Origin of the sequence: Streptomyces ovatisporus (assembly GCF_042653885.1) — a bacterium.
GTDB classification, from domain to species: Bacteria; Actinomycetota; Actinomycetes; order Streptomycetales; family Streptomycetaceae; genus Streptomyces; species Streptomyces ovatisporus.
Window position 1 is genome coordinate 581038 of sequence record NZ_JBHSFH010000007.1, and the last position, 57671, is coordinate 638708.

Below are 57671 nucleotides of genomic sequence, written 5' to 3' on the forward strand. Positions count from 1 at the left end.
GTCCGAAACCGCCGTACGGCTGCTGGTAGTGCTGCTGACCCGGGGGCGGCGGCGTCCCCGTGTCGTTGACCGGGGGGAACACGGCCTGGCCGACGCCGGCGCCGCTCTGCGCCCTCGGCCCGCCGCTGACGATGATCGGAGAGGTGCCCGACGCCGCACCCGAGCCGCCGATGCGAGAGCACTCCTCGCCCATCGTCTCGGCAGTCGGGAAACGCTCGTTGGGGTTCTTCTTCAGCGTCCGCGCCACCAGGGCGTCCACCGCGGGCGGCACCGACTGGTTGATCGAGGAGGGGACGGGCGCCTCCTCCTGGACGTGCGCGTAGGCGATGGCCAGTGGGGAGTCGGCGTCGAAGGGCAACCGCCCGGTCAGCAGCTCGAAGAGCATGATGCCGACCGAGTAGAGGTCCGAGCGCGCGTCGACGCCGCGGCCCAGCGCCTGCTCCGGGGAGAGGTACTGCGGAGTGCCGACGACCATGCCCGTCTGTGTCATGGATGTCACACCGGACTGCATGGCCCGCGCGATGCCGAAGTCCATCACCTTGACCACGCCGCGCTTGGTGATCATCACGTTGCCGGGCTTGATGTCTCGGTGCACCAGGCCCATCTCGTGGCTGACGTCCAGCGCCGCCAGCACGTCACCGGTGATCTTCAGCGCCTTCTCGGTGGGCATCGCGCCGAACTGCGCGATGTCCTCGTCCAGGACGGTGCGCAGCGGCTTGCCCTCGACGTACTCCATGACGATGTACGGGACGAGCGTGCCGTCGAGTTCGTCCTCACCGGAGTCGAAGACCGAGACGATGTTGGTGTGTGTGAGCTTCGCGACAGACTGCGCCTCGCGGCGGAACCGTTCACGGAAGGACTGCTCACGCCCGAGTTCGGTGTGCAGCGTCTTGACTGCGACCTGACGGTCGAGAACGGAGTCGTGGGCGAGGTAGACCGCGGCCATACCACCGGCCCCGAGCAGACTCTGAAGCTGGAAACGGCCGTTGCCGACCGCACGGCCCAAGTACTGTGCGGCGTTTCCGCCGTCGTCGCTCATCTCTGCTGCTCCCCCTCGGGCGGCGCGCCCCCCGCACAGGTTTTTCAGGGCAGATTTCCAGCCCCGGTGTCCGATGATCCTGGTACTCGCCCAAGTCTGCCGGAGGGCCCCGTCACGTCAAGCTCAGTGCCCGTTCCGTAACACCGGGCGCGCAACCTGTGCCACAACTGTGGCAGCTTGGTCGATTTCACACCGCCACCGACAGGGGGCCCGCCGGGTCCCTGCGGACCGTGCGCACACGCACTCCGGGCCCGTGGCGGGGGCGCCGGAGGGGCCTGAATCCGGCCGGGCACCCGTCGCCTGCGAACTTGCCAGCCGGGCACCGCAGCCGATTGGATGGCTGTTCGTCCCCATCCATGTAACTCCCCTGAGCCTGTAGCCTCCAATGCGGAGCGGGGCGTCCCGGTGCGCGTCCGGTGAGCCGGGTGCAGAGCCGGTGCAGGTGACCGCCAGGGGAGACGCAACCGCGCGACCCACGGCATTTCGATCCACGGCGAGGACAGATGGCACAGACGCAGGCCGGCGGGGGTCCCTCCGACCCCGACGCCATGGGCGGCTCGATGGCCGAATCGCCGGAGCTGTGGGGCAACAACGGACTTGTCGGCGACGGCCGCTACCGCCTCTCGCACCGCCTCGGACGGGGCGGCATGGCGGAGGTCTACGCAGCCGAGGACCTGCGTCTCGGCCGTACGGTCGCGGTCAAGCTGCTCCGCTCCGACCTCGCCGAGGACCCGGTCTCCAAGGCCCGCTTCACGCGTGAGGCGCAGTCCGTGGCGGGGCTCAACCACCACTCCGTGGTCGCCGTCTACGACTCCGGCGAGGAGACCGTCGGCGGCAACGTCACGCCTTACATCGTGATGGAGCTGGTCGAGGGCCGTACGATCCGCGACCTGCTGCTGAACGCCGAGGCGCCGCCGCCCGACCAGGCCCTGATCATCGTCTCGGGGGTGCTGGAGGCCCTGGCCTACAGCCACCAGCACGGCATCGTGCACCGGGACATCAAGCCCGCCAACGTCATCATCACGAACTCCGGCGCGGTCAAGGTGATGGACTTCGGCATCGCCCGCGCCCTGCACGGCGCCTCCAACACCATGACCCAGACCGGCATGGTGATGGGCACGCCGCAGTACCTCTCGCCCGAGCAGGCCCTCGGCAAGACCGTCGACATCCGTTCCGACCTGTACGCGACCGGCTGCCTGCTCTACGAACTGCTCACGCTCAGGCCTCCGTTCACCGGCGAGACGCCGCTCTCGGTCGTGTACCAGCACGTGCAGGACGAGGCGGCGCTGCCGTCCGAGGTCTCCGACGTCGTGCCGCCCGAGCTGGACGGCCTCGTGATGCGCGCCCTGGCGAAGGACCCGGACGACAGGTTCCAGAGCGCCGAGGAGATGCGCGGTCTCGCGCAGTACGCCCTGCAGATGCTTCAGGAGCAGGGCGGCCACAGCGGCGGCATGTGGAACACGGGCCCGGTCGCGCACGGCGGCGGTTCCACCCCCGCGATGGGCGTCCCCGGCGCCGACGCACGGCAGCACCCCGGCCACGGCGACACCTCGCAGCTGGCACCGCCGATGCTGATGGGCCGCCCCGACCGGGACGACGGCGGCTTCGAGGGGGACCGGCGCGGTGACCGCCGCGGCGGCAGCGGTTTCAAGTACGCGCTCCTCGCGTTCCTCGCCGTGATCGCCGTGGCGATGGGCATCTACTACGCGGCCACGCTCAACCAGGACGGCGACAAGAACGACGTCAAGCCGGACTCCTCGACCTCCGAGCCGAAGGAGAAGGAGACCACCGACGAGCCCTCCGCGTCGCCGACGGAGACCGAGGAGGACCCCGGCACCAGCACGGGCGACACCGGTGACGTCACACCCTCGCAGACGCCCTCCGAGACGAGGCCGAGCGAGACGGAGAGCTCCCCCTCGGAGGAGCCGTCGGACACTCCGAGCGAGTCGGACTCCAGCGGCAACGGCGGTTCGGACGGCAACACGGGCGGTCCCACCGACCCGACGGACGACCCGACCCCGACGGACGGCGCCGGCGGCAACGACCAGGGCGGCGGCGAGAACGGCGGCACCGGCATCTCCGGTGGCGGCGGCCCCGAGGACTGAGCCCGCCCCTTCGCGTCACCGGCCCCGGCGGCGGTACCCGGGCCGCTCGCCAGAGCCTCCTGCCGGTCCCCTGCGCCCGCGCCGGGCGCCCGTACCCGTACGGGCGTACCGGGTGCGGTCACACAGATTCGTCCCGCTCCGCCTGGATCCGTGCCAGGTAGGCCGCTGCCTGCGTCCGGCGCTCCATGCCCAGCTTCGCCAGCAGCTGGGAGACGTAGTTCTTGACGGTCTTCTCCGCCAGGTTCAGCTCGGAGCCGATCGCGCGGTTGGTCAGGCCCTCGGCGATCAGGTCCAGGATGCTGCGCTCCTGGGGCGTGAGTGCCGCGAGGCGGTCGTGCCCGTCCTGGCCGGTGCGGCCCGTACGCAGCCGCTCCACGACCCGGTGCGCTGCGGCAGGGGGAAGCAGGACCTTCCCGGCGGCGGCATCCCGTACGGCGTTCTGCAGCTCCTTGCCCCGGATGCCCTTCAAGACGTAACCGGACGCTCCCGACAGCACCGCGTGGACGAGCGCCTCCTCGTCCGAGAACGACGTGAGAATCAGGCAGGCGATGTCCTGGTCGAGGGAGCGCAGCGCGCGGCAGACCTCGATGCCGCTGCCGTCGGGCAGCCGTACGTCGAGCACTGCGACATCGGGGGAGAGACGGGGGATGTGCTCCAGCGCGTCCGCTGCGTTGTCGGCCTCGCCGATCACCACGATGTCGGGCTCCGCCGAGAGCATCTCTCGCACGCCCCGGCGGATCACCTCGTGATCGTCGAGCAGGAAGACGGTGATTTGCGCGATTTCTTCCATTTTTTCAGTCTCACATACTGGTCCGCGCTCTGCCCTTCCCGCATTCTGGAGCTGCGGGATAACGTGCAGGGGACTATGAGGCCCGCGAGGCCGTGACCAGTGATGTCCCTGATTCTGCGGCTTGGTTGGGCTTCCGATTCGTTTAGTTGGAACTCCGATCAAAGTTGCAGGTCAGGGCAGCTTCATGCATGTATGGAGGTCTGGGCACGGCTCCAGCGGGCCTCAACCGAGAGATCAGTCACCGCTCGGTTCGCGTCCGTGCCGCACCCACCCCGTGCGCCGTACGGGACCGGGCGAGCCTCCCTCCGCCTGACGGGCGGAGGACCCCCAGGCCGCCGGCGACCCCGGAGGCCGGACAGAAGAGGAGCACACGTGACCGTGGAGAGCACTGCCGCGCGCAGCAAACCGCGCCGCAGCGGCACCGGAGGCAAGCGCGCGACGAAGAAGACGGCGTCCGCCCAGAGCAACGCCGGGAGCACGACCGGCACCACAGGCGCAACGGGCACCACCGGCGCGGCGGGCGACACAGCCGGGAACGGCGCAGCGCGCAGCGGCACCCGCACCGGGGCCGCGAAGTCGGCAGCCAACGGCAAGGCGGCGAAGGCGGCGAAGAGCACCAAGGCGGCGTCGACCAGGGCTGCCAAGACCGCGAAGTCCGCGAAACCGGCCAAGTCCGCGAAATCCGCCAAGCCCGCCAAGTCCGGTGCCAGGACGAGCGGTTCGGCCCGTCGCGGCGCGGCCGCCGGGAAGACCGGCGCAGCCGCACCCACGGCCGAGGTCGCCGGACCCGAGATGGTGCAGTTGCTGACGCCCGAGGGCGAGCGGGTCGAACACCCCGACTACGCCATCGATCTGACCCCGGAAGAGCTGCGCGGCCTCTACCGCGACATGGTCCTGACCAGGCGCTTCGACGCCGAGGCGACCTCCCTCCAGCGGCAGGGTGAACTCGGCCTGTGGGCCTCGCTGTTGGGCCAGGAGGCGGCGCAGATCGGTTCCGGCCGCGCCCTGCGCGACGACGACTACGTCTTCCCCACCTACCGTGAGCACGGTGTCGCCTGGTGCCGGGGCGTCGACCCGACGAACCTGCTGGGCATGTTCCGCGGTGTGAACAACGGCGGCTGGGACCCGAGCGCCAACAACTTCCACCTCTACACGATCGTCATCGGCTCCCAGGCCCTGCACGCCACCGGCTACGCGATGGGCGTCAACCTGGACGGTGCCGACTCGGCGGTCATCGCGTACTTCGGCGACGGCGCCTCGTCGCAGGGCGACGTGGCCGAGGCGTTCACCTTCTCCGCGGTCTACAACGCCCCGGTCGTCTTCTTCTGCCAGAACAACCAGTGGGCCATCTCCGAACCGACGGAGCGCCAGTCCCGCGTCCCCATCTACCAGCGCGCCAGCGGCTTCGGCTTCCCGGGCGTGCGGGTCGACGGCAACGACGTGCTGGCCTGTCTCGCCGTCACCCGCGCCGCGGTCGAGCGGGCGCGCAGCGGCGAAGGGCCCATGCTGGTCGAGGCGTTCACGTACCGGATGGGCGCACACACCACCTCCGACGACCCGACGCGCTACCGCCGCGACGAGGAGCGTGCGGAGTGGGAGGCCAAGGACCCCATCTCCCGGCTCCGCACGTATCTGGAGAAGGACGGCCTGGCCGATCCCGGTTTCTTCGCCGAGATCGAAGAGGAGAGCGAGGCCATGGGCAAGCACGTGCGGGAAGCGATCCGCACCATGCCGGACCCGGACACCATGGCGATCTTCGAGAACGTCTACGCGGACGGGCACGCGCTTGTGGACGAGGAGCGCGCCCAGTTCGCCGAGTACCTCGCGTCCTTCGCCGATTCCGCCGAGGAGGGCCGCTGACATGGCCGCTGCCGTCACTTCTTCCACCGCCGGTCGCTCCACTCCGACCCCCACGGCGGACGTACGCAGGATGCCCATCGCCAAGGCGCTCAACGAGTCGCTGCGCACCGCGATGGAGAACGACCCCAAGGTCCTGATCATGGGCGAGGACGTCGGCAAGCTCGGCGGCGTCTTCCGTATCACCGACGGTCTGCAGAAGGACTTCGGGGAACAGCGGGTCATCGACACCCCGCTCGCCGAGTCCGGCATCGTCGGCACGGCCATCGGCCTCGCGCTGCGCGGCTACCGGCCGGTCGTGGAGATCCAGTTCGACGGGTTCGTCTTCCCGGCGTACGACCAGATCGTCACGCAGCTCGCGAAGATGCACGCCCGCGCACTGGGCAAGATCAAACTGCCTGTCGTCGTCCGCATCCCCTACGCGGGCGGCATCGGAGCGGTGGAGCACCACAGCGAGTCGCCGGAGGCACTGTTCGCGCACGTCGCCGGCCTCAAGTGCGTCTCTCCGTCCAACGCAGCCGACGCGTACTGGATGTTGCGCCAGGCCATCGAGAGCGACGACCCCGTCATCTTCTTCGAGCCCAAGCGCCGCTACTGGGACAAGGGCGAGGTGGACGTCACCGCCATCCCCGCCCCGCTGCACGCGGCACGCGTGGCGCGAGAGGGCGGCGACCTCACGCTGGCGGCCTACGGGCCGATGGTGAAGACCTGCCTGGAGGCCGCGGACGCGGCGCGGGAAGAGGGCCGCTCCCTCGAAGTGGTCGACATGCGCTCCATGTCGCCCATCGACTTCGACACTCTCCAGAAGTCCGTCGAGAAAACCGGCAGGCTTGTGGTCGTGCACGAAGCGCCCGTCTTCCTGGGGACCGGCTCGGAGGTGGCCGCCAGGATCACGGAGCGGTGCTTCTACCATCTGGAGGCTCCGGTGCTGCGTGTGGGCGGGTTCCACGCGCCGTATCCGCCGGCCCGGCTGGAGGACGAGTACCTTCCGGGGCTGGACCGGGTGCTCGATGCCGTCGACCGCGCCCTGGCGTACTGAGGAGAGTCGTGACGATGACTGAGAGCGCCACCCGCATCCGCGAGTTCAAGATGCCCGATGTGGGCGAGGGGCTGACGGAGGCGGAGATCCTCAAGTGGTACGTCCAGGCCGGTGACACGGTCACGGACGGCCAGGTCGTCTGCGAGGTCGAGACGGCCAAGGCAGCGGTCGAACTGCCCATCCCCTTCAACGGTTCCGTGCACGAACTGCGCTTCGAGGAAGGCACGACGGTGGACGTCGGCACGGCGATCATCGCCGTGGACACCGACCCGTCCGCGGGCCCCCTGGACGGCGGGGCGCCGGCCGGGGCGGGCGCGGTGCCCGCTCAGGCGCCGTCGTCCGAGCCCGTGCCCGAGAGCCCGGGCGACGGCGGCGGTGGCGGCGAGAAGCGGCAGCCCGTGCTGGTCGGTTACGGCGTGGCCGAGTCGCCGACCAAGCGCCGGCCGCGCAAGCAGCCGGCCGGGCAGGCCGCCCTGCAGCGAGAGCTCAACGGACACGGGGAGGCCGCGGCAGTCCCGGCGGCGCCGGCGGAGCCGGTCCCGGAGGCCGTCCCGGACAGCACGGCGAACGGTTTCGCCGGAGACGGCCGGCCGCTCGCCAAGCCTCCCGTGCGCAAGCTCGCCAAGGACCTGGGCATCGACCTCGCGACGGTGATACCGACCGGTCCCGGCGGTGTCATCACGCGCGAGGACGTACACGCCGCGGCGGCACCCGCCCCGGCGCGGCCGGAGCCCCCCACGCGGCAGGCGGCACCCGCCGGCGCTGCCGCGTCCCGTGACGCGGGCGCGGAAGCGGCGCCCGTCGCAGGGGACGCGCGCGAGACCCGGATCCCGGTCCGCGGTGTACGCAAGGCCACGGCACAGGCCATGGTCAGCAGTGCCTTCACCGCTCCGCACGTCACGGAGTTCGTGACCGTGGACGTGACGCGGACGATGAAGCTCGTACGGGAGCTGAAGCAGGACCCGGACATGCAGGGGCTGCGCGTCAACCCGCTGCTGATGGTCGCCAAGGCGTTCCTGGTGGCGCTGCGCCGTCACCCGGAGGCCAACGCGTCCTGGGACGAGGCCAACCAGGAGATCGTCCAGAAGCACTACGTGAACCTGGGTATCGCGGCGGCCACGCCGCGCGGCCTGGTCGTGCCCAACATCAAGGACGCCCACGCCAAGACGCTGCCCGAACTGGCCCAGGCCCTGGGCGAGTTGGTCGCCACCGCCCGTGAGGGGAAGACCAGCCCGGCAGCGATGAACGGCGGCACGGTGACGATCACCAACGTCGGTGTGTTCGGCGTCGACACGGGCACGCCCATACTCAACCCCGGGGAGTCCGCGATCCTCGCCTTCGGGCAGGTGCGGCAGCAGCCGTGGGTGCACAAGGGCAAGGTCAAGCCGCGCGATGTCACCACGCTCGCGCTCTCCTTCGACCACCGGCTCGTGGACGGCGAGCTGGGGTCCAAGGTGCTCGCGGACGTCGCAGCGGTGCTGGAGCACCCCAGGCGGCTGATGACCTGGACCTGAGCGACCGGGCCGGTACTGCGCACCGGCCCGGCGCCCGAACTTCCGGTTGCCGCCCGGCTGTCCGTACGGCGACGGGGGGCCGTGCGGGCAGCCGGGCGGTCCGGAGAGGTGATGCCGGGTGCCTTCCGACGCGGAAGGTGCCCGGCATCGTGCTGCGTGGACCCGCCCGGACGCGCCTGCCCGCGCACTCGCCCGCTGTCCTGCTCGCGCGGTCCGCATCGCGGACGAGGAAGGCACACGCATCTGTGTTGTATCTAAGGTGTGCACATGTCCGTTTCCGTCGACGTCCCCGCCGGCCCGCTCCGGCAGCCACCCGCCGCCGAGCGTGTCTACACCTACGTCAAGCAGGCCGTCCTGGACCGCCGTTACGCGGGCGGAATGCTGCTGACGGAGGGCGAACTCGCCCAGGCCGTCGGCGTCTCGCGCACACCCGTGCGGGAGGCGCTGCTCCGCCTGGAGGCCGAGGGGCTGCTCAGGCTCTACCCCAAGAAGGGCGCGCTCGTGCTGCCCGTCTCGGCGCAGGAGATCACCGACGTCGTCGAGACGCGGCTGCTGGTCGAGCAGCACGCGGCGCGCAAGTCGTCCGATCCCGTGCACGCCGGGCTGATCAGCCGCCTGGAGGAGCTGCTGGAGGAGCAGCGCGCCCACGCCGAGGCCGGTGACCTGACGGCGTTCGCGGTCAGCGACCGCTGCTTCCACGCGGAGATCGTCCGGAACACCGGCAACGAGATCCTCACCCGGCTCTACGACCAGCTCCGCGACCGGCAGCTGCGGATGGGCGTCGCCATGATGTACGCGCAGCCCGACAGGATCGCGAAGAGCATCGCCGAACACGCGGAGATCATGGAGGCGGTGCGGGCGGGCGACGCGGAGGCGGCGGCCGGCGCCGTGCGCCGCCATGTGACGTGGGTGCGGCACCTGGTCCACGGTGATGTCCGGTGAGCGGTGCCAGCTCCGCGGGCGTGCCCCAGGTCCACAGCGACCCGCCCGGCGGGCCCCGCGCGGTGGCCGTTTGGGGCCTGGGCGTCACCGTCTACTTCGTCGCGATCACCTACCGCACGAGTCTCGGCGTCGCCGCACTCGACGCGAGCGAACGCTTCGACATCAACGCCTCCGCGCTCTCCACCTTCTCCATCCTCCAACTGCTCGTCTACGCGGGCATGCAGATACCCGTCGGGCTGCTCGTCGACAGGCTCGGCACGAAGAAGGTGCTGACGCTCGGCGTGGTGCTCTTCACCGCGGGGCAGTTCGGCTTCGCCCTCTCGGAGTCGTACGTGGCGGCGCTCGCCTGCCGTGCTCTGCTGGGGTGCGGCGACGCCATGACGTTCATCAGCGTGCTGCGGCTCGGCTCGCGCTGGTTCCCGGCGAAACGCGGCCCGATCATCGCGCAGGTCGCTGGGTTGATCGGCATGGCCGGGAACCTGGTGACCACGCTCGTACTGGCCCGGGTCCTCGGCACGTTCGGCTGGACGCCCACTTTCGCGGGCAGTGCCATGGGCGGCGTGCTGATACTGGTGCTGGTGGCGGTCTTCCTCAAGGACCATCCGAAGGGCCATGTGCCGCCGCCCGCACCGCAGTCGGGCAGCGGCTACGTACGCCGGCAGATCCAGCAGGCATGGCGGGAGCCGGGCACACGGCTCGGCATGTGGGTCCACTTCACCACGCAGTTCCCCGGAATGGTCTTCCTGCTGCTGTGGGGGATGCCGTTCCTCGTCGAGGGCCACGGTCTCTCCCGCGCGACCGCGGGCGAACTGCTCACGCTCGTCGTGCTGTCCAACATGTGCGTCGGGCTGGTCTACGGGCAGGTGATCGCCCGGCACCACGCCGCCCGCGCCCCCCTGGCGCTCGGCACGGTGGCGGCGACGGCGGGTGTCTGGGCGGCCGTGCTGCTGTGGCCCGGACATGCGCCCATGTGGCTGCTGGTGACGCTGTGCGCGGTGCTGGGAGCCTGCGGTCCGGCGTCCATGATCGGCTTCGACTTCGCGCGGCCCGCCAACCCGCCGCAGCGGCAGGGAACCGCGTCGGGGATCGTGAACATGGGCGGTTTCACCGCCTCGATGACGACGCTGCTGGCGGTCGGCGTCCTGCTCGACCTGACCGGCGGGAACTTCAGGGTCGCCTTCGCCTGCATCTTCCTGCTGGAGGCGCTGGGGATCTGGCAGATCCTGCGGCTGCGCCCGCGTGCGCACCGGCGTGAGCGTGAGCGGGTGGTGGCCAGCCGGGTGGAGGCCGTGCACGTCCCGGTGTGACGTGCCGCGGCGTCGAGACGTCCCGGTACGGCGCGGCGGCGGCACCCGCGCGGGGTGCCGCCGCCGTACGGGGCCGGCCACAGTCGGCGCCCGTCAGTCGCCGATGCCGCCGAACTTCACGGCGTGACCGGGAAGTTCTCCAGGATGGCCTTCGCCAGCTTCGTGTCACCCTCGGTCTTCACCTGGTCCGCGACCGTGTCGGGGCGTACGCGTCCTGCCGCGAGCCGCAGATACGTCTCCCAGTCCAGTGAGAACGTGACCGCCGGGCCCAGCGAGGGACTGCCGTCGACGGTGCCGCGTCGGTCGGCGTCCACCCTGACCGTACGCATGAACTCGAGCGGCCCGCCGACATCGAAGACCACCGCCGTGCCCGGAGGGGCACCGGCCTTCTTGGCGACGACCTTCGGAAGGCCCTCCACCATCAGGTCCCGTGCGACGGCCGCTCCCGCCGAGTCGAGACTGCCCGGCTTGCCCAGGGCCCGGCGGAGATCCTGCTCGTGCACCCACACGTCGAACGCCCGCAGCCGCAGCTGGTGTTCGAGAGTGACCTTCCCGCCGCCCGGCATGATGTCCCGCACCTCGGCGTCCGGCCCGCGCTTCTCGTTCCGCAGCTGCCGGGACCGCCGGATGATCGTGTACTCCAGCTCGCTCGTCATCTCGGGGCCGGTGTGGTGCCGCCGTACGTCGACCTGGATCTCCATGTGACGGCTGGGCTCGTCGACGACGTGGTAGAGATCGCGAGGCAGGGTGTGGATCGGCCGCGGGTCACCCAGAAGCTCGCACTCCATGCCGATGATGTGGGAGACCACGTCCCGCACCGACCATCCGGGGCAGGCGGTCCGCCGGTTCCACTCGCCTTCGGCGAGCGGCCTCACCAGCTCGGATATCGCTTCGATGGACTCGGTCCAGGCGTCGACGTATGGCTGCAGGCTTGGGTGGTCGGTCACGAGACCCCTCGGGCGGTACGGACGTTCGCGGTCTGGATGCGGTGCTCTCAAGTTACGCTGCGCGCGGGCAGGGCGGCAGTGGTTTCAGGTGACGATGCTAGGCCCATTCGACCCGCTCCAATGCACCGTCGATGGTACTGTGCGCGCTTGTTCGGGCCGGAAGTGGACGGAACTGGACGAGACGCCCGATTCGCCCCGCGGGTACGGGAGTTGGGAGCGGAGCCTGCCGCGGTCAGTCGCCGCTCGTCAGAGCTTCGATGCAGACCGCGAGGGAGAGCAGCAGCGGCACGTCGGCGTCCGGCCGGCGTACGTCCACCGCGTAGGTGTCCCGCACCCGGAACCACTTGCGGGACACACGGGCCAGCCGGTGGCCCCCGGCCTCGATGTCGTACTCCTTGTCCAGCACACTCCCGTGCACGGTCAGTGTCGTGCCGTCTGCGAGGCGGGCACGGAACCGGTGGCGGAGGGGTGTGAGCCTCTTCCTGCGCACCGTCGCCAGCGCCTTGCCGTCACGTTCCACCTCCATCGTCCCCCAGAGGCTGATCATCTTCCGGCGGATGACCGCGACGACCTCGCCCTCGGCGTCCTTGAGTTCGAAGGTCTGCCGCACGCGCAGCGCCTTCCCGTCGACGAGGAAGGCGCGCCGGCCGTGCTCGTCGTCGATCCAGAAGTCGTCACCGATGCCGAAGATGCGTTCCCGAACGAGGTATCTCATGGGTTACGCCTTCCCAGGCAGCGGCGGAATGCGCATGGCAGGCCCGCGGGGATGCGGGAACCGGCACGCCGGCCCCGGCGGACGTCAGTCCCCCGCTCCGTCCGGGTCCTCCGGCTCGGGGTCCTCCGGCCACGGCCACGGTGAGGGGTCCGGCTCCGGCGGCGCCGGCGGCCGTCCGGCCCCCGGCGCTGCGACGTCCGGCCCGTCCGCGGAGGACTCGCAAAGCCGCGGCAGGACGTACTCGCGCTCGTTCACAGTCGACTCCCGTTCGCGTGACAGCCCAGCATCTCCCGCGACGGGCTCGGTGCGAACCGGGCCGCGTAGGTCCGCACCGTCCCGGCAGCCGCTCCCTGGCACCCTTGGCGTCATGACGAAGCGCCCCCGCGTCCGCGCCCCTGAGCTGCAAGGTCGTACCTGGATCAACACCGGTGGCAGGAATCTGCGGCTGTCGGACCTCAGAGGTCGCACGGTGATTCTGGATTTCTGGACCTTCTGCTGCGTGAACTGTCTGCACGTCCTGGACGAGCTGCGCGAGCTGGAGACGAGGCACCGGGACACCCTCGTGGTCGTGGGCGTCCACTCGCCGAAGTTCGTCCACGAAGCCGAGCCGCAAGCCGTCGTGGACGCGGTCGAGCGCTATCAGGTCGAGCATCCGGTGCTGGACGATCCGGAGTTGGCGACGTGGCAGCAGTACGCGGTCCGGGCCTGGCCGACCCTCGTGGTCGTCGACCCCGAGGGTTACGTGGTGGCTCAGCACGCCGGGGAGGGCCACGCGCACGCCGTCGAGGCGCTGGTCTCGGAGCTGGAGCGCGCGCACGAGGCGAAAGGGACCCTGCGGCGCGGCGACGCCCCGTACGTGCCGCCGGAACCGGAGCCGACCACGCTGCGCTTCCCCGGCAAGGTCCTGCGTCTGCCGGGTGGGGGCACCTCCCAGGCCGCAGGTTCCGGGGGAGAGCGCTTCCTGGTCTCGGACACCACCCGGCACCAGCTGGTCGAGCTGGCCGCGGACGGTGAGACCGTGCTGCGCCGCATCGGCACGGGCGAACGGGGACTGCGGGACGGCGGCCCGGAGAGCGCCCGGTTCAGCGAGCCCCAGGGCCTCGCGCTGCTGCCGGACGGGCGGACGGTCGTGGTCGCGGACACCGTCAATCACGCGCTGCGCGGCTGCGACCTGGCGACCGGGGCCGTCAGCACACTGGCCGGGACGGGTGAGCAGTGGTGGCAGGGTGCCGCGACGCGGGGGCCCGCGCGGGAGGTCTCCCTCTCCTCGCCCTGGGACGTCGCGTGGTTCGACGGTCGGCTGTGGATCGCGATGGCGGGCGTGCACCAGTTGTGGACGTACGCGCCGCCCGCGGACGGGGACGCGCAGGGCACCGTGCGAGCGGCGGCCGGAACGACCAACGAGGGTCTCGTGGACGGGCCGGCAGCCGAGGCGTGGTTCGCGCAGCCGTCAGGGCTGTCGGCCTCGGCGGACGGCGAGCGGCTGTGGATCGCCGACTCGGAGACGAGCGCTCTGCGCGTGCTGGAGAGGGCGGACGACGGCGGATACGTCGTGCGTACGGCAGTGGGAACCGGCCTCTTCGACTTCGGCCACCGCGACGGGCCCGCCGAAGACGCCCTGCTCCAGCATCCGTTGGGCGTGACGGCGCTGCCCGGCGGAAGGGTCGCGATCAGCGACACCTACAACCACGCATTGCGCTGCTACGACCCGCGGAGCGGCGAAGTCAGCACACTGGCAACGGACTTGCGTGAGCCCTCGGACGCCGTGCCGGCCGGCGGCGGTCCGGGCGGGGCGGGGGCCGCCGAGATCGTCGTCGTGGAGTCGGCCCGGCACCGGCTGACCCGGCTGCGGCTGCCCCAGGAGGCCGTACGGGTGGCGCCCGTGGCTCACCGGACCCGGCGCTCGGCGACCGAAGTCGCTCCGGGGGAGGTGCTGTTGGACGTCGTCTTCCAGGCGCCGAAGGGGCAGAAGCTCGACGACCGCCACGGGCCCTCGACCAGGCTCGTCGTCAGCTCCACTCCCGAGGAGCTGCTGGCGGAGGGGGCCGGAGCGGGCACGGACCTCGGCCGCCGGCTGCGGCTGGCGGAGGGCGTGCGCGAGGGCGTGCTGCACGTCTCGGCGACGGCGGCGTCGTGCGACGACCCGGACGCCGCGGAGGGGGAGCCGAACGAGTACCCGGCGTGCCACATGCACCAGCAGGACTGGGGCGTTCCGGTGCGCGTCACGGAGTCGGGAACGTCCAGGCTGCCGCTGGTACTCGCCGGTCTGGACGGACAGGACGGTCTGGACGGGCACGACGGTCTGCACGGGCACGACGGTTAGGACGGTTCCACCCGGGCCGCCCCGTCCGGACCAGGTGCCGCGTGCGGGGACGTGGAGTGCGCCCAAGTGCGGCCCATGGCACGGCTGTTCGCAAAAAAACCCTGCGGCGGGAGGGGGCAAGGTGCGCGACACTGAACTTGACCAACTTGACGCTCATATCAGGCTGAAAGGTCTGGAGCGTCGCGATCACAGGGGGAAGGGAGAGCCCATGCGGCGTCAAATCGCCTGCGTTGCCGTGTTTCTTGCCTTCGGCACGGCCCTCGCCGGTGGCGGCGTGGCCGTCGCCGACTCGGCGGGGCCGTCCGGCGAGGTGGCCACGAAGGGCCCGTTCGAATGCAGGGAATGGGGACGGTCCGGGGTGACCGACCGTCGCACCGCGGTACACACAGGTCCGAGCGCTCGCTCGAAGGTGGTCGGCCACATCGGCAAGGGCCGGACGGTCCGTGGCTACTACCGGTGCGTCAACTCCGCGGGCAACGTCTGGTACGAGATCACCGGTGACTTCGACAATTCGCCCAGGTTCATCTGGTCGGGGAACGTGTAACCGGACAACCGGACGTCTCCGCCACGTCTCGGCCCTCCTGCGGACGCCTGTCCGCCGGAGGGCCGCTCCGCTTCCGCAAGCGGGCCCGCACGCGCAGCGCGGCCTGCGACGTCCGGTCCCGGACCCCGCAGGCCGCGTCCGCCCGCTTTCCGCGCCGCACGCGGCGGTTCGGCGGCGTGCGCCCTTGACCGGCGCGTGCTGCCGCCGCGCCCTCACCCGCCGCTGCCGTCTCAGCGCAGGTGGTGCCGCTCTTCCTCGACGACCACCGGTGCCGCCGGGGACGGCGGCTGCGTCTTGCGGCGCTTGAAGATGCTGACGTAGACGGAGAGACCGATCAGACCGGCGGCCATCAGGACGAGACCCACCACATCGAGGTTCACGACGTCTGTGTTCCAGTCGACGGCCAGAGTGAGGATGGCCCCCACGGCCAGCATGCCGATGCAGAAGACGATGCCCATGGATTCCTGCCTCCGGTTGGCGATTGCCCTGCTCTCGTACGGATTCCGGGTACCCGGGGGCAGGCCTGTCATTCAGCGGCGGACCGGAACGTCCTGCGGAAGTGCCAACGGGGCCCGGCGGCCGGGTGGTTGACCGTCGCCGGGCCGTCGCCGCGCTGCACGCGGTCGCCTGCCCCGCCGCACGGCGGCCTGCCGCACCGTCACATGGCTCCGCGGTCAGGCCCGTCGCGAGCGGCGAGAACGCCGCCGTGAGCGCCCGGGACGGAGGCCGCCCGGAGCGCCCCGGAAGCTCACGGAGAGCCGTCAGGAGCCCGTCAGGAACCCGTCCATGCACTGGGCGAGCAGGAACGGGTCCTCCGCGCCGCACAGTTCGCGTGCCGAGTGCATCGAGAGGATCGCCACTCCGATGTCCACCGTCGAAATGCCGTGCCGCGCCGCCGTGATGGGGCCGATCGTCGTGCCGCAGGGCATGGCGTTGTTGGAGACGAACGACTGCCAGGGCACGCCTGCCCGATCGCACGCCGAGGCGAAGACGGCACGGCCCGAACCGTCCGTGGCATAGCGCTGGTTGACGTTGACCTTGAGGATCGGCCCGCCGTTCGGCATCGGGTGATGGCCCGGGTCGTGACGTTCGGGGTAGTTGGGGTGCACCGCGTGCCCCGTGTCCGACGAGAGGCAGACGCTTCCCGCGTACGCGCGGGCCCGGTCCTCGTACGTGCCGCCGCGGGCGAAGACGGAGCGCTCCAGCACGCCGCCGAGCAGGGGGCCGTCGGCGCCGGTGTCCGACTGGCTGCCGTTCTCCTCGTGGTCGAAGGCGGCCAGCACGGGGATCGCGGTCAGGTCGTCCCGCGCGGAGGCCGTCGCCAGCGCCGTGGCGCCCGCGTGGACGGAGAGCAGGTTGTCCATGCGCGGGCCCGCCAGCAGCTCCTGGTCGCGGCCCAGGTAGGCGGGCGGTTCCACGCTGTGCGCCATCAGGTCCCAGCCGGTGACGTCCTCGGCCGGAACCCCGGCCTCCTCGGCGACGCAGCGGACGAGATCGCCCTCGACGGGGGTGCCGAGCCCCCACACCGGGGTCATATGGCGCTGACGGTCCAGTTTGAGGCCCTCGTTGGCCTGGCGGTCGAGGTGGATGGCGAGTTGGGGCACGCGCAGGAGGGGACGGTCGATGTGCACCAGGCGCGTCGAGCCGTCGCGGAGGGTGAGCCGTCCGGCCAGTCCGAGGTCCCGGTCGAGCCAGGTGTTGAGCAGCGTTCCGCCGTAGATCTCCACGGCGATCTGGCGCCAGCCGCCGCCACCGGTGTCGGGAACGGGCTTGACCCGCAGGTTGGGGGAGTCGGTGTGGGCGCCGATGATGCGGTACGGCGTCGAGGGTGCGGCACCGGCGGGGACGTACCAGGCGATCAGCGCGCCGCCGCGCAGGACGTAGTGGCCCTGTCCCCGGGCGCCGCCCGTACCGCTGCCCGTACCGCCGTCGTCCGCGGAGTGGGCCGCCGCCCAGGAGTCGGTCTCGTCGAGCTGCCGGAAGCCGGCCTTCTCCAGCAACTCGGCGGCACTGCGCACCGCGTGGTACGGCGTGGGCGAGTCGGAGAGGAACCGGATCAGGCTGTCGGCGTGGGCTCGGCCCGGGCGGTCCTCGGGGCGCTGAGGGCTAGGGGTCATACGGCCAGCATACGAATGCGGAACGCCCTCCCCGTCCCGGCCGGGGAGGAGAAGGGCGTTCCGCATGGGGGATCTCGGGCGGCCGGTCCGCGGCCGGTGGATTCCGGCCGCGGACGCCGCTCAGAAGGCTGCTTCGTCCAGCTCCATCACGGAGGAGTCGACGTTCTCGGCCAGTCCGCGTTCCACCGCGAGAGCGGGAAGGACGGTGGTGGCGAAGAACTTCGCGGCCGCGACCTTGCCCTCGTAGAAGGCCTTGTCCTTGGCGGACAGGGGCTTCGCGGACGCCTCGCGCAGCCTGTCCGCGGCGACGGCCGCGCCGCGCAGCAGCAGGTAGCCGATGACGACGTCACCGGAGGCGAGCAGGAAGCGCGTGGTGTTGAGCCCGACCTTGTAGATGGACTTCACGTCGTTCTCGGTGGCGGCGAGGTCCGTCAGCATGGTGCCGACGATCGCCTCCAGGTCCACGGCCGCGCGGGAGAGCTCCTCGCGGGCGGGGGCCAGCTCTTCGCCGCCCTTCGCCTCGGCCAGGAACTTCTTGATCTCCTCCGAGAGCGTCGTGAGCGCCTGGCCCTGGTCGCGGACGACCTTGCGGAAGAAGAAGTCCTGGCCCTGGATCGCGGTGGTGCCCTCGTACAGGGTGTCGATCTTCGCGTCCCGGATGTACTGCTCGATCGGGTACTCCTGCAGGTAGCCGGAGCCGCCCAGGGTCTGCAGCGACTGCGCCAGCTGCTCGTAGGACTTCTCCGAGCCGTAGCCCTTCACGATCGGCAGGAGCAGGTCGTTGAGGCGCTGCGCGGCGGAGGCGTCCTCGCCGCGGAACTCCTTCATGACGATCTCGTCCTGCACCGAAGCGGTGTAGAGGACGAGGGCGCGCATGCCCTCCGCGTACGCCTTCTGCGTCATCAGCGAGCGGCGCACGTCCGGGTGGTGGGTGATGGTGACGCGCGGCGCGGTCTTGTCCGTGAACTGCGCCAGGTCGGCGCCCTGTACGCGCTCCTTGGCGTACTCCAGGGCGTTGAGGTAGCCGGTGGAGAGCGTCGCGATGGCCTTCGTGCCGACCATCATCCGCGCGAACTCGATGATCTTGAACATCTGGCGGATGCCGTCGTGCTTCTCGCCCAGCAGCCAGCCCTTGGCGGGCGCGTTGGCGCCGAAGGTCATCTCGCAGGTGTTGGAGACCCGCAGGCCCATCTTGTGCTCGACGTTGGTGGCGTAGACGCCGTTGCGCTCGCCGAGTTCGCCGGTGTCCCAGTCGAAGTCGTACTTCGGGACGATGAACAGCGAGAGCCCCTTGGTGCCCGGGCCGTGGCCCTCGGGACGGGCGAGGACGAAGTGCACGATGTTGTCGGACATGTCGTGCTCACCGGAGGTGATGAAGCGCTTCACACCCTCGATGTGCCAGGTGCCGTCGTCCTGCTGGACGGCCTTGGTGCGGCCCGCGCCGACGTCCGAGCCGGCGTCCGGCTCGGTGAGCACCATGGTCGAGCCCCACTGCTTGTCCGCCATCAACTGGGCGATCTTCAGCTGCTCTTCGGTGCCCTCTTCGTGGATGACGCCGGCGAACGCCGGGCCCGAGGCGTACATCCACACCGCCGGGTTGGCGCCCAGCACGGTCTCGGCGAAGCCCCACAGCAGCGAGCGCGGCGCGGTGGTGCCGCCGATCTGCTCCGGGATGCCCAGCCGCCACCATTCGGCGTCCATGTAGGCCTGGTAGCTCTTCTTGAAGGACGCCGGAACAGGCGCGGTGTTGGTCTCCGGGTCGAAGACGGGCGGGTTGCGGTCGGCGTCCTCGTAGGACTCGGCCAGTTCGTTCTCCGCGAGGCGTGCGATCTCGGACAGCACGCTCTTCGCGGTTTCCACGTCCATCTCCGCGAACGGTCCGGTGCCGTACACCGTGTCGCGGTCGAGCACCTCGAAGAGGTTGAACTCGATGTCGCGGAGATTCGACTTGTAGTGCCCCATGGCAACGGCTCCGTGTGGTGGTCTCACTCGACGGACAAGTAGTCAGCTGTCTCTACACCCGATGATGCTACCCGTCGGTAATAAGAAGCAAGCCCTCTCCGCATATCTGTGACTCGTTACTCTTTCTTTCATGTACGGCTACGACCAGACCGCGTCCGCGGGACAGGGCTACCCGCATGCCGGGCAGCAGTACGGCCATCAGCAGCCTGGCCACCAGCAGTACACGACGCAGCATTCGGCCCCGCACCACTACGGGCAGGCCCAGCACGGCAACGGACAGCCGCTCTACCCCGAGCCGTCGTCGCCGCCGTCGCTGCGCGAGACCGTACGGGCGTTCACGACGGGCACCCTGACCTCCGAGGACTTCCAGTCGATCTTCTCGACCTCGAAGGTCTACTGCCCGCGCGGTGAGACCCCCGGCTTCCTGGCGCTGCACGACACCCAGCAGCCGGTCATCCCCATGTTCACCACGCTCAAGGAGCTGCGCCGCTACGCCGGCAAGGAGTCCCGCTACTTCGTGATCACGGGCGCCGAGGTGCTGGACCTGCTTCCCTCCGGCTACGGCTTCGTCCTCGACATGGAGGGCGACCACCGCGTCGTCTTCGACGCGAAGGCCGTCGAGGAGATGGTGGACTTCGCGATGCGCCGGATGTACGGCTGACGCTGCCGGGCCGCGCCACCGCGTCCACGATGCCGCCGGGCCCGTTCAACTGCCGTGTCCCGGCGTCGGGTTGAAGGTCCGTGACGGTGCGTGGCAGCTGCGCCGGAGGTGCCGGTACGCGGCCCCTCCGGACGGGCTTGCCGAGAACGCCTCACGACCAGTCGGGCGGTGGAGCGTTCTCGTGCATCTCGAACCAGATGCACTTGCCCTCGCCCCGCGGGTCGACCCCCCACGCGCCCGCAAGCATCTCCATCATCACCAGGCCCCGCCCGGAGGACGCCAGTTCGCCGGGCGTGCGGCGGTGCGGCAGGGCGTCGCTGGTGTCGGCGACCTCGACGCGCAGCAGCCGCTCCCCCCGCGTGCCGCTGCACTCGGCGATCACCCTGGCGTCGCCGTCCGTGTGCACGAGGACGTTCGTCAGCATCTCCGAGAGCATCAGTACCGCCGCGTCGATCTGGCCCTCGTTGACCCAGTCGAAGAGCATGCCCTGAAGCTGGTGCCGGGCCTCTCCGATGCGTTCCGGCTCGGCCTGCGCCACGGTGAGCGTCGTACGGCGCGAGACGCCCTCGGCCACCGCGGCCCGGTGGACGGCGAAGCGCGGGTCGAGGGAGAGCAGCAGCAGCGCGATGTCGTCCTCCCGCCGGCCGGCGAGAGGTCCCGCCGAGTCACCGGGCAGCGGGCGCGTCGCCGAGCGGACGAGGGCGTCCGCGAAGTTCTCCAGGTCCTCCGGTGCGTGCGGCCCGTCGGCCGTCTCCTCGGCGATCTGCCGGATGCGGCGCCAGCCGGACTCCATGGTGTGCCCGCCGGCCTCGATCAGTCCGTCGGTGCACACCAGCAGCGTCTCGCCCGGCTCCAGGACGAGCCGCGTCGTCGGGTACTCCGACCCGGGGTCGACCCCCAGTGGCAGGCCGCCCGCGGTGGGCCGGATCAGCATGGTGCCGTCGGAGAGCCACAGCGCCGGGTCGAGGTGGCCGGCGCGGGCGATGTCGAGGGTGCCCGTGAGCGGGTCGGCCTCCAGGTAGAGACAGGTGGCGAAGCGGGTGTCGCTGGCGGCGGCCTCCCCGGTCTCCCCGGCCTCCGCCTCGCCGGTTCCGGGGTCCGGACGTCCCAGCCCGGCCAGGAAGCGGGAGGTCCGGGAGAGCACCGCGTCGGGGCGGTGGCCCTCGGCCGAATACGCGCGCAGGGCGATCCGCAGCTGCGCCATGATGCCCGCGGCCCGCACGTCGTGGCCCTGGACGTCGCCGATGACGAGGGCCGTACGTCCCGAGGGCAGGGGGATCACGTCGTACCAGTCGCCGCCCACCTCCAGGCCGCCGCCCGCCGGTACGTAGCGGGCGGCCAGCGACATGCCTTCGACGGCCGGCCGCCGCGCGGGCCGCAGGGTGCGCTGAAGCCCCGCGGACAGCTGGAGCTCCGTCTCGTGCATGGACGTCCGGGCGATGGCCTGGGCGAGCATCCGGGCCACGTTCGTCAGCAGCGCCCGGTCCTCCGCGTCGAACTCCACGGGCTGGGCGAAGGCCACCATCCAGGCGCCGAGAATCCGGCGGGAGAGGGTCAGCGGCAGGAAGGCCCAGGCGCGGTTCCCCAGGCGTCTCGCGTGGGGCCAGACGGTCGGGTACCTCTGCCGGTAGTCGGCCGGAGAGCGCAGGTATACCGCCCGGCCGGTGCGTACGACCTCGGCGGCCGGATAGTCGGCGTCGACGGACACCTCGATGAAGGGCAGCAACTGCTCGGGCACCGGCCGCTGGCCGAACGTGCCCGCGAGGGAGAGCTGGTCGCCCTCCAGGCTGAAGACCGCGAGCGTCCGGGGCATGAAGCCGGGCATGGCCAGGGAGCCCGCGACCCGGAGCACTTCGGCGGTCGTGCGCGCCTCGGCCAGGGCCCGTCCCGTGTTCAGCAGGAACGCCTCACGCTGGAGCTGCTGGGTCTCCGTCGGGGCCAGCTCCTCGGCGGACGTCTCGGGCACCTCGGAGACCGTCCCGATGAGGGACAGCGACGGGCGTTCACCCAGGGGGACCATCCGGCTGCGCACGGTCCGCAGCACGGCGCCGTGCTCGTCGACGACGCGGACCTTGGCCTCGACCAGCGTTCCTTCGGTCAGGGCGAGCGTGGCGGTGGCCATGAGGTCGACGTAGTCGGCGACGTGGATGCATGAGCGCACCGCTGTCTCGGAGAGCGTGAGGGTCTGCCCGTCGTCCTCGAGGGCGTCTGCGGTTCTTCCCTTGCCGGCGCCGGTGCCCGGGTCGGACTCCGAGCCCGGGCCGGAGACGGAGATGGAGTGGGAATCCGTGACCTGCTGGACGGGAACACCGAGGAGGTCTGCCGCGCAGAGGTCGAGGGTGGCGACGCCGGTAACGCTGTCCCAACGCCACAGGCCGACCCTTGCGGCCCTCAGCACGTCCTCGGTGCGCATTGCCCCACTTTATGTGGGTTGAGGAATACGGGGCGAGTGGGGCTGAGCCAGGGCGGTAGTCTGAGGGGTCGACCCCCGAGTAACTGTCCCAGTGACTGACGAGCCAACGACTGGATGAATGATGCATCGGTACCGTTCCCACACCTGCGGTGAGCTACGTGCCTCGGACGTCGGCACAGACGTCCGGCTGAGCGGCTGGCTGCACAACCGTCGGAACCTGGGCGGCATCCTCTTCATCGATCTGCGCGACCACTACGGAATCGTCCAGCTCGTCGTGCGCCCCGAGCAGACCGAGGTGCACGAGCGGCTCAGCTCCCTGTCGAAGGAGTCGGTCGTCCGCGTGGACGGCAAGGTCAGCGCCCGCGGCGCCGACAACGTCAACCCGGAACTGCCGACCGGCGAGGTCGAGGTCGAGGTCGCCGACGTAGAGGTGCTCGGCGGCGCCGAGCAGATCCCCTTCACGATCAACGCCGAGGACGGAGTCAACGAGGAGCGGCGCCTGGAGTACCGCTTCCTCGACCTGCGGCGCGAACGCATGCACCGCAACATCATCCTGCGCTCGCAGGTCATCGCGAAGATCCGCGAGAAGATGGTGCGGGAGGGGTTCAACGAGCTGGCGACACCGATCCTGTCGGCCACGTCCCCCGAGGGCGCCCGCGACTTCCTCGTGCCCTCCCGGCTGCACCCCGGCAAGTTCTACGCGCTGCCGCAGGCCCCGCAGCAGTTCAAGCAGCTGCTGATGATCGCCGGTTTCGACCGGTACTTCCAGATCGCGCCCTGCTTCCGTGACGAGGACGCCCGCGCGGACCGCTCGCCCGGCGAGTTCTACCAGCTCGACATGGAGATGAGCTTCGTCGAGCAGGAGGACGTCTTCGAGGTCATCGAGAAGGTGATGACCGAGCTCTTCCAGGAACTGGGCGACGGCCGCGAGTGCACCTCCCCGTTCCCGCGCGTCCCGTTCCGCGAGGCCATGCTCAAGTACGGCTCGGACAAGCCGGACCTGCGGGCGCAGCTCGAACTCGTCGACGTCTCCGACGTGTTCAAGGGCTCGGGCTTCAAGGCGTTCGCCGGCAAGCACGTACGGGCCCTGGCTGTGCCGGACACCGCGGACCAGCCGCGCAAGTTCTTCGACCAGATGGGCGAGTTCGCCGTCGAGCAGGGAGCCAAGGGCCTGGCCTGGGTGCGCGTCGGCGAGGACCGCACGCTCACCGGGCCGATCGCCAAGTTCCTCGACGAGAACGACGTCTCGCAGCTGCTGACGACGCTCAAGGCCGAACCGGGCACGGCGGTCTTCTTCGGGGCCGGGGAGTTCGACGAGGTCTCGAAGATCATGGGCGCGGTCCGCGTGGAGGCCGCCAAGCGCACCGGGCACTTCGAGGAAGGCGTCTACCGCTTCTGCTGGATCGTCGACTTCCCGATGTTCGAGAAGGACGAGGAGACCGGCGCGGTCGAGTTCTCCCACAACCCCTTCTCGATGCCGCAGGGGGGTCTGCAGGCGCTGGAGACGCAGGACCCGCTGGACGTCCTCGCCTGGCAGTACGACATCGTCTGCAACGGTGTGGAGCTCTCCTCGGGCGCCATCCGGAACCACGAGCCCGAGATCATGTTCAAGGCATTCGAGATCGCGGGCTACTCCAACGAGGACGTCGAGCGCGAATTCGGCGGCATGCTGCGGGCGTTCCGCTTCGGCGCGCCCCCGCACGGCGGCATCGCCCCCGGCATCGACCGCATCGTGATGCTGCTGGCGGACGAGCCCAACATCCGCGAGACGATCGCGTTCCCGCTCAACGGCAACGCGCAGGACCTGCTGATGGGCGCCCCGAGCGAGGTGGACGCGGCGCGCCTGAAGGAGCTGCACCTCGACGTGCGCAAGCCCAAGCTGTAACCCTTCGCAGGGCAGCACACCAGTGAACCCCCGGGCCCGGCCCGGGGGTTCACTCATGCCTGCTCGTCCGCCTCGGCGCCGGCTACTTCGTCTCCTCCAGGCGCGGGAAGAGCACCGCGCCCTTGGTGACCGTGGCGCCCGCGGGGAGCTGCCCCCAGCGGGCCGCGTCGCCCACGCGCTGCTCGGAGACCGGGCCCAGGTGCGGCTCGGCGCCGAGGGAGTCCCACAGCTTGGCCGAGGACTCCGGCATCACCGGGTTCAGCAGCACGGCACAGGCGCGCAGCGACTCGGCAGCGGTGTAGAGGATGGTCGCCAGCCGGGCCTGCGCCTCGTCCGAGGAGTCCTTGGCCACCTTCCACGGAGCCTGTTCCGTCAGATAGCCGTTGACCTGCTTGACGAAGTCGAAGACCGCCGCGATGCCGCCGGAGAAGTCCAGCTCGTCGCCGATGCGTTCGTCCGCCTCGGCCACCGCCTTCGCGAGACCGCCGACGACGGCCGCTTCCGCGTCGCCCGCGGCCTTCGCCTCCGGCAGCGTGCCGCCGAAGTACTTGCCGACCATGGCCGCGACGCGGGACGCGAGGTTGCCGTAGTCGTTGGCGAGTTCGCTGGTGTAGCGGGCGGTGAAGTCCTCCCAGGAGAACGAGCCGTCCTGCCCGAAGGCGATGGCGCGCAGGAAGTACCAGCGGTAGGCGTCGACGCCGAAGTGCTCCGTCAGCTGCTGCGGCGAGATGCCGGTCAGGTTCGACTTGGACATCTTCTCGCCGCCGACCATCAGCCAGCCGTTCGCGGCGATCTTCCCCGGCAGCGGCAGGCCGTTCGCCATCAGCATCGCCGGCCAGATCACCGCGTGGAAGCGGAGGATGTCCTTGCCCACCAGATGCACGTCCGCGGGGAACGTGCCGTCGAAGCGCTCCTGGTCCGAGCCGTACCCCACCGCGGTGGCGTAGTTGAGGAGCGCGTCGATCCACACGTAGATGACGTGCTTGTCGTCCCAGGGCACCTTCACGCCCCAGTCGAAGGTCGAGCGGGAGATCGACAGATCCTCCAGGCCCTGGCGCACGAAGCTCACGACCTCGTTGCGCGCGGACTCGGGCTGGATGAACTCCGGGTGCCGCTCGTAGTGTTCGAGGAGCTTCGGGCCGTACTCGGAGAGCTTGAAGAAGTAGTTCTCCTCCTGGAGCATCTCCACCGGCGTGCGGTGGATGGGGCACAGCTTCTGGCCCGCGAATCCCCCGGAGGCTTCGCCCTGGGAAGTGCCCCCACCCCCATCGCCGTCCAGCAGTTCCCCGTAGGTCTTGTACTCCTCGCAGCCCACGCAGTACGGGCCCTCGTACCCGCCCTGGTAGATCTCGCCCTTGTCGTAGAGGTCCTGGACGAACTCGCGGACGCGGTCGGTGTGCCGCTTCTCGGTGGTGCGGATGAAGTCGTCGTTGTGGATGTCGAGATGCTCCCAGAGGGGCTTCCACGCCTCCTCGACGAGCTTGTCGCACCATTCGCGCGGGGAGACCCCGTTCGCCTCCGCGGTGCGCATGATCTTCTGACCGTGCTCGTCCGTGCCGGTGAGGTACCACACCTTCTCGCCGCGCTGACGGTGCCAGCGCGTGAGCACGTCGCCTGCGACGGTCGTGTAGGCGTGGCCCAGGTGCGGAGCGTCGTTCACGTAGTAAATGGGGGTCGTGACGTAGTACGCCTTCGATCCCGTCTGCTCAGTTCCAGTGGCCGCCATGCCCGAAATCCTAACGGCCCGCAAGCACAGCTTTCCTACGGATAACTCTGGGTGAGCGGCTGTGCGGGGCTGTGCGGGAGAGGCCCGTGCCCCGTGGCGCCCGGCAGGCTCTGTTGACGCCCTCCCCGGGCCTCTGCATGCTTGCGCGCGTACGTCTGCGGACACGCGGAACCCCAGCACCCGGGACGACCGGGCCCGGACCGATGGAGGGCGCCATCCGACGCGTGACCGTAGCGCTGTCCGGTGCCGTGGCGGCCGCGGGCGTGGCCGCCGCCGTGGTGCTCGTCGCGGAACCGCCGTCCCCGTCCGCGAAGTCCTCACCCGACGGATACGTCATCGGCCAGTTCAACATGGCCGGCGGGACGACCGAGCACGGCGGCAAGGGCAATCCGGTGCCCGACGACCTCGCCGAGGACGTCGACGACCGCAGGCCCGCGGTGCTCTCCCTGCAGGAGACGTGCCGCGACTGGGACGAGCGGCTGGAGGACCGGCTGCCGGGCTACGGCGTCGTGTTCGCCCCCGTCGACAACCTCGCCAGGAACCCGGGCAGCCCCGCCCGGTGCCACCACCCCACCGACTTCGGCAACACACTGGTCTTCCGCGAGGACCTGGGCTTCGAGAAGGACACCGCCCGGAGCCACCTGCTCGGCTCGACGGCCGGCGACGAGTACCGCGAGATGGTGTGCGTACGCTCCGAGCCGCGGAAGCTGGTCGCCTGTTCGGCGCACCTCACGCCGGGCGAGGGCGAGTACGCCGGGAGCCGCGGGAAGGAGGCCGCGGAGGCCCGGCGGGTCCTCGCCACGCACTACAAGGGCTACACGGCGGTACTGGGCGGCGACATCAACGACGTGCCGCTGTCCGACGTCCTCGACGGCTTCTACCACCGCGACTACGGGGACGGTGCACGCGGGGCGTTCAAGGAGGCGGCGGGCCCCTGCGGTGACGCGATGAAGCCGCGGCAGCGGCGTGACTCGCTGCCGCGGAACAGGTACACGCACTGCCGGTCGGGCGAACCGACCCACAGCAAGGGCAAGATCGACTATCTCTTCGTGTCGCCGTCCGTGCGGGTCGAGTGGAGCGGTGTGAGCCACTCCGAGCAGTCCGACCACAAGCAGCTGTGGGCACGCGTGGTCTTCTGACCGGACGGGCCGCCGAACCGTCGGCGCCGCCGGCACCGCCGATGCGTCAGCACCTTCGCCGGTCCGTGGCCCCCGCCGGTGGTTCGCCGTCGTGTCAACTCCGGTCGGGCGGCTGCGGACCGGACTCCTGGAATAGAGCGGCCGACTCCTGCCAGTGGCTCCGCGCCTCCTCCTCGCGTCCCAGCTCCGAGAGGCGGTCGCCGAGGTTGTCGAGCGAGCGGGCGAGAACCGGGCGGAAGCGTTCCGGTGCGTCCTGCGCCAGCTCCCGCCGGATGGCGACGGCTTCCTGCGCGGGCTCCAGCGCCTCCTTCGTACGGCCGAGCTCCGAGAGGACGTTGCCGAGGTTGTTGAGCGAGCCCGCCAGCCGCGGCCGGAAGCGTGCCGGTGCGTCCTGCGCCAGCTCCCGGTAGAGCTCGGCGGCCTCCTGCGCGGGCTCCAGCGCCTCCTCGGCACGCTCCAGCTCCGAGAGGACGTTGCCGAGGTTGTTGAGCGAGCCCGCGAGATCGGGGCGGAAGCGTTCCGGTGCGTCCTGCGCCAGCTCCCTGTGGAGTGCGACGGCTTCCTGCGCCGGCTTCAGCGCCTCTTCCAACTGCCCCGCCCGGCTGTACTGAAGTCCGAGCGTGGTCAGCCACAGCGCGCGCTGCTCGGGTCCCGTGCCGCGCGGCAGCCGCTCGACGATGCGCCGCGTGACGGCGATGCCGGCTTCCGCCAGGGCGGCGGTCGGGTAGGGGATGGCGCGCTGGATGTGCTCCAGGACCTCCGGGCGGACGTCGGTGACGGCCAGGGCGCCGGCCAGAATCCCGCCGAGGGGGCCGGGCGTCTCGATCGCGACGGTGATCGCAGCCCCGTGCAGGTCCGCCGTCCGCCGCCGCAGCCAGTCCTCCAACAGGCCCGCCGCGTGGGGGTGGTGAGCCGTGGCCCGGGTGAGGAGCGTGAGGGCGCGCAGCGCCTGGACGACGTCCAGGCGGTCGCGTATCGCGGCAGCGAGTTCCGGGCTCTCGTGGAGGCGGGTGGTGACGTGACGCTCGGCCAGCAGAGCCGGCTGAAGGGGCGCGACGGCGCCCTCCACGGGAGCGGGGTGGAGGCTGCCGAGCCAGCGGGCGGTCCTGCGCCGGAGCCCGGCGCGGGACTCCGCGCCGAGGCCGGGGACGGTCCGCAGGAGCTCCGCGGCGCTCTCCTCGCTGTCGGCTGCGAGCAGGCTGGTGACGGCGACGCAGTGCTGCACCGTGGCTTCATCCAGCTCCTGAGGACCTGTGAGGCCTGCCTGCGCGGCGCTGTCGTGCCAGGAGCGTGCCGCGTGTCGCAGCAGCTCGTCCAGGACGTCCGGGCCCACGCCCACCCGCAGCGGCGCCGCGCCGTCACCGGCACCCTCGCGGCTGCGCAGGACGGCCACCAGAGCGGCCGCGTGCAGCACCAGCATCGGCACCGGGTGGGGGGCGGGCTCGACCTCGACGCCGTCCGGCACGGGGAGCTCCAGGTGGCGGGCGAACTGCGGCACGGCCCGGGCCACCAGCTCCCGGCTGTCCGCCCCGGCTCCCGGGTCCGCCTGAAGCTGCACGGTGACGGCGCCCGAGGCGGCGGGCCCGATGGGGGACGCCGCGGCCTTCAGGTGCTCCCACCACTCGCCTTCGTCCCGGGCCAGCATCAGCACCCGCAGCCCGGCCGCGTCGCTCGTCACGGCGGAGGCCAGCAGCTGCGGGAGCCCGGGGCGGGTCTCCGCGTGGTCGACCAGCAGCAGCACGGGGCCCGGCCGGGAAGCCTCCACCACCCCGACCACGGCGGCGTCCTCACCGTCCAGGACCCGCCGGCACCTCCACCCCTGCTGCTGGAGCTGCTCCGCCAGGTGCAGTGCCAGACGGGTCTTCCCCACGCCCCCCGCGCCGGTGACCAGCGCCAGCCGGGCCGACTCGCCCCCGGGGCCGCACCAGTCGTGGAGGAGGCGCAACTCCTCGGAGCGGCCGATGAATTCGACGACTCCGCGAGCCGGGGTGAGCGCATCCGTCACGCGGTCCGCCGTACCGACCGGCACACCGGCCGGGTGCCGGTCGTACGTCACCGGCTCGGAGACCACGGCGAGTTCCGGATCGGTGTCCGGGAGTCCGTCGTCCGCGCGTCTGTCCTGGAGGTGCTCCCAGGCGGTCGAGACGATGAAGCCGGCCACTGCCGCGATGGCGGCGATCCAGACGAGGTCGAACCACCCCCCGGCGGCGCCGCCCACCGCGCCCAGCACCATCAGAACCAACGCCGTACCGATCAGCGGCCACTTCAGACTCCCACGCATCCCCCCAGCATCCCCTCGCACAGGGGTCACTGGCAGCCGCTCGGACAAGCCGATCCTTCGACCGTGATGTTCGCGGGACGGCACCGAGACCTTCCCATGCCCGCCGGAGCGCGGTGTCCCGGCGCAACCGGCCTGGTCAGACCCTGTGACCGGGTCGTGGGCGAGCACTGCCGGACGAGGCGGACCCGGGCGGGGGGGGGAATCGCGGGCCGTCACATCGCTCCGTCGCTGCGGCCGTCGCCGCGGCCGTCGCCCTGGCTGTGGCCCGGCCGCCCCGTGCGGGTCGCGTACGGGTACGTGCGCAGTCACGCACGCCCCGGCAGCTCTCACCCGGGCTGTCATACTGCCCCGCTGTGAAGGCACTGCTCTATGAGGAGTTCGGGCAGCTCCCCGTGCTCCGCGACGTACCGGACCCGGCCCCCGCACCCGGCGGAGCCGTCATCGAAGTGGCCGCCACCGGACTGTGCCGCAGCGACTGGCACGCCTGGCAGGGCCACGACTCGGGCGTGCGGCTGCCGCACGTCGGCGGGCACGAGCTGGCCGGCACCGTGACCGCGGTCGGCGCGGGGGTACGGGACTCGTGGGTGGGGCGGCGCGTCACCGTGCCCTTCGTGTGCGGCTGCGGAACCTGCCCGGAGTGCGTGACCGGCAACCAGCAGGTGTGCGCACGGCAGACGCAGCCGGGCTTCACCCACTGGGGCTCCTTCGCGCAGTACGTGGCCGTCGACCATGCCGAGAGCAACCTCGTCCCGCTCCCCGACTTCGTCGGCTCGGAGACCGCCGCGTCCCTCGGCTGCCGCTTCGGCACGGCCTTCCGCGCGACGCTGCGCCAAGGGCGGGCGGCAGCGGGGGAGTTCGTCGCGGTGTACGGCTGCGGAGGGGCCGGGCTGTCGGCGGTGATGATCGCCGCGGCCTGCGGTGCCCGTGTCGTCGCCGTGGACATCTCGTCCCGGGCGCTGGAACTCGCCCGGGAGTCGGGGGCGGAGGCAGCGGTGGACGCGTCCGCCGTGGCGGACCCCGCTGCGGCCGTCGCCGAACTCACCGGCGGCGGCGCCCACCTGTCCCTCGACTGCCTCGGCCGGGCGCAGACGTGTACCGCCTCCGTGCGCAGCCTCCGGCGGCGCGGCCGGCACGTGCAGGTGGGGCTGCTGCCGCCCGAGGAGGCGGCCGTCGGCATTCCGATGGACCGGGTCGTCGCCTACGAACTCGAAGTGCTGGGCAGCCACGGCATCCAGGCGCACGAGTACCCCGCGCTGCTCGGCCTGCTGGAATCCGGCACGCTGCGGCCGGAACGTCTGCTGCGCAGGCGCGTCCCGCTCTCCGGCGCGGCGGAGGCGCTGGCCGGTATGGACGCTCCCGGAGCGGGGGGAGCGGCCGGGGTGACGGTCGTCGTCCCCTGACGCGGTGGGTGCGGCTCCCTCCGGAACTTCCCGCAACTCCCCTCGGACAAAGGGTGCTTCACGGTCCGTGCCGGCTCTGTCCTGCCCTTCTCACGCCCTGTCGGGGCACTTTCGGGTGAACCCCGCCCATACCGCCCCGCCCGGGGAAGGGCCGACTCTACGGTTCCAGCCAGGTGACACCTCTGCCCCGCGTCTCCCGAGGAACCGCATGCCCCTCACGTCCAAGAGCCTCCCGGAGTACTGGAACACGTACAAGCCGCACAAGGGAGAAGGCCGGCCCTCGCCTCCCGTGGTCGACTCCTTCGAGTGGACCCAGTACCCGGGCCACGGCCCCGGCCCCGACTTCCTGGGACAGCCCCGCACCGCGCTCGAACTGGGCTCCGCCGAAGGCAAGGAGGCGTATTACCTCGCCTCCAGGGGCGTGGAGGTGACGGCCGTCGACTTCTCCCCCGCGCAGACCGCCCGCGCACGTCTGTGGTGGGAGGGCACCCCCGGCCTCTCGTTCGTCAACGCGGAGGCGTGCGACTACCTCTCCAGCTCCGCCACCACGTACGACGCGGTCTACTCGCGCTGGGGGGCCGCCTGGTTCACCGATCCCGCCGTCCTGGTCCCGCTGATCGGCCGCCGTCTCGCCCCGCGCGGTGTGCTCGCCCTCTCGCAGGCCGAGCCGATCGACGGCTTCTACGGGCCTCAGGCGATGTACGGCAACGGCCTCAGCGGGCGCAGGCTTCCGGTGCTGCGCTGGTCCTACTCCCCCGGGATGTGGACCGACCTGCTCGCGGAGAGCGGGTTCACGGACATCGACGCGTACGTCCTGCCCGCCCCGGAGCCGGACAACGTCGGCACGCTGATGGTGCGGGCGCAGGCCCCGGTGAAACGGCGGAAGCCGCCTGCGCAGCGACGCCGCGGCGCGGAACTCCCCCCGGCGGGCTGAACCGGGCCCCGTCCCGTACCGGACTGCCGTGCACGCGCGTGGATCTCCGCTGTCCGCGCTGCCGAACCGGGCCCGCACGGCGCCGCCCCGCGCGGCGGCGCCGTGCGGGACGCGCCGCGCACAGCCCCGGCCGCGGGACGGCGGCGATCCTGACGTCCGCCTTCCTCGGCACGGCCCGCGAGTCCGGGCGGCGCACGGGCTCGACGCCTCCCACGCCCCGGCGGGGTCGCCTCCCACGCCCCGGCCGGGCTGCCTCCCACGGCCCGGCGGGGCCGGGTGAACCCGGCTCTGCGGCGGGAGATGTGAATGCGGACGTGGTTCACCCGCGGTTCACTCCGTGGTCGTCCCACGGCGGGAATGCGCCCATAGCGTCCACGCACAGAAAAGCTGAGATCCGGAGGGGACCATGCGCAAGCTGCTGCCGATACTCGGCTCGCACCCGGGCGGCCGGTCGGCCATGACGTGCCGGTACCGCTGCGGCGACGCCTGCTTCCACGACGCGCCCAACACGAGCGGCAACGAGTACGCGGGCGACATCATCGCGCGTGTCCTCTCACGCCGTTCGGTGCTGCGCGCCGGGGCCGTGGCGGGCGTGGCGGCGACGGCGGTCGGGACGGGCGCCTGCAGCGGGGAGCACGGCACCGCCTCGGCGGCGAGCCGCACCAAGGGCAAGCCCGCGAAGGGCCTGCGGTTCACGCCGGTCGAGCCGAACACGAAGGACGAGGTCACCGTCCCCGAGGGCTACGGCCAGAACATCGTGATCCGCTGGGGCGAACCGATCCTGCGCGGTGCACCGGACTTCGACCCCGAGAAGCAGTCGGCCAAGGCGCAGGCCGGTCAGTTCGGTTACAACAACGACTTCCTCTCGCTCCTGCCGCTGAAGGAGCAAGAAGGTGACGGCGAGCGGCAGTTGATGGTCGCGAACCACGAATACACCGACGAGGTCCTGATGTTCGCCGGTTACGACCCCGACGAGCCGACCCGGGAGCAGGCCGAGATCGGCTGGGCCGCGCACGGTCTGTCCGTCGTGGTCGTCGAGGGCGGGAAGTCTTCCGGCGCCCTGGAGGCCGTACCGCGCCACCGCCTCAACCGCCGGATCACCGCGACCACTCCCTTCGAGGTCGCCGGTCCGGCAGCCGGCAGCAAGTGGCTGCGCACGTCCGCCGACCCGGAGGGCCGCACCGTGCTGGGGACCCTCAACAACTGTGCGGGCGGCACCACTCCCTGGGGCACGACGCTGCACGGCGAGGAGAACATCGACCAGTACTTCGCCAACACCGAGAAGGTGAAGGACGAGGAGCACCGCAAGAGGCTGGAGCGGTACGCCCTCAAGGGCACCGACACCGAACGCAAGTGGGAGCGGTTCGACGACCGCTTCGACGTGACCAAGGAGCCCTACGAGCCGCACCGCTTCGGCTGGGTGGTCGAACTCGACCCGTACGACCCGGACTCCACGCCCCGCAAGCGCACCGCGCTGGGCCGCTTCAAGCACGAGGCCGCGCAGCCGAGGCTGACCCGCGACGGCCGTGCCGTGGTCTACATGGGCGACGACGAACGCTTCGAGTACCTCTACAAGTTCGTCTCCTCGAAGCGGATGCGGAGCGGCAGGAGCCGGGCGGACCACGAACACAACCTGACGCTGCTCGACGACGGCACGCTGTACGTCGCCGAGCTGAACGGCGACAGCCCGCGGGACGACATCGACGGCTCGGGAGAACTCCCCTCCGACGACCACGAGTTCGACGGCACCGGCAGGTGGATCCCGCTGGCGACCGGGGACCGCAGCCACGTGGAGGGCATGACGGCCGAAGAGGTCTACGTCTTCACCCGCATCGCCGCCGACAAGGCGGGGGCCACGAAGATGGACCGACCGGAGGACGTCGAGCCCAGCCCGCGCACGGGACGCGTCTACGCGGCCCTGACCAACAACACCGACCGCGGAGCGGCGGGCAAGGCCGGTCCCGACGAGGCCAATCCGCGCAAGGGCAACAAGCACGGCCAGGTGCTGGAGTTCAGCGAGCACGGGGACGATCCGGCGGCGCGGCGCTTCAAGTGGCGCCTGTTCCTCGTGTGCGGCGACCCGGACGACCCCGGCACGTACTTCGCGGGCTTCCCCAAGGACCAGGTCTCCCCGATCTCCTGCCCCGACAACATCACCTTCGACTCGTACGGCAACCTGTGGCTCTCCACGGACGGCAACGAACTCGGCTCCCACGACGGCCTGTTCGGCGTCGCCACGGTGGGACGGCGGCGTGGCGAGGTCCGGGCGTTCCTGACCGTGCCGACCGGAGCGGAGACGTGCGGCCCGGTCGTGCAGTCCCGGCGCGTGCTGGTCGCCGTGCAGCACCCGGGTGAGGTCGACGGGGCGAGCGTGGAGAAGCCCGCCTCGCAGTGGCCCGACGGACCCGACGCGTACGTACGGCCCTCCGTCGTGAGCGTCTGGCGGAAGGACGGCAGCGACATCGGCGTGTAGCCGCGACATCGGCGTGCAGCCGGCCGCGCCGGCGTGCGTCCGCTGAGCGCGTCGCCTGCGGGCAGGCACCGAGCGGGCCCCGGACGGTCACCGTCCGGGGCCCGGCGTATTCCGGTGGGCGGCCCGGTCGTCCGTGTGATCGACTGAGCCGGAGAGCGAGAGCGGAGCGGCACCGGGCGAGGCGACGGTGCGCGCGGCGGGCGGCGGTGAGCGGAGGTGGGCGCATGGGCCTCGCCTGGGCGGTCCTCATCGTTTCCGGCGTGCTGGAGACCGTGTGGGCGGGCGCACTTCAGGCGTCCGGCAACTTTCACAGGCTGTGGCCGTCGCTGCTGTTCGTCGGCGCGCTGGCCTGCAGCATGGTGGGCCTCTCCTACGCGGTGAGCCACATCCCGCTCGGCACCGCCTACGGGGTGTGGGTGGGTACGGGCGCCGTCGGCACGGCCCTCTACGGCATGGTCGTGCTCGGGGAACCGGTGACGGCCGCCCGGCTGCTCTGTCTGCTGCTCATCGTCGCCGGCGTGGTGGGGCTGGAGCTTCTCCACTGACGCGGGGCCGCGCCCGGCAGGCCGTCAGGGAGGCCCGGACGGCGAGCGGCGATGCCGCGGTCTCCGGCAGACGGGCCGCGTGGGGTGATCTTCGGGCGGGACGGGTTACCCGTCCTCCGGCCGAACCGCCCCCCACCTCCCCCGACCTGACCGAAAGGCGGCCCACCCGTGTCCGCACCCCCGCTCCGCCAGAACCTGCGCTTCGTCGCCGACGGCGTGGACGTCTACGGCTACCTCGCACTGCCCCCGGCCGGTACCGGCCCCGGCGTCCTCGTCATCCAGGAGTGGTGGGGGCTGACCGACCAGATCGCCGGAGTGGCCGACGACTTCGCCGCCGAAGGGTACGTCGCCCTGGCCCCCGACCTGTACGGCGGCCGTACGACGCACGACAGCGACGACGCGGCACGGCTGGCCTCGGAACTGCCCATGAACAAGGCGGTGGGTGAACTCACCGGCGCTGTCGACTACTTGCTCGCCCACGAGGCCGTGCGGGGAGACGCCGTCGGCGCTGTCGGCTTCTGCATGGGCGGCGGATTCGTGCTCGCGCTCGCCGCGGCGGCGGGGGAGAGGATCGCCGCTGCCGTCCCGTACTACGGCGTGACGGGTGACGACGAGGCCGACTTCTCCGGGATGCGCGCGGAAGTCATGGGTCACTACGGAGAGTTCGACGAGAACGCCTCACCCGCCCGCGCCGAGGAGATCGCCGGGCGCATCCGGGCCGAGTCGGGTGCGCAGGCGACGGTCCACCGCTACCCGGCCGGTCACGCGTTCGCGAACGAGGAGAACCATCTGGGTACCTACGATCCGGAGTCGGCGCGGCTGGCGTGGGAGCGCACCCTGGAGTTCCTCGAGGCCAGGCTGTAGGGGGCCGGAGCAGCCGTCCCCGCAAGGCCCCGGCCGCAGCGGCCTCCGGGGCTCCGGCCGTCTCCGGGTCCCCCGCCGGGGTCGTCCGCCGGGGTCGCCTGGCCTTTCGCGGCCTCCGGCCGTCTCCGGGTCCGCGCCCGCTCAGGGGAGCAGTACGACCTTGCCGCCCGGGTGGCCCTCCGCGAGGAAGCGGTGGGCCTCGGCAGCCTCGCTCAGCGGGTAGGTGCGGGCGACGACGACCTCGACCTTGCCGACGCGCGCCAGAGGTACCAGGTCCCGCCAGGCTTCGCCCCGGATCTTGGTGCCGGGGTCCGCGCCGGGAGCGTTGCCGATGAGTTTGATCCCCGTGTCGGCGCGGTCGAAGGCGAGGACGGAGACGATCCGGGAGGGCTCCGGGACCAGCGACAGGGAGACGTCCACCGCCTCCGGGGTGCCCGCCGTGTCGACCGCCGCGTTCACACCGTCCGGTGCCGCGGCACGCACCCGCTCCTCCAGGCCGGCGCCGTAGACCACGGCCGTCGCCCCGTAGCGCTGCACGAGTTCCCGGCGCTGCTCGCTCGCCGTCCCGACCACCTTCGCGCCGACCGCCACGGCGAGCTGGACGGCCATGAGCCCCACGCCTCCCGACGCGCCGTGCACGAGGATCGTCTCGCCCTGGGACACTCCCACGACGGCGAGGGCGTGCACCGCCGTCGCCCCCGTCAGCAGCAGACCGGCCGCGGTCTCCCAGCTCATCCCGGGAGGCTTGGGCACGACCTGTGAAGCGGGGACGGTCACTTCGGTGGCGTACGCGCCGGAGACGGGGAAGGCGATCACCTCGTCCCCCGCCGACACCGGTCCGCCCGGCCCTTCGGCGTCCTCCCCGACGGCAGTCACGACCCCGGCCAGCTCCTGCCCCACCGGCATCGGAAGCGCCGAGGGGTCGTCGCCGAAAGCGCCGCCGTAGAGCTTGTAGTCCACCGGGTTGACGCCCACGGCCTTCACCCGGAGGGTCACCTCCCCCGGTCCCGGAGCCGGCACGTCCACGTCGACGAGGGAGAGCACCTCCGGCCCGCCGTAGGACTCGGCCACCACTCGCTTCGCCATACCGCGACCTCCCGGGCCTCACCTGGCACTACCAGGCACTGTCTCACCGGGCGGTGTGCTCCGCCTGTCGGAGGGGCCTGTCGGAGGGGCACGTCCACCGGGCCCGCGCGGCAGCGGTTCAGGGGGTCAGCGTGCGCAGGGGCGTGCCCGCGAGCCAGGCGGCGACGTCCTCGGCGGCCTGCCCGTAGAAGACGCGGTACGTCTCCTCGGTGACGTAGCCGAGGTGCGGGGTCAGGACGGTGCGGGGTGCCGTGCGCAGCAGGTCGCCGGCGGGCAGCGGCTCCATGTCGAAGACGTCGAGTCCCGCGCCGGCGATACGGCCCTCGTGCAGGGCGTCGATGAGGGCATCGGTGTCGATGAGCGGGCCGCGCGAGGTGTTGACGAGGTACGCCGTGGGCTTCATCCAGGACAGTTCCTCGCGGCCGATCAGTCCGGTGCTGCGCTCGCTGAGCTTGTAGTGGACGGTCACCACGTCGGACTCGGAGAAGAGGGTCTGCTTGGTGACGGGTTCCGCCCCGTGCTCGCGGGCTGCGGCCGGGTCGAGGTTGGCGCTCCACGCCAGTACGCGCATCCCGAACGCCTCGGCGACGGCGGCGACGCGCGTCCCGAGCCTGCCGAACCCGACGACGCCGAGGGTGCGCCCGTGCAGGTCCCCGCCGATGGTGTTCTGCCACTGCCCCTCGCGCATCCCCGTGGACTCGGCGGGGATGTGCCGCACGAGGGAGAGGATGAGCCCCCAGGTGAGTTCGGGTGTCGCGGTGGCGGGGCTCTGGGTGCCGCAGACCGTCACACCGTGCTCGCGGGCGGCGTCCAGGTCGATGGCCGCGTTGGCCATGCCGGTCGTCACCAGCAGACGCAGATCGGGCAGGCGGGCGAGGCGTTCGGCCGTGAAGGGGGTCCTCTCGCGCATCGCGACGACGATCTCGTAGCCGCGGAGGGCTTCGACGAGGGCGTCGGTGTCCGCCAAGTGATCGTGGAAATAAGTGACTTCGGCGTCCAGGTTCTGCCAGTCGGCGAAGTGGTGGGCTGCCTGCTGGTAGTCGTCCAGGACGGCGACGCGCACGGTTCGCTCCTCTCTGCCGGTTTCCGGGTGTCACCGGGCTCGACGCGGAACTCCAGCCTGCGGCCGGGACGGCCTCCGTGTGTAGTACCCGAGGGGGAGATCACGTGAGGGGACCGGGGACGGATGCCGGTGCCCGGCCGCTCTCCATATCGTCGCCACATGATTCTGGAACGACCACACGGAACGGCCACGGACCGCCGGCGGGCGGCAGCCGCCCCGGCGCTCAGCAACGCCCTGCGGCACGCTCCGGGGTCACCCGTCCGGGTGGAACTTTCCCAGGGCCTGTCTGAGCCATGGTGCCGGGCACGGCGTCAGGGGTATGCGGGAGCGCGTCGCGATGCCCGGCCGAGGCCACCACGGACCTCCGCGCCCGCCCGCCACGAGAGACGTTCCGGCGTCGTCCACTGAACCGACCGATCCCGCGCAGGAGTCCGGCACCGGCTCCTGCACCGGGCGCACCCGCGCACTCGCGGGGCGCACTGCACAACCACGCGTCGATCGCACGCGACGCCCGTCCTCGCGCGTGCGCGCTCAGCCGCGCGCTGCCTTACGCTCGGCCGCGAACGTGTCGGACATGGCCGGGCATTCGGCCCGGCCCGTCCCAACTCGCCTCGAACGGCCCGCATCGGTACGCCGTCGAGGAGACCGCAGCGCCGAAGGAGTACGTCCCAGATGCCCAAGAAGACCCCGCGCTCTCTCGCAGCGAACCGTGCACGGCTGTCGCACAAGGCCGCCTACGCACTGCGGAACCCGGCACGGGTCGTTCCCTACCTGCGCCGTGCACTGCGCGACCGCTGGCTGAGGATCAAGCACCCGGACCATGTCGACTACTACCGGGCAGTGATGGCCTCGGACACCGCCGCGAATCCGGAGGCGGCCGTCGGCAGCCGCAGCCACGACCGGTGGCTGGCCCTGGGGCAGATGCAGTTCGACTTCCTGCTCGAGCACGGGCTGCAGAAGGAACACCGCATGCTGGACATCGGCTGCGGCAACCTCCGCGCGGGCTGGAGGTTCATCCAGTACCTGGACTCCGGCAACTACTACGGCATCGACATCTCGCCCGACATCCTCATCGCCGCGAAGAAGACCCTGGCCGGTTACGAACTGCAGGAGAAACTCCCGCACTTGACCCTCACGCACGACCTGACCTTCGACTTCCTCCCGAGCGGCCACTTCGACGTCGTGCACGCGCACAGCGTCTTCTCGCACTCACCGATCGAGGTCATCGACGAGTGTCTGGCGCACGTCGGACGGATCCTGACCCCGCGGGGCTTCTTCGACTTCACCTTCGACCGCACGGAGGGCGCCGAACACCAGGTGCTGCGGGAGGACTTCTATTACAGGACGGAGACCCTGACGGCCCTCGCCGAGAAGCACGGGCTGACCGCCCGCTTCATGGACGACTGGGAGAAGCTGCCGCACGGACAGTCCAAGATCCGCGTCACGGCAGCCGAAGCGCCGGCCCCCGTGGCCGACTGACGTCCGGCGTCTGCCTCCGGCAGCCGCACCCGCCCTCCCTGCGGTGCCCTCGCGGGCGCGGGCGTGTGCAACTGCCGGCACGTCTCAGACGAGTTCGCGGGGTGTGGCGTTCTCCCGCGCCGTCCCGCGTTCCCGTACGGCGAGGGCCGCCGGGGTGATCAGTGCGGCGAGGAGCCCGACGACTCCGATCGAGACGGTGAGGCTCGTCAGGGAGGCGACACCGCCGATCATCGGCGGCCCGCCGAGGAAACCCGCGTAGGCGACCGTCGTCACGAAGCCGAGTTCCCGTTCGCCGCCGCTGCCGTCGGAGCGGCGTCCCGCGTCCCCCGCGAGCGCCATGGCCACCGGGAAGCAGAACGCCAGACCGACCCCCGCCACCGCGAAGCCGGCGTAGGCCACCGCCCCGAGCGGGACCGCGGCGGTCACGGTCAGCCCGCAGGCGGCGACGAGCCCGCTGCCCGCCAGCACCCGGTGCGGCCCGAACCGGGCCTCCACGCGCTCCCCGAACAGCCTGGTCAGTGCCATCGTCACGGAGAAGACCGAGTACGCGGTCGCCGCCACCGATTCCGTGAGGGCGCGCTCCCGCACGAGGAAGAGCGCCGACCACTCGGCACAGGTCCCTTCGGCGACCGCCGCGCACAGCGCCACGGTGGCCAGCAGCCACAGCCGCTTGCGGAAGACGACGGCGCGGTAGGAGCCCTCGGTCTTCCGGTGCGGGCCGGGGCGCTCCCCGGGCACCGAGCGTACGGTGCCGAGCAGTGCCAGCAGCCCCGCCGCCGCGACGAAGCAGAAGTGCCGCGCCGGGGCCACGGAGAGCGCCGCCGCCAGACCGGCGCCCAGCGATCCGAGCAGCCCGCCGAAGCTGAACCCGGCGTGGAAGAACGGCATGAGCGGACGGTCCAGCTCCCGCACGGCGGCGACGGCGGCGACGTTCATCGCCACGTCGACCGTCCCCATGAGCGCACCGAGGGCGGCGAGTGCCACGCCGAGCAGCAGGACGGAATCGGCCAGACCCAGCGTCGGCAGCACCAGGCAGGCGCCGGCGAGCGCCACTGCGATGACGAGCCGCGCCCCCCACGCGGCGCAGGCGCGCGCCGCCAGGGGCGCGGTGATGATCATGGCGATGGAGGGGCCGAGCAGCGCGAGGCCCAGAGCGGCAGGGTCCGCGTGGGCCTGCGTGGCGAGGGCCGGGACCCGGGCCGCCCAGGCGCCGTAGAGGCCGCCGTTCACGACGAAGACGGCGGCGACAGCGGTGCGTTGGGAAACCACTCGGCACCTTTCTCACGAACTCCCGTGCGGGTTCAGGTTATTGGCACGGAGATCACAGGGAAGGAATTTCACCGAAGCGCGGTCTTCTCAGGCCGCTCCACCGGTGGTCTCCTCGACTGGGGCCCCGGAATGTCAACTTCCCCTTCACGGTGGCCCCTTGAGGGACAACCGGCAGGCGACGGCAGGAGCATCTGGATTCCATGACCGTTTTGTGGGGAACATCTTTCGACGCCACACCGATATCCGGGGTGGTGGTGGAGTTCGTCAAGACCGCGAGATCGTTCCGGGAGCAGGGCTACCGGGTGCATCTTGACCTCGGTTACGACGTGAAAGCCGACAAGAACGCCTTCTTCCGCCCGTACCGTGACGAGGCCGAGCTCCTCCCCGGCTGGGTGCGGCTCGACCGGATCGACAGGCTCGACGAAGTACCGGGCTACGGCCCGCAGTTCGTCTCCGACGTGCTGCGCGAGTACGTACAGCAGGGCGCCGGCGAACACCTGCTGCCCGCGATCGACGCCGCGGCCGAGGCGATCAGCGAGCGGATCGTCGAGACCTGGGAACGCCGGAACGTGTCGTTCGTGATGGTCGAGAACGGCACCCTGCCCGAGAACGTCACGTACACCAGAGCCCTCTACTCGGCGATCGAGCGCTACGGACGCCGCCACCGGCTCGGCCGATTCGTCCTGTGGCGCGACCACGACCTGATGTGGCAGAGCGAACCCGGCATCAGGAAGTACGGCGAGTTTCCGTATCCGCGCACCGTCGCACCGCGCAACTCCCCCTGGATCCACTACGTCGCGCTGCACGAGGAGGCCCGCAGGCGCACCCTCGAATGGGTGCCGGGCCTCGCGAACATCGACGTGCTCCCCAACACCTTCACGCACGCGCCCGCCGGCACCCCACGCCCGGGAGGGGCCGGCGGATTCCGCCGCGAGCACGGCATTCCCGAGGACGTGCCGCTCATCGCCCGCTGCACGAGGATCATTCCGCAGAAGCGCATCGACCGGGACATCCACCTGCTCGCCGGGCTCGCCGGCCGCACCGGCGCGTACCTCTTCGTCGCGGGGGACACCGCCGAAGCACCCGACGAGCACGCCCGGCTCTGCGCGCTCGCCCGGTCGCTCGGCGTCGCGGACCGGGTGGTCTTCGGCGGCCGGCTCGCGCCGCACGAGGCGGACATAGGTTCCGCCAGCGGGGACGGGTATTCGGTACGGGACCTGCTCGCCCACACCGCCGTCGCCTCGTTCCTGACGTCCTACGACTACGAGAGCTACGGAAACCCGATCGGGGAGGCCATCGCCTCCCGCGTCCCGTACCTCACCACCCGCTACGAGCTGTACGACACCGTCTACGGGGACAAGGGCTTCCGCGCCCCCGTCATGGAACTCACCGACGGAGACCTGCCCACGCCGTCCTTCGTGGACAGTGTGGCCGAGCTGATCCTGGACGAAAGGAAGCGCGAGGAGATGGCGGACCACAACCACCGGCTCGGACAGCGTCACTTCGGTGCCGACCGGGCGGGGGAGCTGCTGGCCGAGCTGTTCCTGACCCCGATGGGCGAGCGGACGCGCATGAGCGTCGTGCTGCCCGTCTACAACGAGGCCGACAACCTGCCGGCTGTGCTGCGTTCGCTCTGCGAACAGCGCGGCGCGAACGGCCCGCTGGACAAGTCGCTGTACGAAGTCGTCATCGTGGACAACAACTCCACCGACGACACCGTGCAGATCGCCCGCGGCTTCGCCGCCGAACATCCCGACCTCGCCCTCCACATCGTCCCGGAACCCGAACAGGGTGTGGCCTGCGCACGCAGGACCGGCATGGACTTCGCGTCCCGGCGCAGCGCCCGGCGCGGGCAGACCGACTCCGAGCAGCGCTTCTACCTCGTGTCCGCCGACGCCGACTGCCGTGTGGACGAGCGCTGGCTGTGGGAGCTGTTCACCGCGATGGAGACGGGCAAGGCCGCCATCGGCGTGTGCGACTACTACTACGCGCCGGAGCACTTCACGCGGCGGCCGCGCCTGTGGGAGGCCATCCAGAAGACGCTGCGCTGCCGCGCCGTGACGTTCTCGCTGTTCGGCGGCTTCCCCGACGGGAAGGGTTTCGCCGTCGACCGCGACGCCTACGACAAGGTCGGAGGGGTCGAGATCTTCTACCAGCTCCAGAACGGCCGCTTCGTCAACCACCTGTCCGACGACTGGGACTTCGGCATCCGCGTCCGCGGCTCCGGCGAGGACATCGCGTACGTTCCCGCCTCGCGGGTCGAGATCAACCCGCGGCGCGTCAACCACGCCATCGACGAGGTGATCACCGGGCGGGCGTACGGCTCGGACGGCATCATCGTCATGCGCGACATCCGGGTGCCGGAACCGGCGCCCGACCGCGAGGGAGACCTCACGGAGGAAGAGGCCCTGCAGGCATGGGAGTTCTCCATCAAGGACTTCACGCCGAAGAACACGATCCTGCCGGTGCTGCTGACCCCCTCCCTCCTGGACGACGACGCCGTCATCGAGTTCTTCGGCCCCTCACTCGCCGAGCGGCTGGGGCAGCGGATCGCCGAGATCAAGGACGAGATGCGGATGGCCGACTTCACCCCCATCCACTCCTACAAGACGCCCTCGTACCGGCTGTACTTCGAGTTCGCCGACGAGATCTTCGCCCGGCTGCGCGCCACCGTCGGCGAGGACATCGGCCACCCGCCGCCGCTGCCGCCCTGTCTGCAGGACGTACCGCCGGAGAGGTTCGACGAGTTCGTCCGGTACTTCTGCGAGGACCGCGAATCCGGCGAAGCACACAACTACTTCGGCAACGGGGGTGTCTTCTGATGGACATCGCCCGAAGGCAGAGCTACGAGGAATCCCTCGTCTCCCTGCGGCAGACCGACCCCGCTCATCCCGTACCGGCGGTGCTGGAGACGCTGACCGACCCCGCCAACCGGCACCTCGTCGAGTACGTCACCGAGGACCCGTTCGGCGCGCACGTCTTCCCCGGCAACATCCCCGGCCACTCCCCGCAGGACTTCCTGGCAGACCTCGACCGTCAGCTCGCCTCCACCGCTCCGATCCACCTGTGGTCCTACATCCCGACCTGTGCGTACCGCTGCCGCTTCTGCCAGTACCCGGTGGTGCTGGCGAAGGGCTCCCCGGAAGCGGTCGACAGCAAGGCCGCACAGTGGGTGGACTGGAACATCCGCGAGGCCCAGCTGTGGCTGCGCGACGTGCCCAGCCTGGCGTCCGCTCCGATCGGCGAGTTCAACGTCTTCGGCGGTACGCCCTCGCTGCTGCCGCCGGACGCCATCCGCAGGCTGCTCGACTTCTACCGCGAGAACTTCGCCTTCACCGCCGACACGGCGATCCGGTTCGAGGGCGACCCCAGCACGTTCACACCCGAGAAGCTCGAACTCCTGGCCGAGCTGGGCTGCACCAAGCTCAGCAGCGGGGTGCAGTCCTTCGACGACCCCGTCCTGGAACAGTGCGGCCGGGAGCACACCGCGCAGATGTGCGTGGACTTCGTGCGCAACGCCCAGTCGCTCGGATTCGAGTGGATCAGCATCGACCTCATGTACGGGCTCCTCGACCAGACCGTGGACAGCGTCCGCCGGGACCTCGACATCGTCGTCGAGAACGAACTGACCGCGGTGGTCTGCACGAAGCTGCACCTCGCGGACTACAGCGACACCAGGACGGGCGTGGCCGGGGAGAAGCCGGCGGCATGGCAACTCCCGGAGTACCGCGCCAGGCTCGTCGAGAAGGGACACCGCTGGCCCACCCTCGGTGAGCAGTACCAGATGCGCGAACTGCTCACCGAGGGGCTGCGCAGCGCCGGATACAGCGAGCGGCCCACCATGTACTTCGCGCGGGACGGCCTCGGGCCGGAGAAGTGGAAGGCCATCATGGTCGACCAGGACAAGCAGGAGGCCGAGGTCGCCATCGGCCTGGGAGGCAGCTCCAGTTGCCGTGCCTCCGAGGCCATCACGGACGTGAACTGGAAGAAGTACAGCGAGGCCGTCGAGGCGGGCCGCGTCCCGCTGGGTTCGGCGACCCGCTTCTCGGAGGAGGCGCAGGAGTCGCGCGCGGTCAAGATGGCGCTCTCCACGCTCCGTCCGCTCGACGACCGGCTGCATCAGGAACGCTTCCCCGGCTGTTCCCTCTTCGACGAGCCGTGGCGGAGCCGGTTCGCCTCGCTCCAGGAGCGCGGGCTCGCCGTCGTGGACGGCGGCAGCAAGCAGATCAGCCTGACGGCGGACGGCGAGGTGCTGGTCGAGGCAATCATCAACTCCGAGCTCTGAACGGGGTGTTGGGCGGTGCCGGGTGCCGTACCCCCGGCACGGCACCCGGTACGTCCGCAGCCGCCGGGAAGTGCCTTGCGCGGTATTGACGGCGGGGCGCGGCGGCGATGGGGTGGCTGTCTCCGAATCCCCCACGACGGAAGGCAGTTGCAATGCGAGGCATCACCACCCCCTCGCCGTCCGGCAGCAGACCGGGAGGCATACGCAGGGCCACGCGACTGCTGGCCACGCTGGCAGTGGTGGCGCTGGCTGCCGGAACGGCAGGCGCGGGCGCGTCATCGGCGAAGGAAGGACCGGAACGCTCCGGCAAGAGCTCCGCACAGCAGCGTGAGGAGACCTCACCCTTCACCGGGCTCCCCGCCGAACCCGCCCCCGTGATGGCGGTGAAGATCGACAACCACAAGGACGCCCGGCCCCACACCGAGCTGGAGAACGCCGACATCGTCTTCGTGGAGAAGGTGGAAGGCGGCCTGAGCCGGCTTCTCGGGGTGTTCTCCAGCAAGTTCCCCGAGGGGATCGGCCCGGTGCGCAGCGCCCGCGCCTACAACGTCGAGCAGCTTCGGATGTTCGACCGCCCGATCCTGGCCTATTCGGGTGCGCGGGAGGGCGTCGTCGATCTGATCGAGAAGTCCCCGCTGTACGGCGTCTCGCACGACGACTACCCGGACGCCTACTTCCGCGGTGGCGACAACGAGGCGCCCCACAACCTCTACGCACACCCCGACAAGATCCTCGCCGCGGCCCCGGAAGCCAGCAAGAGCAAGGACATCGGCTTCCGCTTCGCCGACGACGCTCCCGAAGGCGGCGAGGCGACGGACGAGCGCACCGTGGACTACGGCTCGGCACAGACCACCTTCAACTGGTCGGCGGAGGAGGACCGCTGGCTGACGTCCTTCGACGGCGAACCGGCGGAGACCACGGGAGGCGCACGGCTCGGCGGGCAGACCGTCGTCGTGCAGAAGGTGGACATGCCGCCGGACGACGGCGGGACGCCGTACGAGAAGACCGTCGGCAGCGGCGAGGCGACGGTCCTGCGCGACGGCAAGGCGTACGAGACCAAGTGGGAGAGGCCCACCGAGGAGTCGGGCACGACCTTCACCAAGTCCGACGGCGAACGCATGGCCTTCGACCGCGGCCAGGTGTGGGTGGTGTACGAGGAGGCCTGACACGGTCCCGGCGTCTGCGACACCGGCAGCGGCGGCCGGCTGTGGGCACCACGCCCGCAGCCGGCCCTTTGCTCGAATTTGCTCGATTTTGCTCGAACGCCGCCCCGGTCTGCGGGCGCGGGCTCGTCAGCGCAGCGGGATGCCCTCGCCGCGCTCGGACTCCGGACGCGGCCCGAAGATGCGCCGCTCGCTCTCCTCGATACGGACGTCGTCGATGCTGGCCTCACGGCGGGCCATCAGGCCGTTTTCGTCGAACTCCCAGAGCTCGTTGCCGTACGAACGCCACCACTGGCCCTCCGCGTCGTGGCACTCGTACTGGAAGCGCACCGCGATGCGGTTGCCCTCGAAGGCCCACAGGTCCTTGCGCAGCGCGTAGTCCAGCTCCCGCTGCCACTTGTGCGTCAGCAGCTCCCGGATCTCGGCACGGCCGGTGACGAAGGCGTCGCGGTTGCGCCACACCGAGTCCTCCGTGTAGGCGAGGGAGACCTTCTCCGGGTCGCGGGTGTTCCACGCGTCTTCGGCGGCCTGCACCTTCTGACGTGCGGTTTCGAGGGTGAACGGGGGCAGCGGGGGCCGGGTGCTCATGCGGGTGCCTTTCGGACGGGATCTCCCGGGGCGGTGGCTGGTTCCGCCCCGGCTCCCCTCAGCCCGCCACGACGTACACCGCGCTGTCCAGTCCCCTGAAGTCGTCCGGGTCACCGGTGAAGAGGGGGAGGCCCCGGACGGAGGCGACCGCGCGGGGTCCTCGGCCATGGCGGCACCGGCCCTCTTCCTCACGGGACGAGGTACCGCTCGTCCCGTACGTCCGTGATGAACATCCGCCCGGGCGCGTGCGTGATTGCGAACGGCGGGCGGGAGGCCATGACCGCCGCCTGCGGTGTCACCCCGCACGCCCAGAAGACGGGCACGTCCCCCGGACGTGCGTCGACGGCGTCGCCGAAGTCGGGGCTGCCGAGGTCCGCGATCCCTATGCGGGACGGGTCGCCGCTGTGCACGGGCGCTCCGTGCACAGCGGGCATCCGGCCCGTGATGCGGGCTGCCGTCCCGACCAGTTCTTCCGGGACGGGCCGCATGGAGACCACCATCGGCCCGTGCATCTGCCCCGCGGGACGGCACGGGCGGTCCGTCACGTACATCGGGACGTTCCGCTCCTGTTCCAGATGGCGCAGCGGTACGCCCGCCCCGGCGAGCGCCCACTCGAAGGTGAAGCTGCACCCGATGAGGAACGTGACGAGGTCGTTGCGCCAGCGGCCCGTCACCTCCTCCGGCTCCTCCACGAGTTCGCCGTCCTCCCAGACGCGGTACGCGGGCAGGTCGGTACGGAGGTCCGCCCCGGGTGCGAGCACCGTGGAGGTCTCGCCGGGGTCGGTCACGTCGAGGACGGGACAGGGCCGCGGGTTGCGCTGGCAGAACAGCAGCACGTCGTACGCCCAGTCGCGGGGCACGGAGATGATGTTGACCTGTGTGCAGCCGGGCGCCCATCCGCTGGTCGGGGCCGTCGAACCGGCGCGGAAGGCCGCCCGTGCCTCCTCGGGGCCCGCCGCGGCGGCCGGACCTCCGGGAGGCGATGCCGGGCCGGGAACGGCCGGAGTGCCTTGTGTCGTACGGGACATGGCGGTGCGGTCCTTCCGGTTCGGGTCGAGTGGTCGAGCGGGCGGGCGGCGGGCGGGGGCGGCGGGCAAGCGCGCCGGCCGGCCGGGTCCGGGCGGTCCGGGTCTGTGCGATACGGACGGGCGGACGCGGCGCCCGCCCGTCCGTATCGCCCGTCCGTATCGCACGCCGCCCGTCACAGCAGCGCGCGTCCCCGCGTCTCCGGCAGTCCCAGCAGGGCGACGAGAGCGACGCCGTACCCCACCGCGCCGAAGATGAGCGCACCGCTCACGCCCCAGCTGCCCGCGAGGAACCCCACGAGGGTGGGGAAGAACGCGCCGACGGCACGGCCGGTGTTGTAGACGAACCCCTGCCCGGTGCCGCGCACCGCGGTCGGGTACAGCTCGCTGAGGAAGGAGCCGAATCCGCTGAAGATCGCCGACATGCAGAAGCCGAGCGGGAAGCCGAGGAGCAGCACCACCGTGTTCGAGCCGATGGGCACGTTGGTGTAGGCGACGACGCAGATCGCTGAAAGCACCGCGAACAGCGCGACGTTGCGCTTCCGGCCGAGCTTGTCGGTGAGGTAGCCGCCCGTCAGGTAGCCGATGAACGCGCCGGAGATCAGAAACGTCAGGAACCCTCCGGTGCCGACGACGGTCAGCCCGCGGTCCGTCTTCAGATAGCTGGGCACCCACGTGGCGAGCGTGTAGTAGCCGCCCTGGACACCGGTGGAGAGCAGCACGCCGAAGAGCGTCGTACGCCGCAGGTCGCGGGTGAAGATCGCCCGGAACGAACCGCGGTCGCGGCTGCTGCGGCGCTGCTCCGTCGCCTTCGGTGCGTCGGTGACGTTGCGCCGCACGTAGAGGATGAGCAGCGCGGGCAGCGCGCCGGTCCAGAACAGCACGCGCCAGGCGATCTCTTCGTCGAGGAACTGGAAGACGAGGGTGTAGACGACGACTGCCAGCGCCCATCCCACTGCCCAGGAGCTCTGGATGACGCCGAGCGTGCGGCCCCGGTTCTTCGCGGTGGCGTACTCGGCGACGAGGATCGCGCCCACCGCCCACTCGCCGCCGAAGCCGACGCCCTGGAGGGCGCGGAAGACCAGCAGGGTCTCGTAGTTGGGGGCGAAACCGCACAGCAGGGTGAACGTCGCGTAAGTGATGACGGTGAGGATCAGGGTCCGCACGCGGCCGATCCGGTCGGCCAGAATCCCCGCGAGGGCGCCGCCGAGCGCGGAGAGGACCAGCGTGACGGTGGTGAGGAGACCGGTCTGGCCCGTGTCGAGGCTGAAGTAGGCGCCGATGGCGACCATGCCGAGCGGCAGGGTGAAGAAGTCGTAGGAGTCCAGGGCGTAGCCGCCGAACGCTCCGGCGAAGGCGCGTCGTCCGGACGTTCCCAGCTCGCGGAACCAGCCGAACCAGCCCGAGCCGCCGGGCTCCTGTCCGCCGTCGGCCGGACCGCCGTCGGCCGGACCGTCGGGGCGGGAGCCGGGGGCGGGATCAGCGCCGGGATCAGGCCCGGGCTCCGCGCCGTGGCCGGTGCCGTCCTGGGGGACGCCGGATATCGGATTGCTTTTCATGTGCACCTCGCTGAGGGAGTGGGTGCCGCCGAGAGTTGGGGCCGGCTCGTGGGGGGTGCGGTGCTGATGCCCGGCTAACGTAGAGGATCGTTGAACGATCCTTCAAGGGGTACGTTCACGGGAACTGCCCGGCGAAGTGCCGCCGGACGCGGCCGCCATGGCGTGCGCCGGTGACCCTCGGCGCACGACAACGGGCTGCGCCGACAGAAGTCGGCGCAGCCCGGCGGTGGTCGGAAGGGTGCCCGGAGACGGAAGGCGGGCGGAAGACGGGCGGAAGGCGAACGGAACGCAGCCGGACGCGAACTCAGCCGATGGGTTCCGGCATCCGCACGACGTCGTAACCGAGGGAGATCTCGTTCCCCGTGGCCGGATCGGCGAGCTGCACGCGCCAGCGCGCGGCGAACTGGTCCACGCCGTGCCGCATCGGCACGGTCCCCGAGATCAGCACCGTGCCGGGCTCCAACTCGCCGCGTTCGCGGAGCACTTCGGCCCAGTGGTGGGGGGTGAGCAGTTCGGCCGCGGTGGAGTCCTGGATGAGCTCCTCGGTGCCGTCCTCGTCCGTGACCCAGGCCCGCAGGGTCAGGCTGTCGATGCGGTCGGCGACGTCGGCCAGCCGCCAGGCGTGCCCGGCGAGCACGTCGGGTCCGGCGTTCTTGCTCCAGGCGACGCCGTACGTCTCCAGGTCGCGGTCGGTGTGGTCGCAGGCGGCCGTCAGCAGCAGGTCGCCGGTGTCGTCCACGACGAGCGCCCACTCGGCCTCGCCGGAGGTCCGCCCGTGCTGGGCCGGGACGCTCCCGGTCTGCTGTGCGAGGTAGGGGGCGACGGGGTACAGGGCGGGCGTCGTGGCGGGTGCCGGCACGCCCAGCTCGGCCAGTTCCGCCACGTGCGCAGCCACGTCCTTCTGGCTGCGGCCCGCGTATCCGGCGTTGAGCAGACGCGCCACGGTGACGGTGCGCCGAGTGCCGTCGGGCAGCGTGAAGGCGAGGCTGGACATGGTGATTCCTCCAGGTCGGGCTGGGTTTCGCGGGCGTGAATTCTGCCCCCGAGGGTTGCGCATACGAGCTGTATACAGCAAGTATGCTCCCGTACCCAAGAGGTCCCCGACCGTGAGGAAGCCCCGTGGACCACAACTCGCCGAAGCAGTCGGCAGCGGAGGAGCCGGCCCCGCGCCACGGCCCGGAAGAGCCCGGTGCCGCGTCCGCCGGCCGCTCCGCCGGACCCTTCCCCCAGGACCGCAGAACGCTGTTGAAGGCATTCACCGCCAGCCTCACCGGCACGTCGCTGGAGTGGTACGACTTCGCCGTCTACTCCGCGGCGTCCGCGCTCGTGTTCGGCAAGCTCTTCTTCCCGTCCGGGGACCCGCTCACCGGCACCCTGCTCGCCTTCTCCACCTACGCGGTGGGCTACGTCTCCCGTCCGCTGGGCGGTTTCGTCTTCGGACGCCTCGGCGACGTCATCGGACGCAAACGTGTCCTCGTCGCGACGCTCGTGCTGGTCGGCGCGGCCACCTTCCTGATCGGCTGCCTGCCCACCCACGCCGTCGCGGGCCCCGTCGCGCCCGCCCTGCTGGTCCTGCTGCGCTTCGCACAGGGCGTCGGCGTCGGCGGCGAGTGGGGTGGAGCGGTCCTGCTCACGAGCGAGTTCGGCAGTTCACGGCAGCGAGGGTTCTGGGCTTCGGCGGCTCAGGTCGGACCGCCCGCGGGCAACCTCATGGCCAACGGCGCACTGGCCGCGCTGGGTGCGGTGCTGAGCGAGGAGCAGTTCCTCTCCTTCGGCTGGCGGATAGCGTTCCTGCTCTCCGGCGTCCTGGTCGCCTTCGGGCTGTGGGTGCGTACGCACCTGGAGGAGACCCCCGTCTTCAAGGCCGTGGAGCGCACCGGGGAACGCCCCGAAGCCCCCATCCGCGAGGTGTTCGCCACCCAGCGCCGTCCGCTGGTCGCCGCGATCCTCTGCCGGGTCGCGCCCGACGTGCTCTACGCGATGTTCACCGTCTTCGTCCTCACCTACGTGACGGAGCAACTCGGCATGCCGCAGGGGGAAGCGCTCACCGCCGTACTGATCGGCTCGGGTCTGCAGATCTTCCTGATCCCGCTGGCCGGTGCCCTCTCCGACCGCTGGAACCGCAGGCGGCTGTATCTCACCGCCGCCGTCGCCGCCGGCGTGTGGCCGTTCGTCTTCTTCCCGCTGGCCGAGACCCGCTCCTGGGGACTGATCGTGCTGGGCGTCGTGGGCGCCCTCGTCATCCACTCGATGCTCTACGGTCCCCAGGCGGCCTTCGTGGCCGAGCAGTTCAGCCCGCGGCTGCGCTACACCGGCTCCTCGCTCGCCTACACGCTGGCCGGCGTCATCGGCGGCGCCGTGGCCCCGCTGATCTTCACGGCGCTGCTCGGAAGCTTCGGCACCTGGCTGCCGCTGGCCCTGTACATCGTGGTCACGGCGGTCCTGACCGTGGGCGGCGTGCTCCTCGGGCGGGACGCGGACCACGTGGAGGACGAGGAGTACACCAAGCTCATGGGGGACGGCCCCGGCCCGCGGGAGGCGGAGGGGTACGCAGTGAAGACGCAGTAGCGGTACCCGTGACGACCAGCCCCGGCGAGCCGCCCGTACGTACGGGCCGAAAGGAGACGCAGTGACGACGCTGCGCACGGCACTGTGCCAGTTCACAGCAGGCACCGATCCGGAAGAGAACCTGCGCACCATCGACGGCCTGGCCGAACGGGCAGCCGCGGAAGGCGCGCAGCTGGCCGTCTTCCCCGAGGCGTCCATGGTGCGGTTCGGCATCCCCCTCGCCCCGGTGGCGGAGCCGCTGGACGGGCCGTGGGCGGAGGGAGTACGGGACTCGGCGCGACGGCACGGACTGACCGTCGTGGCCGGGATGTTCCGGCCGGCCTCCGACGGGCGGGTCGCCAACACCCTGATCGCGACCGGTCCCGATGTGGACACCGGCTACGACAAGATCCACCTCTACGACGCCTTCGGCTTCTCGGAGTCCAGGACGGTGGCGCCCGGCGCGGAAGTGGTCACCATCGACGTCGCCGGGGTCAGGGTCGGCCTGGCCACCTGCTACGACGTGCGCTTCCCGGAGCTCTTCCGGGCGCACGCCGACAAGGGAGCCGTGCTGTCCGTGCTGCCCGCCTCCTGGGGTGCCGGTCCGGGCAAGCTGGACCACTGGGAACTGCTGTGCAGGGCACGTGCGCTGGACGCCACGGTCTGGCTGGCGGCCGTCGGGCAGGCACCTCCCGGACCGGACGCGGACATCACACAGCCCACGAAGGCGCCCCTGGGGATCGGCCACAGCGTGCTCGTCGGGCCGGACGGCCGGATCCGGGAACGGGCCGGTACGGAGCCGGAGCTGATCGTGGCCGACGTCGACGCCGACGAGGTCGAGCGGGTGCGCCGGGCGGTGGCGGTGCTGGACAACCGGCGCCTGTGACACGGCAGTTGATGACCGCCGCGGTGGAGGCGGCTCCGCCGGAGGAGCCGGTCACGCCGGCTCCTCCGCCGCGGGTCAGCCCTCGGCGAGGATGCGGCGGGTGGCGGCGATGTGCTCGTCGATCGCGGCACAGGCCAGGTCGGCGCGTTCGGCCGCCAACGCCTCCAGGATGCGCCGGTGTTCGACGCAGACCTCCTCCTGGCGTCCGTCGGCCCGGTAGAGCGCGGTGACTCCGGCGCGGACCTGGCGGCTGCGCAGCGCGTCGTACTGCTTGGTCATCAGGCTGTTGCCCGCGGCTGCGACGAGCGTGGCGTGGAAGCGGTGGTCCGCTTCGATGAACTCCTTGGCCTTGCCGTCGCCGCGCAAGGCGGCCTGCTCGTCGAGGATCCGGCCCATCTCGGCGACGGGCGCGGCACCGCGGGCGATGGCACGCTCGGCTGCGTAGCGCTCCAACAGGGCGCGCATCTCCATCAGTTCGGCGATCTCACGGCCGGAGAGCGGTGCGATGTACGCACCGCGCTTGGGCACGAGGCTGACGAGGTCCTCGGCTGCGAGCAGCAGCAGCGCTTCGCGGATGGGCGTACGGGAGATGCCGATGCGGTCGGCGATCATCTGCTCGGAGAGGAACTCGCCCTGCATCCCGGGATCGGTGAGGACGGTGTCCTTGAGGTAGGTGTACGCCTTCTGACGTCCCGACATCACAGTCAGTTCTCCCCACCGACGTCTTCCACGTCAAGGCGCTCTTGCATACAGGCTGTATACACATTACACGCCATCACCACATCCAGAACACCCGGATCCGCCACCCCGCGACCCCCGGACCCGGAACCCGACCCTCCCCGGACCTGACCTGACCTGGACCTGGACCTGGACCTGGACCCGACCCGGACCGGGTTCCTGCCGTTGGGGTGGATGCCGTAGGCACGGTGGCGTGGTGCATCCCCGCCGCGCGGGCCCGCTCCCTATGGTCGCCGCTGACGGGCCGGGCCCGGCCCGGCGGAAGCCCGCCGGACCGGGCCGCAAGGGACGGCCCGTCACGTGAACGGCGCCCCCGGTGCTCCTCGACCTGTCGGTTCTGCGACGCCGGGGGCGTTCGCCGTCTCTGCGGGCCGTACGGCGCGAGCCGGCGGTCCAGAACAGGTGGGTGTGCCAGTGATTCGCTCCTCCGTAGTCCCCCGTTCCCCCTCGCGGCGCGGACGCGGGCCGTCGCCGGTCCGGTCGTCGCGCCGCCTCACCGCGGTGACAGCCCTCGTCGTGCTCTGCCTCGCCTGGCTCGTGTCCGCGGCGGCGGCCGTGCCCGGCTCCGCGCCGAAGACCGGGAACCCGGCACCCCGGCCGGGCAGCGCACCCCTGTACGTGTCCGACTACACGGCCAACGAGATCCTGAAGCGCCCCGCGGACCGCGGTCCGCAGGAGACGGTGCCCACGACCGGGCTGACCCGGCCGACGTACATGGTGCTCGACGCGGCAGGCGATCTGTACATCTCGGACACCGTCAACAGCCGCGTGGTGAAGGTGCCTGCCGACGGCGGCCCGCAGGAGACGGTGACCACCGACGTCCTGCGCCCCCTCGGGCTCGCTCTGGACGCCGCGGGCAACCTCTACGTCGCCGACAGCTTCAACGACCGAGTGGTGAAGGTCCCCGCGGACGGCGGACCCCAGGAGACCGTCCCGACCAGCGGGCTTCTCCACCCGGCGGGGCTGGCGCTCGACAGCGGAGGCCGCCTCTACATCGCCGACTTCGTCAACGACAGGGTGGTGCGGGTACCCGTCGACGGTGGTGCGCAGACGACGGTCCCCACCAGCGGACTCTCCCAGCCGACGGGGCTGGCGCTCCACGAGCCCGCCGAAGGCGAGGGCGACGCCCGCCTGTACATCGCCGACTCGGGCAACGACCGCGTCGTACGGGTGCCCGCGGGCGGCGGTCCCCAGACCACCGTTCGCGCCAGGGGACTGAAGAGTCCGCAGGGCCTGGCCCTGGACCCCGCCGCCAACCTCTACATCGCCGACTTCGGCAACGACCGCGTGGTGAAGGTCCCCGCGCGGGGCGGCCCGCAGCGGACCGTGCCCTTCAGCGGCCTCACCACCCCCGTGGGCGTCGCCCTTCCGCCGGCACCGGTCCCGCCCACCGGCGTGACGGCCGCAGCGGGCAGGGGCAAGGCGACGGTGTCGTTCACACCCAGCGCTTCCGGTTCGGTCACCGAGTACACCGTGACCGCCAGGAACCTCACCCACCCCTCCCACCGCAACCCCTCGGCACAGGGCGCCGGTTCGCCCGTCACCGTGAAGGGGCTGAAGGCGGGGGACAAGTACACGTTCACCGTCACCGCCACCAACGCCGCCGGTGCGACGAGCCTGCGCTCCGACCCGTCGCTCCCTGTGCGGCCGAGGCGATGACCTGACCGGCCCGGCCTCCTGGCCAGGGCCGATCCGATCCCATCCGACCCGATCCCATCCGACCCGATCCCATCCCATCCGACCCGATCCGGCGGCGGCCGGAAGATCTTCACCGAGTGCGATGAATCCCCCGTCCGGGGGCGGTCCGTACATGTGCAGCCACACAGCACGGGAGGTACCGATGCCCCAGCGAGGATTCACCACTTGCCTGTGGTTCGACGGACAGGCAGAAGAGGCGGCGCACTACTACACCTCGATCTTCAAGGACTCCGAGGTCGGGAGGATCGCCCGTTACACGGAGGCCGGTCCCGGACCCGCCGGGACGGTGCTGACGGTCGAGTTCGAGATCAACGGCCAGAAGTTCGTCGGCGTCAACGGCGGCCCGCAGTTCGAGTTCGACGCAGCGATCTCCTTCCAGATCCACTGCGCGGACCAGGACGAGGTCGACCACTACTGGAACAAGCTCACCGAAGGGGCCGGCGAAGAAGGCCACTGCGGCTGGCTCACGGACAAGTACGGCCTGTCCTGGCAGGTCGTCCCGGACGGACTCGTCGACCTGATCACGGACCCGGACCCGGAGAAGGCCAGGCGTGCCAGCGAGGCGGTCTACTCGATGAAGAAGCTCGACATCGAAGCGATCCGCAAGGCACACGCGGGTAGTTGACGGTCCGTACCGGGCGTCCCCTCCGGCCCGCGTCGTGACGCCCGCCGCGGTGCTGCTCCCGCCCCCATGCGGACGTCGGCGCCGCAAGCGGAACGAACCGGACGGGCCTGACTCCCCAACGCCTGGGTAACCGGGGATTCATGGAGATCAGGGTGGGGATCGCGTGAGCCAGGAATCCGCCGACCGCAAGACCCGTACGACGGTCTTCGTGGCGCTGGGCGCGAACGTGTCCATCGTCCTCGCGAAGGTCGTCGGCGGGATCTTCGCCGGTTCGCCTGCGCTGCTGTCGGAGGCGGCGCACTCGGTCGCGGACAGCTTCAACGAGATCTTCCTGCTGGCGGCGCTGCGCCGCAGCCGTAAACCGGCGGACAGGAAGCATCCGTTCGGCTACGGCAAGGAGCGCTTCTTCTGGTCGCTGCTGGCGGCTGTCGGGATCTTCGTCATGGGCGGCTGCTTCTCGTTCTTCCAGGGCTACGAGGCGCTGCGCAGCGGCGCACAGGAGTCCCGCAGCGGCTACGCGGCCGGGCTCGCCGTCCTCGGCGTCGCCCTCGCCGCGGAGGGCGCGTCCCTCGTCAGGGCCCTGCACCAGGCACACAAGGACCCCGACACGGACGGGGTGCGCGACCCCGCGCTGCGCACCGTCGTCGCGGAGGACGGCACCGCGGTGATCGGTGTCCTGCTCGCCATGGCGGGCATGGTGCTGCACATGGTCACCGGGCAGGTGGTCTACGAGGCTGCCGCCTCCTGGGCCATCGGGGCGCTGCTGGTGCTGGTCGCCTTCTGGCTCGGCAAGACCAACCGCGACCAGCTGATCGGCGAGGCGGCCGATCCCGAACTGCGGCGCGGGGTTCAGGGCGTACTGGAGGCGCAGCCGGAGATCGACAACGTCGAGACGCTGCTGACCATGAAGCTCGGCATGGAGTCGACGCTGGTGGCGGCCCGCATCGACCTGGCGCCCGGTCTGGACAGCGAGGAGGTCGAGCTGGTCTCGGAGCGCATCAAGAACTCCGTCATGGAGAAGCTGCCTTCGGCGGATCAGGTCTTCCTCGACATCACCGAGGCGCCGCCGGACAGGACGAGCCTGACGGCTCCGGGGCCCGCGCTGTCGGTCGACGAGTGAGGTACGGACGGTGCCACCGGTCAGTGGGCGGCGCCGCGTCGGTCCGCCCGGCGGGTCGCGCCACGTGAGCCGCGACGCCCGGGGTGCGGACGGTGCGATGACGGAGTACGGGAAGCTACTGCGGGTTCGCCCGGCTCGTCACTCCAGGTCCGAAATGCACCCCGAGTGGAAACCCGGTGCTGATGTATCGTCGCCTGGTGTAGTCGGGGGAACATGGGTACGCTTCTGGCGACCGCGACACCGGACATCGATGCGTAGCGGAACTCGCAGGCAGCGGGATCTGACCGGTCGCTGCCGCCATCCCGTATTTGCAAGCGTTGCTCTGCGTGTCCGAACTCTTTATGCGGGACAACGGGGGTGGCCGCTCAATGGAGATTCGCAGTGCCCGGTACTTCGTGACCGTTGCCGAAGAGCTGCACTTCGGGCGGGCGGCCAAGCGATTACATATCACGCAGCCCGGCCTTTCCCAGGGTGTGAAAGCGCTCGAGAAGACCATCGGCGTGCCGCTCTTCGAGCGGGGCAGGCAGGGAGTGGCGCTCACGCCCGAAGGGGAGGCGCTCCTTCCGGAGTTCCGGGAGTTACTGGCGCGGGCGGACGCCGTCGACGCCTTCGTGAAAATCCTCGTGGAGCAGTTCCACGGAAGTCTCACCGTCGGATATACGAGGTCCGCGGGCCTGGGGCAGGCCTTCGAGTTGATCAGCCGTTTCCGGGCCGCCCATCCCCGCCTGCGGCTCCAGTCCTCGAACGCTTCGAGCAGTGACAATCTGGCGGCCATCCGCGAACGCCGCCTCGACGTCGGGTTCGTGCGGCCCCCGCTGCCGGAGGCGCCGGAAGTGGAATCACTCAGAGTCGGCAGGGAAGCGGTGCTGGTCGGGCTGCCGCAGGGCCACCGGCTCGCACGTCCGGGTGAGGTGCGCAGGCAGGACCTGGTGGGTCTGCCGCTGGTCTACTTCAGCAAGTCCGCCGGTGGCCTGTGGCAGGCGATCCTCTCCGCGGTCTACGAGGACCGCTACTTCCC

Annotated in this window: 45 protein-coding genes (2 of these 45 only partly in view); 26 read left to right on the forward strand and 19 right to left on the reverse strand. The window is 71.0% G+C overall.

Going from position 1 to position 57671, the window contains the following annotated elements:
• Positions 1–1039, reverse strand: partial view of a protein kinase domain-containing protein gene (locus tag ACFPA8_RS16365; protein ID WP_386448925.1) — the 5' portion only. Its footprint begins 644 nt before the window's first position; 1039 of the gene's 1683 nt are visible here — the first part of the coding sequence; it begins with the start codon at positions 1037–1039; its stop codon lies beyond the left edge, outside the window.
• Between the two features lie 503 nt (positions 1040–1542).
• Here ACFPA8_RS16365 and ACFPA8_RS16370 point away from each other — a divergent pair.
• Positions 1543–3144, forward strand: coding sequence for a protein kinase domain-containing protein (locus ACFPA8_RS16370; RefSeq protein ID WP_386448928.1), 1602 nt, complete (start codon positions 1543–1545; stop codon positions 3142–3144).
• Positions 3145–3262: 118 nt separating this feature from the next.
• On the opposite strand, the gene ACFPA8_RS16375 is transcribed toward ACFPA8_RS16370, so the two are convergent.
• Complete coding sequence (locus tag ACFPA8_RS16375) at positions 3263–3934, reverse strand: response regulator (protein ID WP_386448931.1); 672 nt, start codon at positions 3932–3934, stop codon at positions 3263–3265.
• Between the two features lie 372 nt (positions 3935–4306).
• Between ACFPA8_RS16375 and pdhA the strand changes: the two genes are divergently transcribed.
• The 5 genes from pdhA to ACFPA8_RS16400 all read left to right on the forward strand — a co-directional run bounded on the left by pdhA (position 4307) and on the right by ACFPA8_RS16400 (position 10593).
• Complete coding sequence (gene pdhA / locus ACFPA8_RS16380; protein WP_386448933.1) at positions 4307–5794, forward strand: pyruvate dehydrogenase (acetyl-transferring) E1 component subunit alpha; 1488 nt, start codon at positions 4307–4309, stop codon at positions 5792–5794.
• Positions 5795–5864: 70 nt separating this feature from the next.
• A complete protein-coding gene (locus ACFPA8_RS16385; RefSeq protein WP_386449503.1) occupies positions 5865–6830 on the forward strand; it encodes an alpha-ketoacid dehydrogenase subunit beta in 966 nt (321 codons plus the stop codon).
• A gap of 14 nt (positions 6831–6844) precedes the next feature.
• Positions 6845–8344 (forward strand): dihydrolipoamide acetyltransferase family protein, encoded by a 1500-nt coding sequence (locus ACFPA8_RS16390; protein WP_386448936.1) that lies wholly within the window; start codon positions 6845–6847, stop codon positions 8342–8344.
• A gap of 267 nt (positions 8345–8611) precedes the next feature.
• Positions 8612–9286, forward strand: coding sequence for a GntR family transcriptional regulator (locus ACFPA8_RS16395; RefSeq protein ID WP_386448939.1), 675 nt, complete (start codon positions 8612–8614; stop codon positions 9284–9286).
• The gene (locus ACFPA8_RS16400; RefSeq protein ID WP_386448942.1) at positions 9283–10593 is read left to right on the forward strand and encodes an MFS transporter; all 1311 of its coding nucleotides are present in this window, start codon (positions 9283–9285) and stop codon (positions 10591–10593) included. Before ACFPA8_RS16395 ends, ACFPA8_RS16400 begins: the two co-directional genes overlap by 4 nt.
• A 116-nt stretch (positions 10594–10709) precedes the next feature.
• Here ACFPA8_RS16400 and ACFPA8_RS16405 read toward each other — a convergent pair whose 3' ends face one another.
• From ACFPA8_RS16405 to ACFPA8_RS16415, 3 genes are all read right to left on the reverse strand, one after another.
• Positions 10710–11540, reverse strand: coding sequence for a maleylpyruvate isomerase family mycothiol-dependent enzyme (locus ACFPA8_RS16405; RefSeq protein WP_386448945.1), 831 nt, complete (start codon positions 11538–11540; stop codon positions 10710–10712).
• 232 nt (positions 11541–11772) lie between these two features.
• On the reverse strand, positions 11773–12255 hold the full coding sequence (locus ACFPA8_RS16410) for an LURP-one-related/scramblase family protein (RefSeq protein WP_386448948.1): 483 nt from the start codon (positions 12253–12255) through the stop codon (positions 11773–11775).
• A gap of 84 nt (positions 12256–12339) precedes the next feature.
• Positions 12340–12510: a hypothetical protein gene (locus ACFPA8_RS16415; protein WP_386448950.1), complete on the reverse strand. Its 171-nt coding sequence runs from the start codon at positions 12508–12510 to the stop codon at positions 12340–12342.
• Positions 12511–12622: 112 nt separating this feature from the next.
• Here ACFPA8_RS16415 and ACFPA8_RS16420 point away from each other — a divergent pair, with 112 nt between their 5' ends.
• Both ACFPA8_RS16420 and ACFPA8_RS16425 read left to right on the forward strand, forming a co-directional pair.
• Entirely contained in the window at positions 12623–14578 is a 1956-nt protein-coding gene (locus ACFPA8_RS16420) for an NHL domain-containing thioredoxin family protein (RefSeq protein WP_386448953.1), read from the forward strand.
• Positions 14579–14786: 208 nt separating this feature from the next.
• Positions 14787–15122, forward strand: a complete 336-nt coding sequence (locus ACFPA8_RS16425; RefSeq protein WP_386448956.1) for a hypothetical protein — start codon at positions 14787–14789, stop codon at positions 15120–15122.
• Positions 15123–15352: 230 nt separating this feature from the next.
• Here ACFPA8_RS16425 and ACFPA8_RS16430 read toward each other — a convergent pair whose 3' ends face one another.
• The 3 genes from ACFPA8_RS16430 to ACFPA8_RS16440 all read right to left on the reverse strand — a co-directional run bounded on the left by ACFPA8_RS16430 (position 15353) and on the right by ACFPA8_RS16440 (position 19201).
• Positions 15353–15652, reverse strand: a complete 300-nt coding sequence (locus ACFPA8_RS16430; protein WP_386448959.1) for a hypothetical protein — start codon at positions 15650–15652, stop codon at positions 15353–15355.
• Between the two features lie 231 nt (positions 15653–15883).
• On the reverse strand, positions 15884–17239 hold the full coding sequence (locus tag ACFPA8_RS16435; RefSeq protein WP_386448962.1) for a M18 family aminopeptidase: 1356 nt from the start codon (positions 17237–17239) through the stop codon (positions 15884–15886).
• 120 nt (positions 17240–17359) lie between these two features.
• Positions 17360–19201 carry an acyl-CoA dehydrogenase gene (locus ACFPA8_RS16440; RefSeq protein ID WP_386448964.1) on the reverse strand — a complete coding sequence of 614 codons (1842 nt, stop codon included), beginning with the start codon at positions 19199–19201 and terminating at the stop codon, positions 17360–17362.
• Positions 19202–19331: 130 nt separating this feature from the next.
• Here ACFPA8_RS16440 and ACFPA8_RS16445 point away from each other — a divergent pair, with 130 nt between their 5' ends.
• The gene (locus ACFPA8_RS16445; RefSeq protein ID WP_386448967.1) at positions 19332–19862 is read left to right on the forward strand and encodes an SseB family protein; all 531 of its coding nucleotides are present in this window, start codon (positions 19332–19334) and stop codon (positions 19860–19862) included.
• Positions 19863–20013: 151 nt separating this feature from the next.
• Here the strand turns inward: ACFPA8_RS16445 and ACFPA8_RS16450 are convergent, their stop codons facing one another.
• Positions 20014–22275, reverse strand: a complete 2262-nt coding sequence (locus ACFPA8_RS16450) for an ATP-binding SpoIIE family protein phosphatase (RefSeq protein WP_386448969.1) — start codon at positions 22273–22275, stop codon at positions 20014–20016.
• A gap of 121 nt (positions 22276–22396) precedes the next feature.
• Here ACFPA8_RS16450 and aspS point away from each other — a divergent pair, with 121 nt between their 5' ends.
• The gene (gene aspS, locus ACFPA8_RS16455; RefSeq protein ID WP_386448972.1) at positions 22397–24160 is read left to right on the forward strand and encodes an aspartate--tRNA ligase; all 1764 of its coding nucleotides are present in this window, start codon (positions 22397–22399) and stop codon (positions 24158–24160) included.
• 82 nt (positions 24161–24242) lie between these two features.
• On the opposite strand, the gene metG is transcribed toward aspS, so the two are convergent.
• A complete protein-coding gene (gene metG, locus ACFPA8_RS16460; protein ID WP_386448975.1) occupies positions 24243–25886 on the reverse strand; it encodes a methionine--tRNA ligase in 1644 nt (547 codons plus the stop codon).
• A 224-nt stretch (positions 25887–26110) separates the two neighbouring features.
• Here metG and ACFPA8_RS16465 point away from each other — a divergent pair, with 224 nt between their 5' ends.
• Positions 26111–27025: an endonuclease/exonuclease/phosphatase family protein gene (locus tag ACFPA8_RS16465; protein ID WP_386448978.1), complete on the forward strand. Its 915-nt coding sequence runs from the start codon at positions 26111–26113 to the stop codon at positions 27023–27025.
• Between the two features lie 94 nt (positions 27026–27119).
• Here ACFPA8_RS16465 and ACFPA8_RS16470 read toward each other — a convergent pair whose 3' ends face one another.
• Positions 27120–29306 (reverse strand): tetratricopeptide repeat protein, encoded by a 2187-nt coding sequence (locus tag ACFPA8_RS16470; protein WP_386448981.1) that lies wholly within the window; start codon positions 29304–29306, stop codon positions 27120–27122.
• 353 nt (positions 29307–29659) lie between these two features.
• Between ACFPA8_RS16470 and ACFPA8_RS16475 the strand changes: the two genes are divergently transcribed.
• The 5 genes from ACFPA8_RS16475 to ACFPA8_RS16495 all read left to right on the forward strand — a co-directional run bounded on the left by ACFPA8_RS16475 (position 29660) and on the right by ACFPA8_RS16495 (position 35522).
• Positions 29660–30706, forward strand: a complete 1047-nt coding sequence (locus ACFPA8_RS16475; RefSeq protein WP_386448984.1) for a zinc-binding dehydrogenase — start codon at positions 29660–29662, stop codon at positions 30704–30706.
• Positions 30707–30914: 208 nt separating this feature from the next.
• Positions 30915–31640: a class I SAM-dependent methyltransferase gene (locus ACFPA8_RS16480; RefSeq protein ID WP_386448987.1), complete on the forward strand. Its 726-nt coding sequence runs from the start codon at positions 30915–30917 to the stop codon at positions 31638–31640.
• Positions 31641–32046: 406 nt separating this feature from the next.
• Positions 32047–34113 carry a PhoX family protein gene (locus tag ACFPA8_RS16485; RefSeq protein WP_386448990.1) on the forward strand — a complete coding sequence of 689 codons (2067 nt, stop codon included), beginning with the start codon at positions 32047–32049 and terminating at the stop codon, positions 34111–34113.
• Positions 34114–34337: 224 nt separating this feature from the next.
• Positions 34338–34658, forward strand: a complete 321-nt coding sequence (locus tag ACFPA8_RS16490; RefSeq protein WP_386448994.1) for a DMT family transporter — start codon at positions 34338–34340, stop codon at positions 34656–34658.
• 168 nt (positions 34659–34826) lie between these two features.
• Positions 34827–35522 (forward strand): dienelactone hydrolase family protein, encoded by a 696-nt coding sequence (locus ACFPA8_RS16495; RefSeq protein ID WP_386448997.1) that lies wholly within the window; start codon positions 34827–34829, stop codon positions 35520–35522.
• A 141-nt stretch (positions 35523–35663) separates the two neighbouring features.
• Here ACFPA8_RS16495 and ACFPA8_RS16500 read toward each other — a convergent pair whose 3' ends face one another.
• Positions 35664–36608 carry a quinone oxidoreductase family protein gene (locus ACFPA8_RS16500; RefSeq protein WP_386449000.1) on the reverse strand — a complete coding sequence of 315 codons (945 nt, stop codon included), beginning with the start codon at positions 36606–36608 and terminating at the stop codon, positions 35664–35666.
• Between the two features lie 118 nt (positions 36609–36726).
• Positions 36727–37671 (reverse strand): D-2-hydroxyacid dehydrogenase family protein, encoded by a 945-nt coding sequence (locus ACFPA8_RS16505; protein ID WP_386449003.1) that lies wholly within the window; start codon positions 37669–37671, stop codon positions 36727–36729.
• A 672-nt stretch (positions 37672–38343) separates the two neighbouring features.
• Between ACFPA8_RS16505 and ACFPA8_RS16510 the strand changes: the two genes are divergently transcribed.
• A complete protein-coding gene (locus ACFPA8_RS16510) occupies positions 38344–39150 on the forward strand; it encodes a class I SAM-dependent methyltransferase (RefSeq protein WP_386449006.1) in 807 nt (268 codons plus the stop codon).
• An 84-nt stretch (positions 39151–39234) separates the two neighbouring features.
• Here ACFPA8_RS16510 and ACFPA8_RS16515 read toward each other — a convergent pair whose 3' ends face one another.
• Positions 39235–40419 carry an MFS transporter gene (locus ACFPA8_RS16515; protein WP_386449009.1) on the reverse strand — a complete coding sequence of 395 codons (1185 nt, stop codon included), beginning with the start codon at positions 40417–40419 and terminating at the stop codon, positions 39235–39237.
• A 200-nt stretch (positions 40420–40619) separates the two neighbouring features.
• Between ACFPA8_RS16515 and ACFPA8_RS16520 the strand changes: the two genes are divergently transcribed.
• From ACFPA8_RS16520 to ACFPA8_RS16530, 3 genes are all read left to right on the forward strand, one after another.
• A complete protein-coding gene (locus tag ACFPA8_RS16520; protein WP_386449012.1) occupies positions 40620–43241 on the forward strand; it encodes a glycosyltransferase in 2622 nt (873 codons plus the stop codon).
• Complete coding sequence (locus tag ACFPA8_RS16525; RefSeq protein WP_386449015.1) at positions 43241–44704, forward strand: radical SAM protein; 1464 nt, start codon at positions 43241–43243, stop codon at positions 44702–44704. Before ACFPA8_RS16520 ends, ACFPA8_RS16525 begins: the two co-directional genes overlap by 1 nt.
• Positions 44705–44856: 152 nt before the next feature.
• Positions 44857–45870, forward strand: a complete 1014-nt coding sequence (locus ACFPA8_RS16530; RefSeq protein WP_386449018.1) for a DUF3048 domain-containing protein — start codon at positions 44857–44859, stop codon at positions 45868–45870.
• Between the two features lie 126 nt (positions 45871–45996).
• Here the strand turns inward: ACFPA8_RS16530 and ACFPA8_RS16535 are convergent, their stop codons facing one another.
• The 4 genes from ACFPA8_RS16535 to ACFPA8_RS16550 all read right to left on the reverse strand — a co-directional run bounded on the left by ACFPA8_RS16535 (position 45997) and on the right by ACFPA8_RS16550 (position 50033).
• The gene (locus tag ACFPA8_RS16535) at positions 45997–46455 is read right to left on the reverse strand and encodes a nuclear transport factor 2 family protein (protein ID WP_386449021.1); all 459 of its coding nucleotides are present in this window, start codon (positions 46453–46455) and stop codon (positions 45997–45999) included.
• A gap of 188 nt (positions 46456–46643) precedes the next feature.
• Positions 46644–47483 (reverse strand): putative hydro-lyase, encoded by an 840-nt coding sequence (locus ACFPA8_RS16540; protein WP_386449024.1) that lies wholly within the window; start codon positions 47481–47483, stop codon positions 46644–46646.
• 173 nt (positions 47484–47656) lie between these two features.
• On the reverse strand, positions 47657–49039 hold the full coding sequence (locus ACFPA8_RS16545) for an MFS transporter (RefSeq protein WP_386449027.1): 1383 nt from the start codon (positions 49037–49039) through the stop codon (positions 47657–47659).
• A gap of 304 nt (positions 49040–49343) precedes the next feature.
• Complete coding sequence (locus ACFPA8_RS16550) at positions 49344–50033, reverse strand: DUF2848 domain-containing protein (protein WP_386449030.1); 690 nt, start codon at positions 50031–50033, stop codon at positions 49344–49346.
• 251 nt (positions 50034–50284) lie between these two features.
• Here ACFPA8_RS16550 and ACFPA8_RS16555 point away from each other — a divergent pair, with 251 nt between their 5' ends.
• A complete protein-coding gene (locus ACFPA8_RS16555; protein ID WP_386449505.1) occupies positions 50285–51607 on the forward strand; it encodes an MFS transporter in 1323 nt (440 codons plus the stop codon).
• A 70-nt stretch (positions 51608–51677) separates the two neighbouring features.
• Positions 51678–52472, forward strand: coding sequence for a carbon-nitrogen hydrolase family protein (locus tag ACFPA8_RS16560; protein ID WP_386449507.1), 795 nt, complete (start codon positions 51678–51680; stop codon positions 52470–52472).
• A 75-nt stretch (positions 52473–52547) separates the two neighbouring features.
• Here the strand turns inward: ACFPA8_RS16560 and ACFPA8_RS16565 are convergent, their stop codons facing one another.
• On the reverse strand, positions 52548–53174 hold the full coding sequence (locus ACFPA8_RS16565) for a GntR family transcriptional regulator (protein WP_386449033.1): 627 nt from the start codon (positions 53172–53174) through the stop codon (positions 52548–52550).
• Positions 53175–53711: 537 nt separating this feature from the next.
• Here ACFPA8_RS16565 and ACFPA8_RS16570 point away from each other — a divergent pair.
• From ACFPA8_RS16570 to ACFPA8_RS16585, 4 genes are all read left to right on the forward strand, one after another.
• Positions 53712–54869 (forward strand): fibronectin type III domain-containing protein, encoded by a 1158-nt coding sequence (locus tag ACFPA8_RS16570; RefSeq protein ID WP_386449036.1) that lies wholly within the window; start codon positions 53712–53714, stop codon positions 54867–54869.
• Positions 54870–55050: 181 nt separating this feature from the next.
• Entirely contained in the window at positions 55051–55533 is a 483-nt protein-coding gene (locus tag ACFPA8_RS16575; RefSeq protein WP_386449039.1) for a VOC family protein, read from the forward strand.
• A 136-nt stretch (positions 55534–55669) separates the two neighbouring features.
• Positions 55670–56653 (forward strand): cation diffusion facilitator family transporter, encoded by a 984-nt coding sequence (locus ACFPA8_RS16580; RefSeq protein WP_386449509.1) that lies wholly within the window; start codon positions 55670–55672, stop codon positions 56651–56653.
• A gap of 368 nt (positions 56654–57021) precedes the next feature.
• Positions 57022–57671, forward strand: partial view of a LysR substrate-binding domain-containing protein gene (locus ACFPA8_RS16585; RefSeq protein WP_386449042.1) — the 5' portion only. The gene runs 277 nt beyond the window's last position; 650 of the gene's 927 nt are visible here — the first part of the coding sequence; it begins with the start codon at positions 57022–57024; the stop codon falls past the right edge of the window.

Bases quoted from the DNA above. Each gene is read 5' to 3' on its own strand.
- ACFPA8_RS16370 (WP_386448928.1), top strand. From the start codon at position 1,543: ATGGCACAGACGCAGGCCGGCGGGGGTCCCTCCGACCCCGACGCCATG.
- ACFPA8_RS16375 (WP_386448931.1), bottom strand. From the start codon at position 3,934: ATGGAAGAAATCGCGCAAATCACCGTCTTCCTGCTCGACGATCACGAG.
- ACFPA8_RS16385 (WP_386449503.1), top strand. From the start codon at position 5,865: ATGCCCATCGCCAAGGCGCTCAACGAGTCGCTGCGCACCGCGATGGAG.
- ACFPA8_RS16390 (WP_386448936.1), top strand. From the start codon at position 6,845: ATGACTGAGAGCGCCACCCGCATCCGCGAGTTCAAGATGCCCGATGTG.
- ACFPA8_RS16395 (WP_386448939.1), top strand. From the start codon at position 8,612: ATGTCCGTTTCCGTCGACGTCCCCGCCGGCCCGCTCCGGCAGCCACCC.
- ACFPA8_RS16410 (WP_386448948.1), bottom strand. From the start codon at position 12,255: ATGAGATACCTCGTTCGGGAACGCATCTTCGGCATCGGTGACGACTTC.
- ACFPA8_RS16420 (WP_386448953.1), top strand. From the start codon at position 12,623: ATGACGAAGCGCCCCCGCGTCCGCGCCCCTGAGCTGCAAGGTCGTACC.
- ACFPA8_RS16425 (WP_386448956.1), top strand. From the start codon at position 14,787: ATGCGGCGTCAAATCGCCTGCGTTGCCGTGTTTCTTGCCTTCGGCACG.
- ACFPA8_RS16430 (WP_386448959.1), bottom strand. From the start codon at position 15,652: ATGACAGGCCTGCCCCCGGGTACCCGGAATCCGTACGAGAGCAGGGCA.
- ACFPA8_RS16435 (WP_386448962.1), bottom strand. From the start codon at position 17,239: ATGACCCCTAGCCCTCAGCGCCCCGAGGACCGCCCGGGCCGAGCCCAC.
- ACFPA8_RS16440 (WP_386448964.1), bottom strand. From the start codon at position 19,201: ATGGGGCACTACAAGTCGAATCTCCGCGACATCGAGTTCAACCTCTTC.
- ACFPA8_RS16445 (WP_386448967.1), top strand. From the start codon at position 19,332: ATGTACGGCTACGACCAGACCGCGTCCGCGGGACAGGGCTACCCGCAT.
- ACFPA8_RS16450 (WP_386448969.1), bottom strand. From the start codon at position 22,275: ATGCGCACCGAGGACGTGCTGAGGGCCGCAAGGGTCGGCCTGTGGCGT.
- aspS (WP_386448972.1), top strand. From the start codon at position 22,397: ATGCATCGGTACCGTTCCCACACCTGCGGTGAGCTACGTGCCTCGGAC.
- metG (WP_386448975.1), bottom strand. From the start codon at position 25,886: ATGGCGGCCACTGGAACTGAGCAGACGGGATCGAAGGCGTACTACGTC.
- ACFPA8_RS16470 (WP_386448981.1), bottom strand. From the start codon at position 29,306: ATGCGTGGGAGTCTGAAGTGGCCGCTGATCGGTACGGCGTTGGTTCTG.
- ACFPA8_RS16480 (WP_386448987.1), top strand. From the start codon at position 30,915: ATGCCCCTCACGTCCAAGAGCCTCCCGGAGTACTGGAACACGTACAAG.
- ACFPA8_RS16485 (WP_386448990.1), top strand. From the start codon at position 32,047: ATGCGCAAGCTGCTGCCGATACTCGGCTCGCACCCGGGCGGCCGGTCG.
- ACFPA8_RS16490 (WP_386448994.1), top strand. From the start codon at position 34,338: ATGGGCCTCGCCTGGGCGGTCCTCATCGTTTCCGGCGTGCTGGAGACC.
- ACFPA8_RS16500 (WP_386449000.1), bottom strand. From the start codon at position 36,608: ATGGCGAAGCGAGTGGTGGCCGAGTCCTACGGCGGGCCGGAGGTGCTC.
- ACFPA8_RS16510 (WP_386449006.1), top strand. From the start codon at position 38,344: ATGCCCAAGAAGACCCCGCGCTCTCTCGCAGCGAACCGTGCACGGCTG.
- ACFPA8_RS16520 (WP_386449012.1), top strand. From the start codon at position 40,620: ATGACCGTTTTGTGGGGAACATCTTTCGACGCCACACCGATATCCGGG.
- ACFPA8_RS16525 (WP_386449015.1), top strand. From the start codon at position 43,241: ATGGACATCGCCCGAAGGCAGAGCTACGAGGAATCCCTCGTCTCCCTG.
- ACFPA8_RS16530 (WP_386449018.1), top strand. From the start codon at position 44,857: ATGCGAGGCATCACCACCCCCTCGCCGTCCGGCAGCAGACCGGGAGGC.
- ACFPA8_RS16535 (WP_386449021.1), bottom strand. From the start codon at position 46,455: ATGAGCACCCGGCCCCCGCTGCCCCCGTTCACCCTCGAAACCGCACGT.
- ACFPA8_RS16540 (WP_386449024.1), bottom strand. From the start codon at position 47,483: ATGTCCCGTACGACACAAGGCACTCCGGCCGTTCCCGGCCCGGCATCG.
- ACFPA8_RS16545 (WP_386449027.1), bottom strand. From the start codon at position 49,039: ATGAAAAGCAATCCGATATCCGGCGTCCCCCAGGACGGCACCGGCCAC.
- ACFPA8_RS16550 (WP_386449030.1), bottom strand. From the start codon at position 50,033: ATGTCCAGCCTCGCCTTCACGCTGCCCGACGGCACTCGGCGCACCGTC.
- ACFPA8_RS16575 (WP_386449039.1), top strand. From the start codon at position 55,051: ATGCCCCAGCGAGGATTCACCACTTGCCTGTGGTTCGACGGACAGGCA.